56 protein-coding genes and 1 pseudogene (1 of these 57 only partly in view) are annotated in these 56,169 nt (G+C 68.0%); 20 read left to right on the top strand and 37 right to left on the bottom strand.

All coding sequences use genetic code 11. The features are described 5' to 3' along the window. The 3 genes in view from ABZ345_RS00285 to ABZ345_RS00275 are tightly spaced (at most 52 nt apart) and all read right to left on the bottom strand, a layout consistent with a single transcriptional unit that may run on beyond the window. Nucleotides 1–354: the 5' end (the start) of a right-handed parallel beta-helix repeat-containing protein gene (locus tag ABZ345_RS00285; protein WP_359841330.1), read on the bottom strand. The gene continues 1,158 nt to the left of window position 1, outside the view; 354 of the gene's 1,512 nt are visible here — the first part of the coding sequence; its start codon is at nt 352–354; its stop codon lies beyond the left edge, outside the window. Nucleotides 355–406: 52 nt separating this feature from the next. Continuing rightward, nucleotides 407–1,408: a hypothetical protein gene (locus tag ABZ345_RS00280; RefSeq protein WP_359841328.1), complete on the bottom strand. Its 1,002-nt coding sequence runs from the start codon at nt 1,406–1,408 to the stop codon at nt 407–409. Nucleotides 1,409–1,454: 46 nt separating this feature from the next. Further along, nucleotides 1,455–1,856, bottom strand: coding sequence for a helix-turn-helix domain-containing protein (locus ABZ345_RS00275; protein ID WP_359841326.1), 402 nt, complete (start codon nt 1,854–1,856; stop codon nt 1,455–1,457). Between the two features lie 85 nt (nt 1,857–1,941). Here ABZ345_RS00275 and ABZ345_RS00270 point away from each other — a divergent pair, with 85 nt between their 5' ends. Beyond that, entirely contained in the window at nt 1,942–2,706 is a 765-nt protein-coding gene (locus ABZ345_RS00270; RefSeq protein WP_359841324.1) for an SDR family oxidoreductase, read from the top strand. 2 nt (nt 2,707–2,708) lie between these two features. Here the strand turns inward: ABZ345_RS00270 and ABZ345_RS00265 are convergent, their stop codons facing one another. The 3 genes from ABZ345_RS00265 to ABZ345_RS00255 form a co-directional block, all read right to left on the bottom strand. Continuing rightward, nucleotides 2,709–4,283, bottom strand: coding sequence for a hypothetical protein (locus ABZ345_RS00265; protein ID WP_359841322.1), 1,575 nt, complete (start codon nt 4,281–4,283; stop codon nt 2,709–2,711). A 61-nt stretch (nt 4,284–4,344) separates the two neighbouring features. Beyond that, entirely contained in the window at nt 4,345–4,518 is a 174-nt protein-coding gene (locus ABZ345_RS00260) for a DUF397 domain-containing protein (protein ID WP_359841320.1), read from the bottom strand. After that, nucleotides 4,493–5,341 carry a helix-turn-helix transcriptional regulator gene (locus tag ABZ345_RS00255; protein WP_359841318.1) on the bottom strand — a complete coding sequence of 283 codons (849 nt, stop codon included), beginning with the start codon at nt 5,339–5,341 and terminating at the stop codon, nt 4,493–4,495. The genes ABZ345_RS00260 and ABZ345_RS00255 overlap by 26 nt, the downstream gene beginning before the upstream one ends. 132 nt (nt 5,342–5,473) lie before the next feature. Here ABZ345_RS00255 and ABZ345_RS00250 point away from each other — a divergent pair, with 132 nt between their 5' ends. Genes ABZ345_RS00250 through ABZ345_RS00230 form a run of 5 tightly spaced genes read left to right on the top strand, consistent with a single transcriptional unit; the run spans nt 5,474 to nt 9,669 of the window. After that, complete coding sequence (locus ABZ345_RS00250; protein WP_359841316.1) at nt 5,474–6,607, top strand: HlyD family efflux transporter periplasmic adaptor subunit; 1,134 nt, start codon at nt 5,474–5,476, stop codon at nt 6,605–6,607. Further along, complete coding sequence (locus ABZ345_RS00245; RefSeq protein ID WP_359841314.1) at nt 6,604–7,284, top strand: ABC transporter ATP-binding protein; 681 nt, start codon at nt 6,604–6,606, stop codon at nt 7,282–7,284. Before ABZ345_RS00250 ends, ABZ345_RS00245 begins: the two co-directional genes overlap by 4 nt. Beyond that, the gene (locus ABZ345_RS00240; protein ID WP_359841312.1) at nt 7,281–8,471 is read left to right on the top strand and encodes an ABC transporter permease; all 1,191 of its coding nucleotides are present in this window, start codon (nt 7,281–7,283) and stop codon (nt 8,469–8,471) included. Before ABZ345_RS00245 ends, ABZ345_RS00240 begins: the two co-directional genes overlap by 4 nt. Nucleotides 8,472–8,479: 8 nt before the next feature. Beyond that, the gene (locus ABZ345_RS00235; RefSeq protein ID WP_359841310.1) at nt 8,480–8,977 is read left to right on the top strand and encodes a hypothetical protein; all 498 of its coding nucleotides are present in this window, start codon (nt 8,480–8,482) and stop codon (nt 8,975–8,977) included. Between the two features lie 14 nt (nt 8,978–8,991). Then, nucleotides 8,992–9,669, top strand: coding sequence for a response regulator transcription factor (locus ABZ345_RS00230; protein WP_359841308.1), 678 nt, complete (start codon nt 8,992–8,994; stop codon nt 9,667–9,669). Nucleotides 9,670–9,689: 20 nt separating this feature from the next. Here ABZ345_RS00230 and ABZ345_RS00225 read toward each other — a convergent pair whose 3' ends face one another. Beyond that, nucleotides 9,690–10,886, bottom strand: a complete 1,197-nt coding sequence (locus ABZ345_RS00225; protein ID WP_359841306.1) for an RNA-guided endonuclease TnpB family protein — start codon at nt 10,884–10,886, stop codon at nt 9,690–9,692. Between the two features lie 95 nt (nt 10,887–10,981). Between ABZ345_RS00225 and ABZ345_RS00220 the strand changes: the two genes are divergently transcribed. Beyond that, nucleotides 10,982–12,229 carry a HAMP domain-containing sensor histidine kinase gene (locus ABZ345_RS00220; RefSeq protein ID WP_359841304.1) on the top strand — a complete coding sequence of 416 codons (1,248 nt, stop codon included), beginning with the start codon at nt 10,982–10,984 and terminating at the stop codon, nt 12,227–12,229. Here the strand turns inward: ABZ345_RS00220 and ABZ345_RS00215 are convergent. Further along, on the bottom strand, nt 12,218–13,390 hold the full coding sequence (locus ABZ345_RS00215; protein WP_359841302.1) for a YbiU family protein: 1,173 nt from the start codon (nt 13,388–13,390) through the stop codon (nt 12,218–12,220). The genes ABZ345_RS00220 and ABZ345_RS00215 overlap by 12 nt on opposite strands. An 87-nt stretch (nt 13,391–13,477) precedes the next feature. Between ABZ345_RS00215 and ABZ345_RS00210 the strand changes: the two genes are divergently transcribed. Beyond that, on the top strand, nt 13,478–14,554 hold the full coding sequence (locus ABZ345_RS00210; protein WP_359841300.1) for an ROK family transcriptional regulator: 1,077 nt from the start codon (nt 13,478–13,480) through the stop codon (nt 14,552–14,554). Here ABZ345_RS00210 and ABZ345_RS00205 read toward each other — a convergent pair. From ABZ345_RS00205 to ABZ345_RS00185, 5 genes are all read right to left on the bottom strand, one after another. After that, a complete protein-coding gene (locus ABZ345_RS00205; RefSeq protein WP_359841298.1) occupies nt 14,541–14,906 on the bottom strand; it encodes a hypothetical protein in 366 nt (121 codons plus the stop codon). The genes ABZ345_RS00210 and ABZ345_RS00205 overlap by 14 nt on opposite strands. 33 nt (nt 14,907–14,939) lie before the next feature. Next, on the bottom strand, nt 14,940–16,025 hold the full coding sequence (locus ABZ345_RS00200; RefSeq protein WP_359841296.1) for an NAD(P)/FAD-dependent oxidoreductase: 1,086 nt from the start codon (nt 16,023–16,025) through the stop codon (nt 14,940–14,942). 61 nt (nt 16,026–16,086) lie between these two features. Continuing rightward, on the bottom strand, nt 16,087–17,229 hold the full coding sequence (gene dgoD, locus ABZ345_RS00195) for a galactonate dehydratase (protein ID WP_359841294.1): 1,143 nt from the start codon (nt 17,227–17,229) through the stop codon (nt 16,087–16,089). Further along, on the bottom strand, nt 17,226–17,903 hold the full coding sequence (locus ABZ345_RS00190; RefSeq protein ID WP_359841292.1) for an SDR family oxidoreductase: 678 nt from the start codon (nt 17,901–17,903) through the stop codon (nt 17,226–17,228). The genes dgoD and ABZ345_RS00190 overlap by 4 nt, the downstream gene beginning before the upstream one ends. A 10-nt stretch (nt 17,904–17,913) precedes the next feature. Further along, a complete protein-coding gene (locus ABZ345_RS00185; RefSeq protein WP_359841290.1) occupies nt 17,914–19,926 on the bottom strand; it encodes a hypothetical protein in 2,013 nt (670 codons plus the stop codon). A 49-nt stretch (nt 19,927–19,975) separates the two neighbouring features. On the opposite strand from ABZ345_RS00185, the gene ABZ345_RS00180 reads away from it, so the two are divergent. Continuing rightward, a complete protein-coding gene (locus tag ABZ345_RS00180; protein WP_359841288.1) occupies nt 19,976–20,566 on the top strand; it encodes a bifunctional 4-hydroxy-2-oxoglutarate aldolase/2-dehydro-3-deoxy-phosphogluconate aldolase in 591 nt (196 codons plus the stop codon). Nucleotides 20,567–20,581: 15 nt separating this feature from the next. Here the strand turns inward: ABZ345_RS00180 and ABZ345_RS00175 are convergent, their stop codons facing one another. The 4 genes from ABZ345_RS00175 to ABZ345_RS00160 are packed head-to-tail and all read right to left on the bottom strand — an operon-like array spanning nt 20,582 to nt 25,446. After that, nucleotides 20,582–22,525 (bottom strand): alpha-galactosidase, encoded by a 1,944-nt coding sequence (locus ABZ345_RS00175; protein WP_359841286.1) that lies wholly within the window; start codon nt 22,523–22,525, stop codon nt 20,582–20,584. Beyond that, nucleotides 22,522–23,343: a carbohydrate ABC transporter permease gene (locus tag ABZ345_RS00170; RefSeq protein WP_359841284.1), complete on the bottom strand. Its 822-nt coding sequence runs from the start codon at nt 23,341–23,343 to the stop codon at nt 22,522–22,524. Before ABZ345_RS00170 ends, ABZ345_RS00175 begins: the two co-directional genes overlap by 4 nt. A 1-nt stretch (nt 23,344) precedes the next feature. After that, nucleotides 23,345–24,181, bottom strand: coding sequence for a sugar ABC transporter permease (locus tag ABZ345_RS00165; RefSeq protein ID WP_359841282.1), 837 nt, complete (start codon nt 24,179–24,181; stop codon nt 23,345–23,347). A gap of 2 nt (nt 24,182–24,183) precedes the next feature. Continuing rightward, nucleotides 24,184–25,446 carry an ABC transporter substrate-binding protein gene (locus tag ABZ345_RS00160; RefSeq protein WP_359841280.1) on the bottom strand — a complete coding sequence of 421 codons (1,263 nt, stop codon included), beginning with the start codon at nt 25,444–25,446 and terminating at the stop codon, nt 24,184–24,186. A gap of 77 nt (nt 25,447–25,523) precedes the next feature. Between ABZ345_RS00160 and ABZ345_RS00155 the strand changes: the two genes are divergently transcribed. After that, nucleotides 25,524–26,210 (top strand): FCD domain-containing protein, encoded by a 687-nt coding sequence (locus ABZ345_RS00155; RefSeq protein WP_359841278.1) that lies wholly within the window; start codon nt 25,524–25,526, stop codon nt 26,208–26,210. A gap of 89 nt (nt 26,211–26,299) precedes the next feature. After that, the gene (gene sph / locus ABZ345_RS00150; protein WP_359841276.1) at nt 26,300–27,220 is read left to right on the top strand and encodes a sphingomyelin phosphodiesterase; all 921 of its coding nucleotides are present in this window, start codon (nt 26,300–26,302) and stop codon (nt 27,218–27,220) included. Here the strand turns inward: sph and ABZ345_RS00145 are convergent. The 5 genes from ABZ345_RS00145 to ABZ345_RS00125 all read right to left on the bottom strand — a co-directional run bounded on the left by ABZ345_RS00145 (nt 27,180) and on the right by ABZ345_RS00125 (nt 32,554). Further along, nucleotides 27,180–29,663: a DUF6493 family protein gene (locus ABZ345_RS00145; protein ID WP_359841274.1), complete on the bottom strand. Its 2,484-nt coding sequence runs from the start codon at nt 29,661–29,663 to the stop codon at nt 27,180–27,182. The genes sph and ABZ345_RS00145 overlap by 41 nt on opposite strands. Further along, nucleotides 29,660–30,940, bottom strand: coding sequence for an SWIM zinc finger family protein (locus ABZ345_RS00140; RefSeq protein ID WP_359841272.1), 1,281 nt, complete (start codon nt 30,938–30,940; stop codon nt 29,660–29,662). Before ABZ345_RS00140 ends, ABZ345_RS00145 begins: the two co-directional genes overlap by 4 nt. Before the next feature lie 44 nt (nt 30,941–30,984). Then, nucleotides 30,985–31,149 (bottom strand): hypothetical protein, encoded by a 165-nt coding sequence (locus ABZ345_RS00135; protein ID WP_359842254.1) that lies wholly within the window; start codon nt 31,147–31,149, stop codon nt 30,985–30,987. A 606-nt stretch (nt 31,150–31,755) separates the two neighbouring features. Beyond that, complete coding sequence (locus ABZ345_RS00130) at nt 31,756–32,187, bottom strand: hypothetical protein (RefSeq protein ID WP_359841270.1); 432 nt, start codon at nt 32,185–32,187, stop codon at nt 31,756–31,758. Further along, the gene (locus ABZ345_RS00125) at nt 32,129–32,554 is read right to left on the bottom strand and encodes a hypothetical protein (RefSeq protein WP_359841269.1); all 426 of its coding nucleotides are present in this window, start codon (nt 32,552–32,554) and stop codon (nt 32,129–32,131) included. Before ABZ345_RS00125 ends, ABZ345_RS00130 begins: the two co-directional genes overlap by 59 nt. A 210-nt stretch (nt 32,555–32,764) precedes the next feature. Between ABZ345_RS00125 and ABZ345_RS00120 the strand changes: the two genes are divergently transcribed. Continuing rightward, nucleotides 32,765–34,363, top strand: a complete 1,599-nt coding sequence (locus tag ABZ345_RS00120) for a hypothetical protein (protein WP_359841267.1) — start codon at nt 32,765–32,767, stop codon at nt 34,361–34,363. A gap of 7 nt (nt 34,364–34,370) precedes the next feature. On the opposite strand, the gene lysA is transcribed toward ABZ345_RS00120, so the two are convergent. The 8 genes and pseudogenes from lysA to kdpF form a co-directional block, all read right to left on the bottom strand. Beyond that, nucleotides 34,371–35,684, bottom strand: coding sequence for a diaminopimelate decarboxylase (gene lysA, locus ABZ345_RS00115; RefSeq protein WP_359841265.1), 1,314 nt, complete (start codon nt 35,682–35,684; stop codon nt 34,371–34,373). A gap of 105 nt (nt 35,685–35,789) precedes the next feature. Further along, nucleotides 35,790–36,467, bottom strand: a complete 678-nt coding sequence (locus ABZ345_RS00110; RefSeq protein WP_359841263.1) for a response regulator — start codon at nt 36,465–36,467, stop codon at nt 35,790–35,792. Next, nucleotides 36,464–36,748 carry an ATP-binding protein gene (locus tag ABZ345_RS00105; protein ID WP_359841261.1) on the bottom strand — a complete coding sequence of 95 codons (285 nt, stop codon included), beginning with the start codon at nt 36,746–36,748 and terminating at the stop codon, nt 36,464–36,466. Before ABZ345_RS00105 ends, ABZ345_RS00110 begins: the two co-directional genes overlap by 4 nt. Nucleotides 36,749–36,777: 29 nt before the next feature. After that, a pseudogene (locus ABZ345_RS00100) lies at nt 36,778–36,985 on the bottom strand (sensor histidine kinase KdpD); the annotation flags it as partial. Beyond that, complete coding sequence (locus ABZ345_RS00095) at nt 36,963–37,490, bottom strand: potassium-transporting ATPase subunit C (RefSeq protein ID WP_359841259.1); 528 nt, start codon at nt 37,488–37,490, stop codon at nt 36,963–36,965. The gene ABZ345_RS00095 and the pseudogene ABZ345_RS00100, both read right to left, overlap by 23 nt. A gap of 4 nt (nt 37,491–37,494) precedes the next feature. Then, nucleotides 37,495–39,447, bottom strand: a complete 1,953-nt coding sequence (gene kdpB, locus ABZ345_RS00090; RefSeq protein ID WP_359841257.1) for a potassium-transporting ATPase subunit KdpB — start codon at nt 39,445–39,447, stop codon at nt 37,495–37,497. Continuing rightward, nucleotides 39,444–41,066 carry a potassium-transporting ATPase subunit KdpA gene (gene kdpA / locus ABZ345_RS00085; protein WP_359841255.1) on the bottom strand — a complete coding sequence of 541 codons (1,623 nt, stop codon included), beginning with the start codon at nt 41,064–41,066 and terminating at the stop codon, nt 39,444–39,446. Before kdpA ends, kdpB begins: the two co-directional genes overlap by 4 nt. Further along, nucleotides 41,066–41,167 carry a K(+)-transporting ATPase subunit F gene (gene kdpF / locus ABZ345_RS00080; protein WP_359841253.1) on the bottom strand — a complete coding sequence of 34 codons (102 nt, stop codon included), beginning with the start codon at nt 41,165–41,167 and terminating at the stop codon, nt 41,066–41,068. Before kdpF ends, kdpA begins: the two co-directional genes overlap by 1 nt. Before the next feature lie 273 nt (nt 41,168–41,440). Between kdpF and ABZ345_RS00075 the strand changes: the two genes are divergently transcribed. From ABZ345_RS00075 to ABZ345_RS00065, 3 genes are all read left to right on the top strand, one after another. Continuing rightward, complete coding sequence (locus ABZ345_RS00075) at nt 41,441–42,037, top strand: uridine kinase (RefSeq protein WP_359841251.1); 597 nt, start codon at nt 41,441–41,443, stop codon at nt 42,035–42,037. A gap of 96 nt (nt 42,038–42,133) precedes the next feature. Continuing rightward, complete coding sequence (locus ABZ345_RS00070; RefSeq protein WP_359841249.1) at nt 42,134–42,838, top strand: hypothetical protein; 705 nt, start codon at nt 42,134–42,136, stop codon at nt 42,836–42,838. A 13-nt stretch (nt 42,839–42,851) separates the two neighbouring features. Beyond that, nucleotides 42,852–44,348: a hypothetical protein gene (locus ABZ345_RS00065; protein ID WP_359841247.1), complete on the top strand. Its 1,497-nt coding sequence runs from the start codon at nt 42,852–42,854 to the stop codon at nt 44,346–44,348. 1 nt (nt 44,349) lies between these two features. On the opposite strand, the gene ABZ345_RS00060 is transcribed toward ABZ345_RS00065, so the two are convergent. The 3 genes from ABZ345_RS00060 to ABZ345_RS00050 form a co-directional block, all read right to left on the bottom strand. Further along, a complete protein-coding gene (locus tag ABZ345_RS00060) occupies nt 44,350–45,300 on the bottom strand; it encodes a zinc metalloprotease (protein ID WP_359841245.1) in 951 nt (316 codons plus the stop codon). Nucleotides 45,301–45,368: 68 nt separating this feature from the next. Next, nucleotides 45,369–46,472 (bottom strand): winged helix DNA-binding domain-containing protein, encoded by a 1,104-nt coding sequence (locus ABZ345_RS00055; RefSeq protein ID WP_359841243.1) that lies wholly within the window; start codon nt 46,470–46,472, stop codon nt 45,369–45,371. Between the two features lie 14 nt (nt 46,473–46,486). Then, the gene (locus tag ABZ345_RS00050) at nt 46,487–48,463 is read right to left on the bottom strand and encodes an MMPL family transporter (protein WP_359842219.1); all 1,977 of its coding nucleotides are present in this window, start codon (nt 48,461–48,463) and stop codon (nt 46,487–46,489) included. Between the two features lie 53 nt (nt 48,464–48,516). Between ABZ345_RS00050 and ABZ345_RS00045 the strand changes: the two genes are divergently transcribed. Beyond that, a complete protein-coding gene (locus ABZ345_RS00045; protein WP_359841241.1) occupies nt 48,517–48,990 on the top strand; it encodes a MarR family transcriptional regulator in 474 nt (157 codons plus the stop codon). On the opposite strand, the gene ABZ345_RS00040 is transcribed toward ABZ345_RS00045, so the two are convergent. Then, complete coding sequence (locus tag ABZ345_RS00040; RefSeq protein WP_359841239.1) at nt 48,961–49,536, bottom strand: maleylpyruvate isomerase family mycothiol-dependent enzyme; 576 nt, start codon at nt 49,534–49,536, stop codon at nt 48,961–48,963. The genes ABZ345_RS00045 and ABZ345_RS00040 overlap by 30 nt on opposite strands. Before the next feature lie 57 nt (nt 49,537–49,593). On the opposite strand from ABZ345_RS00040, the gene ABZ345_RS00035 reads away from it, so the two are divergent. Genes ABZ345_RS00035 through ABZ345_RS00025 form a run of 3 tightly spaced genes read left to right on the top strand, consistent with a single transcriptional unit; the run spans nt 49,594 to nt 51,920 of the window. Then, nucleotides 49,594–50,487: an RNA polymerase subunit sigma-70 gene (locus ABZ345_RS00035; RefSeq protein ID WP_359841237.1), complete on the top strand. Its 894-nt coding sequence runs from the start codon at nt 49,594–49,596 to the stop codon at nt 50,485–50,487. Nucleotides 50,488–50,496: 9 nt separating this feature from the next. After that, the gene (locus tag ABZ345_RS00030; RefSeq protein WP_359841235.1) at nt 50,497–51,063 is read left to right on the top strand and encodes a GNAT family N-acetyltransferase; all 567 of its coding nucleotides are present in this window, start codon (nt 50,497–50,499) and stop codon (nt 51,061–51,063) included. Further along, the gene (locus tag ABZ345_RS00025; protein WP_359841233.1) at nt 51,063–51,920 is read left to right on the top strand and encodes an alpha/beta hydrolase; all 858 of its coding nucleotides are present in this window, start codon (nt 51,063–51,065) and stop codon (nt 51,918–51,920) included. Before ABZ345_RS00030 ends, ABZ345_RS00025 begins: the two co-directional genes overlap by 1 nt. Here ABZ345_RS00025 and ABZ345_RS00020 read toward each other — a convergent pair. The 3 genes from ABZ345_RS00020 to ABZ345_RS00010 form a co-directional block, all read right to left on the bottom strand. Further along, on the bottom strand, nt 51,870–52,415 hold the full coding sequence (locus ABZ345_RS00020) for a hypothetical protein (protein ID WP_359841231.1): 546 nt from the start codon (nt 52,413–52,415) through the stop codon (nt 51,870–51,872). The genes ABZ345_RS00025 and ABZ345_RS00020 overlap by 51 nt on opposite strands. Nucleotides 52,416–52,612: 197 nt before the next feature. After that, nucleotides 52,613–53,260, bottom strand: coding sequence for a response regulator transcription factor (locus ABZ345_RS00015; RefSeq protein WP_359841229.1), 648 nt, complete (start codon nt 53,258–53,260; stop codon nt 52,613–52,615). Further along, nucleotides 53,257–54,525, bottom strand: a complete 1,269-nt coding sequence (locus ABZ345_RS00010) for a sensor histidine kinase (protein WP_359841227.1) — start codon at nt 54,523–54,525, stop codon at nt 53,257–53,259. The genes ABZ345_RS00015 and ABZ345_RS00010 overlap by 4 nt, the downstream gene beginning before the upstream one ends. Before the next feature lie 150 nt (nt 54,526–54,675). On the opposite strand from ABZ345_RS00010, the gene ABZ345_RS00005 reads away from it, so the two are divergent. Continuing rightward, nucleotides 54,676–55,911 (top strand): ABC transporter substrate-binding protein, encoded by a 1,236-nt coding sequence (locus tag ABZ345_RS00005; RefSeq protein ID WP_359841225.1) that lies wholly within the window; start codon nt 54,676–54,678, stop codon nt 55,909–55,911. The last annotated feature ends 258 nt before the right edge of the window (nt 55,912–56,169 follow it).

Genomic DNA, 56,169 nt, shown 5'->3' with positions numbered 1-56,169 from the left:
TCCCGCCAGTTCGAGCACCGTGCCCGGCCCGGTGCCGCTGAACGTCACGTGCGCTGCGTGCGTGGACAGCGCCGCGGCCCGGTTGTAGGACCCCGCGGGCGCGCGGGTCACCCGCCAGCGCCCGCTGCCCAGGCACACCGTGCCGCCACCCGCGGTGCTGGCAGCGTCGATGGCGGTCTGGATGGGCACCCGGTCGTCCGCGCCGTCGTCCGGCACGGCTCCGAAGGCCACGGGGTCGAAACACCCGCCGGCCCCCGAGCCGGCCTTGGACCCGGCCGCCTGCACGGCGACCGCCGTCCCGATCGACAGCGCGGCGATCGCCGCGGTCACCAGCAACACCCGTCGTTTGTCCATGCGGCCACCGTTGCAGGGCCCGTCGACAGTTCGTCGACAGTGAACGCGTGACTCAAGCCGGGGTGAGGGGAATGTGCACGCGTACGTCGTCGAGTCCGGCGAGAGGCCAGGCCACGATCAGGTCGAGCAGGTCGCCGTGCGGGCGGTTCAGCGTGAACTCCTGGAGGCTCGAGAAGGTCTGGTCTCCTCCGGAGAAGGAGCCGTCACCCGGCGGAATCCAGATCGCCTCGTGCCCTTGGACGACTGCCACGGACGGACCGCGGTGCGCTCGGATCTGCGCCGGGTCGTCCATCTCGGCTGACGTCCTCCGCCGGCCGTGGAACGCGTGGGGGTTGATCGCGTCCGCGGAATCGTGCTTGGCGAATCCGCGCAGTTCCATGGACAGCATCGAGTTCGCCTCGATCAGTCGAGTGAGCACGACGGCGGCGCGGTGATCGTGGCGGAGCAGTACCCGGGGTGGCGCGACGTTCGTGCCCGCTTCGAGGGCCGGTGAGGCGTGGTGGTCGCCGGCACGGTGGGTGAGCCCATCAGGCACGGGACGAACGTCCAGTGGTGCCTGCCAGATCGAGGTCGTGGCTCGCTCGACGGTGGTCCGGTCGGGCAGCGGCAGGGGGATGACGGTTTCCGGGAAGCCGATCTCCGGCCAGGCGAGCACGAGCGACATCTGGTCGAACGACGGCGGAAACCGGAACACAGAGCGGTAGGTGGGACCGGACGTGCCGAGGTAGTAATCGCCACTGCTCGACATGGAGGACGTGGCGAACTCCCAGCGCACGCGGCCGGCGGGATCGAGCAGGCCGACGCGCAGGTCGATGCCCTCGTCGTACTCCGGCAGCAATCGGCGCGGGGCGACCGCCGGTCGGCTCGGAAGCTGGCGGATGTCCTGCTGCCTTTCGGTGGCACTACGACGATCCAGCGGATGGCGGGCCAGTAGTTCGATCTCCAGAGCCGAGAGCCGGGACACCGCGCGCACGACACCCACGGTCAGTTCCGGTCGACGCACCAGCATGCCGCCCGGATGTGCCACGGCGCCCAAGGTCTCAGTCGTGTCCACCGCTTCACCATCCCACGCACGCCGTGCCCGCGGTCGGGCTTTGCGCTCAGGAGGCAGGCTGGTCGTCGTGCCCGGTTCGGGTGGCCAGGACGGTCTCGCCGTTGTCGGCGACCCAGCGCATGAGTTGGCGCAGTGGCTTGGCGAGGCTGTGGCCCGTGTCCGTGAGCGCGTAGCTGACCCGTGGCGGGATCGCCGGCTCGACCGTGCGGTCGACCAGTCCGTCGCGGGTGAGCAGGCGCAGCTTCTCCGACAGCACCTTCTCGCTGATGCCGCCGATGTGGTCACGCAGCTCGTAGAACCGCAACGGGCTCTCGGCCAGCTTGACCAGGATCAGCGGCGCCCAGCGGCTGGTGATGTCGTCGAAGATGACCCGGCCAGGGCAGTCGCTGTGGAACAGATCACTGTGCCGATCAGGCGCACGCCGCTTGGCCTCAACATTTTCCCGCACGTCAGGAGCTTACAAGAAAGTAAGTCCTTACTTTGTGTAAGCCCGGGTCCTAGCGTCGGCTCTCGTTGGCACACAAGGAGGACTGATGAGCACAGTGGCACTGGTCAGCGGAGCGAGCCGCGGTATCGGCGCGGCGATCGCGCGCAGCCTGGCACGCGGCGGACACCACGTGATCGTGAACTACCACCGCAACGCCGACGCGGCCAAGCAGGTGGTCGCCGACATCGAGGCGGCCGGTGGCACCGCCCAGGCCGAGCAGGCCGACGTGTGCGACGACGCGCAGGTGACGGCGCTGGTCGACCGGGTCCGCGCCGAGCACGGGCGCGTGGACGTGCTGGTCTGCAACGCGAACACGGTCCAGCCGCCGTTCGAACCGCTCGCGTCGCTGCCGTGGGACGCCTTCGTGGGCAAGGTGGCCGGTGAGCTGGCGGGTTCCTACCACCTGACGCAGCGAGTTCTGCCGATCATGCGCGAGCAGCGCGCCGGCCGGATCATCTACATCTCCAGCACGCTCGCCGACGAGGTCGGCATGCTCGCCGCGCACTCCACCGCGAAGGCGGCGCTGAACACCTTCAGCCGCCATGTCGCCGCGACCGCCGGACAGCACGGCGTCACCGTGAACACCCTCGCGCTGGGCCCGGTGAACACCGACGCCACAGCCAATTTCTTCGACGACGACCGCCGCGCGTTCTTCGCACAGCGGTCGGTCCACGGCCGGATCCTCGAGCCCGAGGACATCGGCGCCGCGGTCGCGCTGCTCGCCGCGGACGGCTTCGGCTCGGCGACCGGCCAGGTGATCCGGCTCGACGGCGGCTTCGACGTGCTCGACCAGCAGCTGAAGGCGTCCTGACCTCAGGAGACCAGCGAGAGGCTGCGGCGGGCCGGTTCGGCGACGGGAGTGGGCTCGGCGGAGGGGACGACGACCTCCTCGCCGCCGATCTCGCGGGTGATCCAGGCGCCCGACTCCACCATGACCTTCAGGGTGCGGGTGTCCATGGCGTTGATGCGGCCGTAGTACCACTCGTCGGTGGCCAGCGAACCCATGCGACCGGTGAGGCGCTTCTTGATCTCGATCACGCGCTCGAACAACGTCTGGACCAGCTGAGCGCGGTCGAACGGGCCCTGCAGGCCCTCGCGGATGCGGTCCTCGATGCCGCGCGGGATGCCTTCGGAGTCGGGCATGAGCATGGTGGTCCAGGCGCGCGACTTCTCGCGGTACTGGAGCTGCTGCATGATGCCCTCGTGCGCAGCGAAGTCTGCGGCGCGGAAAGCCGAGCCGCGCCAACGCTTCTGCAGGTTCACGGCCAACGACAGAGCTGACTTCAGGCCCGTGTTCAGGCCGCGACCGGGCCAGAAGTGCAGAGAGTTCGCGGCGTCGCCCAAGAGGAACCCGAAGGTCGAGGGCGCGAGCTGAGCCGTGAACTTCGACATCTGCTGCATGCCCAGGGTGAACGAGTTGATGCCGACGACGTCCGCCGCGCCCACGCCGAAGAAGCGCAGGCCGTCGAGGATCCGGGGCCACAGGTAGGAAAGCTTGTCGACGGACGGCTTGAAGACGGCCCGGTGGCGGTCGCACACAAAGCGGCCGTTGTGAGGACGCATCGCGCAGCCGAACTTGCCGATGCACGCGACCGGGCCGTTTTCGCCCAGGGCAACGATTTCGGAGGCTTCCTCGGCGGTCAGGCGCATGTTGATGAAGCCGCCGCCGAGCGAGTTGAAGAGGAACCTGTTCTGACCCACGGTCAACGGGACGGTGTGCTCGTCCGGGACCTTGGCGTTCACGCGGATGCCCAGCACGCGCTCGTCCAGCGGAGAACCGTCCACTGAGAACAGTTCGCGGCTCGGCGTGCCGAAGAAGGAGGACAAGGACTCACGGGTCGCGGAACGGGCGCCGTCCGCGATGGCGAGCACGTGCAGCCCGTCGAAGCGGTCGGGCTTCTCGTAAGCCTGCGGGAGGAGCTCGATGCCGTAGGTGTCCTGGGCCATGGCGAGCAGCGCGTCCTCGATCCAGCGGATCTTGATGTTGCGCGGGCGGCCCTTGGACTCCGGGGAGTCCGGCCCGAAAGGCCACATCTCGGAGAACTTGCCCGGCGCGAACAGGCGCTGCTGGACAGCGGTCGGGAGGGCTGACCAGACGTTGCTCTGCAGGGTCACGACCTGCTCTCGGCGGTTGTTGCCCTCCTCGGCGCCTCGCCACACCACGCGGTCGCCGCGGCGCATCCAGCGCCGGTCGTACACGCGGATCGAGACCTGGTCGCCCAGCAACGACTTCAGCGTGCAGGCGAAGGCGAGACCGACCGGGCCGCCGCCCGCCACGTCCACGCGCAACGGCTTCGTGCGGCGCAGCTGCGTGATCGACGCACCCTGCTTCGGCAGCAGCACCGTCGGGCCGATCCGGCCGATCAACACCGTCTTCTCGTCAGCCATGGCCCCGTCCCCCTGATGATCCCGTTCGACTGCGGGAACACGTGGTGAGACGGTCAACGGTTCAACGAAGTTCCAGGAAGTTTCTCCAAGCGGCGGAAGAGAAGGTCAGGACGCCTCCGGACGGGTTCTTCGAGTCGCGGACGAGTGCGTCGTGGGCCAGTGACACCTCGACGCAGTCCCCGTCCTCGGCGCCACCGCTGTAGCTGCTCTTACGCCATGTGCGTTCCTGCGTCATCGAGTTCCTCTCGCGGTTGGCCGGCGTACTCCGCCAGCACCCGCCGCGATTGTTCCGCATCCAAGGCGACCTGGGCCAGGCGGTCGAACAGCAGCCGAGTCCTCACGATGGCACCTGGATCTTGGATGAACACGTTCGCCAGATCGGTCTCGACGAACGCCACCGACAACGCCTTGTCGAACTCCCACAGCGTGCAACTCGACGCGATCACGGCGGTGTCAGCGGGGATGATTCGGACCATCCACGCACTGCGCAGCAGCCGGGTGTACTGCTCATCCATGACCCGGTCGTCGCCAACCCGCGTCCGCAATGCGTGCTCATGGATGTAGAACAAGCAAGTCGGCCGATTGTGTCGCCGCAGGACCGCCTGACGATCGGTCCGGCACTGCACCAGTGCTGGGATTCGTTCCTCGGTCACCAAGCCGGCGATTCGGTAGACACCTTCGGCGTACTCCGGTGTCTGCAACAGGCCCGGCACCGCCTGCGCGTCGTATCGGGTGACCGTCTTCGCGGTGGACTCGGCCATCACGAGCGTGCGCAGGTTGTCGGGCACCTGCACGATGTACTCCTCGAACGCGTTGCGGTAGCGCCGCTTGAAGTCCTCGAAGAAGTCGATGTCCTTGCCGCACATGGACAGGTACTGAACGAGGTCGATCTCGCTCGGGCGGAACTTGCCGCGCTCGACGGTCGAGACCTTGCTGGGGTCCCAGCCGAGTTTGAGGGCGAGCGCGTTGCCGTTCAGCCCGGTGCAGGTCTCACGCAAACGGCGGAGTTCGTCGCCCAGGTCCCTGCTGTAGGCAGTGGATGGAGTAGTCGTGGCCATGCCGTCGACGCTAGAACTTGCTCTTCGAGCAACCCAGATGCTCATTCGGGTGAAAACAAGGTTCCCGATCATCAGGAAACTGCCAGGAATCTCGCAGCCCGTCTACAGCTTGGCAGACGACGATCCGTGCCCATGACTCGACGTCGCAGATCCTTGTTGATCAACGGACTGCTGGTGGTGGTGCTCCTCGGTGCCGGCGTGGCCGGCTACCTGGTGTTCTTCGGTTCCTCCGGCAACGCTCAGCCCGCCGCCGCGCGCACCGCCGCAGCCGCGAACCGCGACGTCAGCGAGGTGGTCACGGCGTCGGGGACGGTGCAGAGCTCCTTCAGCGCCGCCGCGTCGTTCGGGGCGTCCGGCACGGTCACCGAGATCGACGTGAAGGTCGGCGACGCGGTCACCAAGGGCCAGACGCTCGCCAAGCTCGACTCGACGCAGGCTCAGCTGCAGGTCGACATCGCGCAGGGCAACCTCGACGCGGCCTACGCGAAGGGCACCGGCACCACGGCGCTGCTCACGGCGTACCGGCAGGCCGAGCTCGCGCTCAAGCAGGCGCAGGACACGCTCGCCTCGACCACGCTGACCGCGCCCGGCGACGGCACGATCACGTCGATCACCGGCTCGGTCGGTCAGAAGGTCGGCAGCAGCAACGCGTCAAGCAGCAGCAGCACCGGATCCACGACCAGTAGCACCACCACGACGCAGTCCGGGTTCGTCGTCGTGACGGATCTGAAGAACCTCGTTCTGCACGCGAACGTCTCGGAGTCCGACGTCAGCAAGCTCAAGGGCGACCAGGCCGCGACCGTCACGGTCAACGCGATGCAGGCGCAGCCGATCCAGGCCAAGGTCGCGCAGGTCGACCTCACCCCCACCACGTCGAACAACGTCGTCCAGTACGGCGTGACGCTCGCGCTGACCTCACCGCCGGACGGGCTGCGGCCGGGTCAGTCGGCAAGTGTCGAGATCACCGTCGCCGGGGCGACCAACGTCCTCGCGGTGCCGGCAGCGGCCGTGCAGACGGTCAACGGTGCCAGCTCGGTCCAGGTGATGGAGAACGGCGCGGAGACCCGCAAGACCGTCGAGATCGGCGTGCGCGGCGACCAGTACGTGGAGATCAAGACCGGTCTGACCGCGGGCGAGGAAGTCGTGCTGCCGCCGGTGACCACCTCGACCAACCAGAACCGCACCGGCCAGCAGCAGGGCGGCCAGTTCCCCGGTACCGGCGGCGGCAACCGCAACGGCGGCGGCTTCACCGGGACCGGTCGATGAGCCCGGTCATCGAGGTCGGAGACCTCCGCAAGACGTACGGCTCGGGTGACACGGCCGTGCACGCCTTGAGAGGCCTCGATCTCACGGTCGAGAAGGGCGAGTACATCGCGATCATGGGCGCGTCCGGGTCGGGCAAGTCGACGCTGCTCAACATCCTCGGGTGTCTCGACGTGCCGACGTCCGGCAAGTACCTGCTCGACGGCATCGACACCGGCGACTTCGACGAGGAGCAGCTGTCGTTGCTGCGCAACCGGAAGATCGGGTTCGTCTTCCAGTCCTTCAACTTGGTGCCGCGCACCACGGCACTCGCCAACGTCGAACTCCCGCTGGTGTACGCGGGAGTTCGGCGTGCCCAACGTCGGGAGAGGGCGCTGGCGGCGCTCGATCTCGTTGGTCTGAAAGACCGCACGCACCACCGTCCCAACGAACTGTCCGGAGGTCAGCAGCAGCGCGTCGCCATCGCGCGTGCGTTGGTCACGTCGCCCGCGATCGTGCTCGCCGACGAGCCGACCGGAAACCTCGACACCGACTCCAGCCGCGAGGTCCTGGGCATCCTGGACCGGCTCAGCGCCAGCGGCCGCACGGTCGTGTTGATCACGCACGAGGACGAGGTCGCGGCCCACGCCATGCGCACGGTTCGCGTGGTGGACGGCAAAGTCGCGGGGGTGCTGGTGTGAGACTCTTCGAAATCGCCGCCTTCGCCGTGCGCGGCCTGACCGCGAACAAGATGCGGTCGGGGCTCACGACATTGGGCATCCTGATCGGTGTCGCGTCGGTGATCCTGCTGATCGCGGTCGGCAACGGCGCGTCGAGTGCGGTGCAGCAGAGCATCGCCGGGCTCGGCACGAACATCCTGACGATCAGCCCGCAGCGCGCCCAGCCCGGCAGCACCGTCAAGCCGCTGACCACGGCGGACGCCGCCGCGCTGGTCGGCTCCGACTCCCCCGACGTCAAGTACGCGTCGCCGGTCGTCTCGGCCCAGGCGACCGCAGGCTACGGAACGACCAGTTACGCGATCAGCCAGTTCATCGGCTCCGACCCGCGCTACTTCGAGACCACGAACAGTGCTGTCGCGCAGGGGAACCTGTTCTCCGACAACGACGTCCAGCAGGCCCGCAAGGTCGTGGTGATCGGTGCCACGGTCGCCACGCAGCTCTTCCCCGGGATTGATCCGATCGGGAAGTCCATGCTGGTCAACAACATCCCGTTCACCGTCGTAGGAGTGCTGGCGGCCAAGGGTTCCAGCGGGTTGCAGGACGCCGACGACATGGCCGTCGCGCCGCTGACGACCACGCAGAACGCGTTGACCGGCTACGGCAGCCTCACCCAGATCGTGGTGCAGGCTCGAAGCGCCGACGCGTTGCCGAACGCCCAGGCTCAGGTGACGACGATCCTCAACGGCCGGCACAAGGTCACCCAGACCGCCGACTACCGGATCCTCAGCCAGGACCAGCTGCTGACCGCGCGCACCGCGACGACCGAGACGTTCACCGTGCTGCTCGCGTCGGTGGCCGCGATCTCGTTGCTGGTGGGCGGAATCGGCATCACGAACATCATGCTGGTCACCGTCACCGAGCGGATCCGCGAGATCGGCATCCGCAAGGCCGTCGGCGCGCCGCGGTCGTCGATCCTCGGCCAGTTCCTGATCGAGGCGACGCTGCTGAGCCTGTTCGGTGGGGCGCTGGGCGTGGCCGCGGGGCTCATCGGCAGCCAGTTCACCATCGCGGGCATCAAACCCGTGCTCGTGCCGTCGTCGGTGCTGCTCGCGTTCGCGGTGTCGGCGTTGATCGGCCTGTTCTTCGGCAGCTACCCCGCCTCGCGCGCGGCGAAGCTCCGTCCCATCGAAGCTCTCAGGCACGAATAGGAGTTCTTGTGACCAACCCACTCGACCAGCCGTTGGAGAACGACATCTCGACGGAGCTGGAGGAGCGCAAGTCCGGTGTCGGCAAGACCACGATGATCCTCGGTGTCGCGGTGCTCGCCATCATCGCGTTCGTCGGCGGGGTGTTCGTGCAGAAGTCCTTCGGCTCCACGCAGACCCCGGCCCGCCAGAACGCGGCCGGCCGCCAGTTCCCCGGACGCGGTGACGGCAGCACTCCCCCGTCGGGCCAGAACCGGCCCAACGGCGGCAACTTCGGGCGCGGCACCATCGGCACGATCGACCACGTCGACGGCACCACGGTGTACGTGAAGACCCAGAACGGCCAGATCGTCAAGGTGTCCACTTCGGACTCCACGAAGGTGCAGATCACCTCCGACGGCAAGCTGACTGATTTGAAGGCCGGTCAGCAGGTCGTGGTGCAGGGCCAGGCGGGTTCGGACGGCACAGTGACCGGGCAGACCATCACGCAGCGGCCCGCCACCGGGTGATGCAGGATCTACGCGTGGAACGTGGCCGGTTGCTCGTCGTCGAGGACGAACCCAGCATCCGCGAACTGCTGTGCGCAAGCCTGCGGTTCGCGGGGTTCACCGTGTCCAGCGCGGCGACCGGCGGCGAAGCTCTGACGGCTGCTCGCTCGGAGGCACCGGACCTGGTGCTGCTCGACGTGATGCTGCCCGACCGCGACGGGTTCGAGGTGGTGCGGCGGCTGCGTGCCGGCGGCGCGCAGGTGCCGGTGATCTACCTGACCGCGCGCGACGGCTCGGACGATCGGATCACCGGGCTGACGGTCGGAGGCGACGGGTACATCACCAAGCCGTTCAGCCTGGAGGAGGTCATCGCGCGGGTGACGGCGGTGCTGCGCCGCACCCGGCCCGGGCACGAGAGCGAGCAGCTGACCTGCGGTGATCTGTCGCTGGACGTGGAGAGCCACATCGTGCGGCGCGGGTCGCGGGTCGTCGAGCTGTCGCCGACGGAGTTCCGGTTGCTGCACTACCTGATGCGGAACTCCGGGCGGGTGTTGTCGAAGGCGCAGATCCTGGACCAGGTGTGGTCGAGCGACTTCGACGGGGATGTCGGGGTGGTCGAGTCGTACATCTCGTACCTGCGGCGGAAGGTTGATTTGGACGAGCCGCGGCTGATTCACACCGTCCGCGGACTCGGATACATGATCCGCCCTTGACCTTTCCTCATGAGGAGGTACTACGGCTCGCGCCGTCGAACTTTCTGCTTCATCACCGACTGCCCGCCCGGAGTGCTCCGTTGAGGTCTTACACCGGCTCCACAGACTGCCACCGCCAGCCCGGCGGCCAGGATGTTGCGTGCCGCGTTGACGTCCCGGTCGTGGGTCGCTCCGCAGCAGCTACAGGTCCAAGTACGTACTTGCAGAGGCATCTCTGCCGTGAGTTCGCAGCAGGTCGAGCACAGCTTGGAGGACGGAAACCAGCGATCGACCACGATCACCTCTCGCCCGTACCAAGCCGCTTTGTACTCCAGCATCTCTCGGAACTGTCGCCAGCCAGCGTCGCTGATGGCGCGGGCGAGGCGGCGATTGCCGACCATGTTGGACACCACGAGGTCCTCGATCACGAGCGTTTGGTTCTCACGCACGAGCCGAGTAGTGATCTTGTGCAGATGATCGTTGCGGCGGCCAGCGATCCGAGCATGGATGCGCGCGACCTTGATGCGGGCCTTTGCCCGGTTACTGCTCCCCTTCTGTTTCCGGTACAACGACCGTTGGGCTCTTGCCAGGGCGAGGCGATCGCGGCGTTCATACCGCGGATTGGCCACCTTCTCCCCCGTGGAGAAGGTGAACAAGTGATCGAGTCCCAGATCGATTCCCACAGCGGAGTCTGCGATCGGAAGCGGAACGATGTCGGCGTCCTCGCACAACAGAGACACGAACCAGCGTCCTGCTGCATCCTGCGACACCGTTACGGTGGACGGCACAATCCCTTCCGGCAACGGTCGGGACCAACGGATGCACAACGGCTCGGACATCTTCGCCAGCTTCAGTTCGCCAACGCGCCAGCGGAAGGCCGACCGGGTGTATTCGGCCGAAGCTCTCGATCTCTTCCTCGATTTGAAGCGTGGGAACCGGGCTCGTTTCGCCCAGAAGTTCGAGAATGCCGACTGGAGGTGCCGCAGAGTCTGCTGCAACGGCACCGCCGACACCTGGTTCAGATACGCGAGTTCGTCGGTCTGCTTCCGTGCAGTCAACAGCGCGGACGTGGCGTCATAACCAACACTCTCCCCACGCTGCGTCCACGCCTCGGAGCGAGCTTGCAACGCGAGGTTGTAGACCTTGCGGACACACCCGAACGTGCGCGACAGGTCCTCTGCCTGCGCCTTTGTCGGATAGAAGCGGTACTTGAACGCACGCTTCACCTGTGTGCCCACCATTCGGAATTTAGCGCATTGATCTGGAGCCAAACGTCGATGGGGCCCCGATTTAGCTTCGGGCGAAATACCACTCACAGCGCTGAGGACCGCCCATGACGTTGCGCGTGCGGCTGGTGGTCGTGCTCGTCGCCCTGGTCGCCGCGGGCCTGTTCGGCACGTGGCTCGTGGGTTCGAAGGTGATGGAGAACTACCTGCTGCACCAGCTCGACTCACGCCTGGACCGTGCTGCGGCGGTCGCCCGGCCGTTTCCCGGGCGGGAGAACATGATCCTGCGCTCTCCCGACGAGGTGTTGTCCGGGACGCCGTTCGAGGGGCTGCCGGCGTATGGGGAACTGACGGCCGGAGAGCACGTCACGGTGGGCACGCATCGGCTCGTGATGCGCCAGCTCGACGGCGCGGAGCTGGTCGTGGCGACGGACCAGACCGAGGTCGACAAGGCGGTCGACGACCTGCGGGTGGCGTTCCTGCTGATCAGCCTCGGGGCGTTGATCCTGGTCGGGATGGCCGGGTATGTGCTGGTCAGGTCGTCGACACGGGCGTTGGAGGAGGTCGAGCAGGTCGCCGGGGAGATCGCGGCCGGTGATCTTTCGCGACGGGTGCCGGTGCGGCGGCCTGGCAGCGAGGTCGGGCGGCTGGCTTCGGCGTTGAACACGATGCTCGGGCAGATCGAGCAGGCGTTCGCGGTGCGGGTCTCGTCGGAGAACCGGATGCGGCAGTTCGTCGCGGACGCGTCGCACGAGCTGCGGACGCCGTTGACGTCGATTCGGGGGTATGCCGAGCTTTACCGGCAGGGTGCGGCCACGGATGCCGCCGAGGTGTTGCGGCGCATCGAGGACCAGGCTCAGCGGATGGGCGTGCTGGTCGAGGATCTGCTGCAGCTGGCGCGGCTGGACTCCGCGCAGCCGCTGGTGTTGTCCGATGTGGACCTGGTGGTGCTGGTGACCGACGCGGTGCACGAGGCACGGGTGCGGGATCCGGAACGGACCGTGTCGCTGACGCTGACCGGTCCGGTGGTGGTGAAGGGCGATGAGGCTCGGATCCGCCAGGTGCTGACGAACCTGCTCGACAACGCTTTGACGCACACGCCGGCGGGGTCGCCGATCGAGGTGCGGCTGACTGATACCGCGATCGAAGTGGCTGATCACGGGCCGGGGATGCCTGCTGATCAGGCGTCGCGGGTGTTCGAACGGTTCTACCGCGCGGATTCCGCTCGTGGGCCTGGCGGAACGGGGTTGGGGCTCGCGATCGTGGCCGCTTTGGTGGCCGTACACGGCTGGCGGATCGAACTGGACACCGCGCCGGGTGAGGGCGCGGTGTTCCGGGTGCTGCTAGGGGCGTGACCAGTCGCGTTCGTAGTGCTCCGCGGGGAAGTCGCTCGGGCTGGAGCCGGTCGCGCGGGCGTGCTCGATCTCGGCGGCGTAGCGCTCGTTGCGGGCACACCAGGGCGCGGCCGGGATGTACATGACGTTGCCCCAGCCCTTCTGGTTGGTCACCGGAGCGACGCTGTGGATCATGTCGCAGTGCCACCAGACCGAGTCGCCGGCCTTGACGTCCGGGATGCCGCTCAGGGCTTCGACCAGGAGCGAGTGGTACTTGGGGTTGACCGGGAAGACCTGGTTCACGGTCACACCGCACATGTCGTCGTCCGGGACGTCGTCGAGCAGCGGGCGCAGCATCAGGTAGGCCATGGCGCCGGGGATCGGGGCGGTGTGCAGGACGCCCTGGTCGTGGTCCATGTCGGACAGCGCGGTCCAGCCCTGGAACGTGCGGAACACCGAGCACATCGTGGTGCCGGGGTACTGCGGGCCGGTGGTGCGGTGGGCGGCGTCCCACGGGTCGTACTGCTCGACCGTGCCGTTGAAGAGGTGCCGGAACGCCTGCTGGTACTCGGCCGTCATCCAGAGGTCGAGCGTGCCGGGGTCGAGGTGCGTGCCGAGGCCGCTGGAGTTCGCGCCGGGTGGGCGGCGGCGGATGCGGTCGGGGTACTGGACGTCGCGGTCCGGGTCGAACCAGCCGTCGCTGTGCCACAGGCTGTTGAGGAAGCGTTGCACCGTGGCCATGCGTTCGTGGCCGCGTGCCTCGGTTTGTGCCGCTGACCAGTAGATCGGGTAGATCTCGGGCTTCGAGCCGACGCTGCCGAAGAAGTCGTCGCCGGGGCCGCGGTACTTCTCGAAGAAGTTGTTGCTCTCGACGTAGTCCACAATGGACTTGTCCCAGGTGAGCGCCTGGTCGCGGTCGAAGTGGTTGCGGACGACGAGGCAGCCGCGGCGTTTCAGGAGGTCCGTCGGCGCGGTTCCGGCCTCGATGTCGGCGTAGTCGATCACCGGCCAGGCCTGGCCCGCCTTGACGTCGTCGACCTCCTGGCGGATCTGCTTCTCGACGACCGCGAACACCTCCTCGACGGTCCGGCCGGACGCTTCGATGTTCGCGCGGATCGCTTTCTTCACCTCGCGGATGGCTTTCGGCAGGTCAGACGGGGTTGTCTCCCACTGCGGCAGCACGGCAGCTCCTTCCAGTAAGACGTCCTTACTTGGAACCATAGGCGTGTCGCAGGCTTGTAGGCAAGGCCTCTAACTAGAATGCGCGCCGTGACCAAACCGTCCCAGGAGCTGCTGCGCTCGATCTCCGACGAGCACGTGCTGCGTGCGTTGATGACCTCGCGCAGGCTGACGCGGGCCGAGTTGGCGGTGGTCACGGGCCTGTCGAAGCCGACCGTGGGCGAGAGCGTCAAGCGCCTCGAAGAGCTCGGGCTGGTCGCCGACACGGGCGAGCGGACTCCGGGTGGACGTGGGCGCGGACGGGTCGGCTCGTTCTACAGCCTCGCGGACGTGGGCGTCGCTCTCGTCGTCACGATCGCGCACGACGGTGTGACGGCGTCGTGCGTTGACGCCTATGGGGACACGGTTTCGCGCATCCACTCCCCCATCGACTCACCCGACGAGGTGGCAGGCGCGTTGCCCGTCGCGGCCGTGGAAGCCGTTGCGGGACAACACGTGCGGCTTGCCGTGGTGAGTGCGGCCGATCCGGTCGACCGGCACACCGGGCGGCTCGTGCAGTTGCCGGACTCGCCGTTTCTCGTGGGGGCGCTGGATCCCGTCGAGGTCCTGCGGCCGTTCCTGAGCGGTCCGGTGATCGTGGACAACGACGTGAACTGGGCGGCGCAGGCCGAGCACGCGGCGTCCGGGGTGCCGGACTTCGCCTACCTGTACCTGGGCGAGGGCCTGGGTTGTGCGCTCGTCAGTGACGGCGAGGTGCGGCGCGGGCATTCCGGGCTGGCCGGCGAGATCTCGCACCTGATCACGATCGGGCCCACCGGTGCGGCCGTCCCGTTCATCGAGGTGTTCGGCGAGCTGGGGTTGCGACAGGCCGGGTCGACGGCGATCGACGTGCAGCGGTTGCTGGAGAGTCCCGATCTGGACATCGTGGCGCGGGCGATCGGCGGTGTCGTCACGGCACTGGTGACGCTGGCGGACCCGGAAGTCGTTGTGGTGGGCGGACCTTGGGGGCCGTTGGTGCTCGGCGCGATCGCCACGGCCTGCGACCGACTGCCGCGCCACGTCGCTGTGGCCGCGGCGTCGGTCGCGTCGCCGTCGTCGGTCGGGGCCGGGGCCCACGCCCTGGAGCAGCTGAGGAACGCGCTGGTCGAGGCTTCTAGACCACGGTGAAGCAGGGCAGGCCGTAGCTGCCACCGCTCTTGAAGCCCTCGACGCAGATGCGCGTCTGGCTCGGGAAGTGCCGCTGCGGGTAGACCCAGCCGCGGTAGGTGGTGAACGGGCCGACGTCCTCGGTGTGCGTCCACTGACTCCAGCCGGTGCTGCTCCAGACTCTGGCGTTCACCCGGCCGGCCTGGTTCTGCGTCCAGATCGACACCTCCAGCCTGCCGATGTAGGTGCCGTTGTCGTAGGACTGGATGCAGGTCTGGTTGTTGCACCACTTGCCCTCGGCGAGCGCGGGAGTGGTGGCGGCCGTCGTGGCGGCAGCGACGAGGAGGGCTACGCCCAGCATTCGTTTGATCACGCACGGTACGTTAACCCAGATGGAGCAGCAGCACTAAGCGAGCATGTCGAGCAGCCTTTGCGTGCCTTCGTCGCCGAACATGATCTCCAGAAGGTCCTCGGCGTCGGCGTTGGTCTGCACGGCGCGCTCGAACATCGCCTGCTCGTACTCGTTCAACGCGGCTTCGACGTCGGAGTGCGTGGCGAGGGCCTTGGCCAGTTCGGCGCCGTCCAGCATCGCGAGGTTGGCGCCTTCGCCGTTGGCCACCGTGAGGTGGGCCGCGTCGCCGATCAGCGTCACGCCCGGCACGCGGTCCCAGCGAAGCCCGGCCGGCAGCGAGTAGTGCGGGCGCAGCAGCGGCACGGTGTCGGACTCGGTGATCAGCGCGGTCAGTTCCGGCGCCCAGCCCTCGAACTGCGCGGCGACCTGGGAGGGGTCCGTGACGTCGATCGTGGAGAACCACTCCAGCGGCCGGTTGAACTCCACGTAGGCGTGCAGGGTGTCGCCGGTCTCGCGGTGCGCGAGGATGCCCTTGTCCTTGGTGGGCGCGAACATCGAGCCGCCACCGACGGCTTTCGCCGCCGCGGGGTGCTCGGTGTCGGCGTTGAACAGGTAGGTCTCGACGAACGACATGCCCGAATACGCAGGCGTGGCGTCGGTGAGCATCGGCCGGACGCGCGACCACGCACCGTCCGCGCCCACGAGCACGTCCGCACGCACAGTGCTGCCGTCGGCGAACGTCACCACGCGGTCCTCGACGCCGATCACCTTGTGGCCCCAGCGGACGGTGCCTTCCGGCAGCGAGTCGAGCAGCATCTGCCGCAGGTCACCGCGCTGCATCTCGGGCCGCGCGCCGGTGCCGTCGTCGGCCTTGTCGAGCAGGACCGTTCCGTTGATGTCGAGCACTCGGAGTGCCTGGCGGCCTTCCAGCACCAGCGCGCGGAACTCGTCGATCAGACCCGCGGCCTCCAGCGCGAGCATGCCGTTGTAGTCGTGGATGTCGAGCAGCCCGCCCTGCGTGCGCGCCTTCGGCGACTCCTCCGCCTCGTAGACGGTGGACGCGATGCCGTGGACGTGCAGGACGCGGGCGAGGGTGAGACCGCCGAGACCGGCGCCGATGATCGTGACTGAGTTGTGCATGGGGCAAGACTGAGGTGATCGGCTGTCAGGGACCGCACAGGCCGCTGGCACGGCCTGTCAGTCACCACTCAGCGAAGCCGCCGTCGTCGTGCCGCCAGATCGGTGACCGCCACGCGTGCCCGATCTCCGCGGCCCTGCGCACCGCCGCCTCGTCGATCTCCACACCGAGGCCTGGTCCGATGGGCCGGGCGATCCAGCCGTCCACCACGCGCACCGGTGCCATGTCCACCAGGTACGTGGGGTCCGTGCCGTGGTAGTGCATGCCCACGCTCTGTTCCTGGATCAGGAAGTTCGGTGTCGTGAACGCGACCTGCAGCGACGCCGCCAGCGAGATCGGCCCGAGTGGACAGTGCGGTGCAATGGACGCGCCGTAGATCTCGGCCAGCGAACCGATTCGGCGCAGTTCGGAGATACCACCGGCGTGGGACGGGTCGGGCTGCACGACCGCTACGCCCGCGTCGAGCACCGGCTTGAACTCCCAGCGCGAGAAGAGCCGCTCCCCCGTCGCGATCGGCACGGTCGACGCCTGCACGACGGACGCCAGCACCTCGGGCGGTAGTTCGGGCAGCACCGGTTCCTCGACAAACATCGGCTGCACCTCTTCGAGCATGCGCACCAGACGTCGTGCCATCGCGGGAGAAACGCGGCCGTGGAAGTCGATCGCCAGCTCGCCGGTGGGTCCGAGCGCTTCCCTGGCCTGCCGCGCACGGTCCAGCACGGCGTTCGCTTCCGCGGGCGAGGCGATCGGCCGCATCTCGGCCGTGGCGTTCATCTTCACCGCGGAGAAGCCCTCCGAGACCTGCTGGGACACCGCCTCGAAGACGCCGTCCGGCCGGTCGCCGCCCACCCACGAGTAGGCGCGGACGCGGTCGCGCACCGGGCCGCCGAGCAGCTCGTGGACCGGGAGACCGCGTGCTTTGCCGGCGATGTCCCACAACGCGTGGTCGTAGCCGGACAGCGCCGACGACAGCACCGGGCCGCCGCGGTAGAAACCGCCGCGCCGCAGGACCTGCCAGAGGTCCTCGACCCTCAGCGGGTCCTGGCCGATCACCAGCTCGGACAGCTCGTGCACGGCCGCGCGGACCGTCTCCGCCCTGCCCTCGACCACGGGCTCACCCCACCCGCTCACCCCCTCGTCCGTGCTCACCTTCAGGAACAACCAGCGGGGCTCGACCAGGAACGTCTCGACCGCTGTCACCTTCATCTGGAGTCCTTTGCCGCGGACCAGCCGCCGTCGACCAGAATCTCCGCGCCCGTCACGAACGACGCCCCCGGAGACAACAGAAATCCGATCACCGAGGCCACCTCGGCCGGGTCGCCGAGGCGTCCTGCCGGGGTGGCTCGGGCACTGCGTTCCCGATCCTCTTCGGACACCCGGTCCCAGGCCGCGGTCAGCACGGGACCGGGCAGCACCGCGTTGACCCGGACGTCCGGCGCGTACTCGACGGCGAGCTGACGGGTGAGTGCCACCAGCCCGCCCTTCGTGGCCGCGTACGCGCCGTGTCCGGGGATGCCGAAGTGCGCGTGCACCGACGACACCAGCACGACCGAGCCGCGTCGTTCCCGCAACGACGGCAGGCAGGCCTGCAGGCCGTGGAAGGCGCCGCCGAGGTTGACCGCGAGCTGACGTTCCCACTCGGCGGGCGTGGTCAGGTCGAGCGGCTTGACGGTCGCGGTGTAGGCGTTGCTCACCAACGCGTCCACGCCGTCGGTCAGCTCCACTGCCCTGCGCCACGTCTCCGGGTCGCTGACGTCGCCTTTCACCGCCACGTCACCGGCGATGTCGATGCCGATCACCCGGTAGCCGTTCCCGGTCAGGTGCTGTGCCGTGGCGGCACCGATTCCCGCTGCCGCACCCGACACCACCGCGCACTTCATGCAGGTTCTCCTAGAGCTTCTGCCGGTAGACCTTGTTGTCCGGTCCGCGCACCACTGTCCACGCGGAGCCGTCGGGTCCAGCAGTAGCACCGACGGCGCCGACGAGCGAGTTGCTCGGGAACTCGCCGCGCTTGAACCAGCCGCCCCACGCGCCGTCCGTGCGGTTGACCTGCCAGAGCGTGTAGTCACTTGCGCGCGCGAACAGGTAGATCCGGTCCTGGTACTCGACCATGGTCGGGCTGCCCGAGATCACGCCACCGAGTGACGTCCATTCGCCACCGTTGACAGGCCGCGCCCACACGCTGTCGTCCGCGGTGCGCACGGCGACGTAACCACCTGCCACGCTCGGGCGGCCGTAGATCGGGGCGTCACCGGGGGCGCCGAGCGAGGTCCACGTGCCGTTGTACTGCCAGACCTTGCCATCCGCACCGCGAGCGACGATCGTGCCGTCTGCGCTGACGGTCGGTGCGTCGGTGAGCTTGCCGCCCAGCGACTTCCAGTCGTTCCACCGTCCGTTGTGGAGCGTGCGCTGCCAGGCGCGGTTGTCGTTGCCGCGAACCGTGACCTCGACGTCGCTGCCGACCGTGCGGACGGCGGGCTGGCCCTGGATCGACTTGCCCAGGCTGGACCACCTGCCGCCGCGCAGCATCTTCAGCTCGCCGCCGGTGCTGCGTTCGAACACGAGCGCCTCGTCGCCGATGCGCGCGATCGCGGGTGACGCGGTGGCGTTGTCGCCGACAGCCTCACCGGGCACGAGGTCCGTGCCACGCAGCTTGACCATCGCTGTGCCGTGCGGAGGAACCGTGACCGTGTACTTGTCGGTGGTGGTGCCGCGGTCAGCACGTGCGCGCAGATCGCGGACGCTGACGTTGCCCTTCAGGCCGGCGTCGGCGAAGTTCACCGTCATCTCGGCGGGGACGTCCCGGCGGTTGAGCAGCACGACCGAGCGCTCGCCCTTGCGGGACAACACCTTGCTGTAGACGTCGGTGTCACCGGTCGACGCGACGCGCACGCCCTGGATGGCCAGGGGGTCCTGGTCGACCGCGAGGATCTCGGGGTTCTTGAGCGTACTGATCATCGACGGCGGCAGCGTGCGCGGGTCCGAGCCGATGATCAACGGTGAGGACATCTGGGCCCACATCACGAACTGCGAGGTGGACTCCTCCTCGTTGAGCTCGTAGGTGCCCTGCTGCGTCTTGCGCATCGGGATCAGGTAGTCGGGGTCGTTGTAGTGGCCCGGTCCCTGCGCCTCGGGGTGATAGGCGTTGCGGTCCATGTTGCGCAGCACGTCACGCCAGATGCCCTCGTACGGAGTGCCGAACGCGACGTCCGTGCTGGTGCGCCACGAGTCGGCGTAGAGCGGCCCGAACGTGTAGGAGATGCCCGCGACCTGGTCCGGCGTGTGCGGGACGCCCCACTCGTCGGTGACCGGGTTGCACAGGTTGAGGACCATCGGCCGACCGGCCTTCTGCACGGCCTTGCTGAAGTCCGCGAACGCCTGCGCGGGCTTGAGGTTCGCGAAGATCCCGCACAGGAAGTCGATCTTGATCGCGTCGAACTTCCAGTCGGCGAACCGTTTCGCGTCCTTCTCGTAGTAGCCGCCGCCACTGCCGGCGGCGCAGTGCTCGCCGTCGGACGGCCCGGCGTCGGTGTAGATGCCGGCCTTCAGGCCCTGGGCGTGCAGGTCCCTGACCAGCTTCGGGAAGCCGCCGGGGAACTTCGCGGGGTCCTCGACGAGGTTTCCCTCCGCGTTCCTCGGGGTGGGGGCGTTCCAGCCCCCGTCGATCCACACGATGTCGTAGCCCGCGTCGCGCAGACCACTGCTCACGAGATGGTCCGCGACACCGCGGATGTCCTTCTCGTTCGGCGCACCGAGGCCGAAGTACGTGTTCCACCCCATGTACGGGGTCTTGGCTGCACCACTGTCGTAGTAAGTGGGCGCTCCCTGGTCGTCACCTGCGTACGCGGGTGTAGCCACCAGGGACAGCAAAGCGATGGCCAGCGCGACTCTGCGAACGGACATGCCGGGGAGCCTACAATAATTCCTAATTTATGTGTAGTAGTCTGACGGCGTGAGCTACCGCTACGAAATCACCCGGGCAGTCGTGCGGCAGGGCATCATCGCGATCGTCCGCACGCAGGACGCCGACTCCGCTGTTCACGCCGCGATTCCGTTGCTGGACGCGGGACTGACGTCGCTGGAGCTCCCGTTGACGAACCCGCAGGCGCCCCAGGCGATCCAGCACCTGCGAGAGACCTATCCGGACGCGACCATCGGCGCGGGTTCCGTGCTGGACGAGGCGTCCGCGGTGGCCGCGATCCGTGCGGGAGCGCAGTTCCTGGTCGCGCCCAACCTCGAGCTGTCGGTGATCCGGGCCGGACATCGTTACGGGGCAGCGGTGTTGCCGGGCGCGGGGACGGTGTCGGAGATCGTGCAGGCGCTCGAGATGGGTGCGGACGCGGTGAAGGTGTTCCCCGCGCCGACGCCTCAGTGGGTCAAGGACGTGCTCGCCGTGCTGCCGTACGCGCCGCTGGTGCCGACGGGTGGGGTGGCACCGGCGGACGTGCCGAACTGGCTTGCCGCAGGGGCGGTGGCGTGTGGTGTGGGTTCGGCTCTCGCGCGCACGCCGATCGACGAGATCAAGGCTCTCATCAGGCCCTGAGTGGTGCCGCCTCGCTCAGCAGGGCCGCAGAACCACAACTTCCGCGTCGTTGTCGACCGACCAGTTCAGCGGCAGCCCCACATGGCTCAAGTGCACGGCCGAGTAAACCTCCCCGTCTTCATCCACATAGGACTGCGCGGCCAGCCCCTTCAGCTTCACCCGTGACGAGTGGCCAGGAACCATCGGGACGCCGGTCAGCGCGCCGGTGTTCCAGGCCAGCACGACCACGCGATCAGTGCCGGAGTACTGGATCGCGTCGTTCAGCAGGTGCACTTCGCCGCCGTGCACGATGTCGCGGATGTTCTTGTACCACTTGATGAGCACGGCAGCCTCTTCACGTTCCTCACGGGTCCAGTGGCGGAGGTCGGCGCCGATGCCCAGCACGCCCGCCATCGCCAGCACGAAGCGGAACTTCAGCGAGCGCGGACGGGCGTCGAACATGCCGGGCGCATCGGTCACCCACGACGACATCAGGTGCGGGGCGTGCATGTGCAGGAAGCCGTGCTGGATCTTCAGGCGGTCCAGCGGGGCCGTGTTGTCGCTGGGCCACACCACGTCCACCCGGCCCGTGGTGGCGAGATCGGTTCGGCCACCGCCGCCCGCACAGCCTTCGACGAGCACGTGCGGGTGTGTCTCCCGCACATGGTCGAGCACGCGCCAGTAGTTGCGGACGTGGGCGTGGTCCAGCTCGCCGGAACGTTCGGTGGCCGGGCGGTTCATGTCCCACTTGAGGTAGCTGATCCGGTAGTCGGTCAGCAGGCGGTCCAGAGTGGACACCACGAACTCGTAGACGTCGGGCAGGCCAAGGTTGAGCAGCATCTGGTTGCGGATCAACGTGGGCTCGCGGCCCTCGATGCGGTAGACCCAGTCCGGATGCTCGGCGTAGAGCTGCGACTTCGGGCTCACGCACTCCGGTTCGACCCACAGGCCGAACTCCAGGCCCATCCCCCGCACGTCCTCGACGAACGCGCCGAAGTCCGGCGACTCCGGGTACCAGTCGCCCAGGCCGCCGGTGTCGTCGTGGCGGCCGGTGAACCAGCCGTCGTCGACCACGAACAGCTCGACGCCGATCTCGGCGGCGACAGCGGACAGCTCACGTTGACGCGGCAGGTCGACGTCGAAACCCGTCGCCTCCCACGAGTTGTAGAGGACCGGCTTGCGCGCGGGCCTGGACCGCAGCCGGTCGTAGGCGTGCCAGACGCGGGCCAGACCGTCGGCGGAGTATGCCAGCGCCACCTCGGGTGTTGAGAAGGTCTCCCCCGGCTCGACCACGACCGGGCCGAGCATTCCGGCACGCAGACGCGTGAGCCCGGAAGGCTCGACCTCGGCCGTGATCTCCCAGGACCCGGACCACGCCAGCGACACGCCCCACGTGTCGTCCACGGACAACCAGGGCGCGTAATTGTGCCCGGGAACGCCGTAGGAGCTGCCGATTCGGAACCCGCCCGCGGGCAGATCCACGTGGTCCAGCTGGAACTCGCGAGCCCACTCACCGTGCAGAAAGGACAGTCGCGGGCTGCTGGTCGGCAGGCACACGCCCGCCGAGCCGATCCGGTCGAGACGCAGAGGCTCGTCCGAGGTGTTGGTGAGCTCGACCCATCGCGACAGCACGTCGACCGAGGTCTCCGGCCGATAGCAGAGCACGGCACGAAGGGCCGCCTGGGCGTCCACGAACGCGAGCCGCAGCACGCCATCGGTCTCGGTCGCGCCGTCGAACGTGAACCACGAGTCGCCCGGAATCTCCAGGTCGGCGCCGGTGAACGGACGCTGCCCGCGCGGCACGTACTCGACCGGTGCCGCGTCGGCCTCGGTGATGAAGTGGATCTCGCCGAGGTTCTTCAGCGGCGACGGCCCGCACTCGACTCCGTGCGGGCCCCACGCCACCAGTTCGGCCCAGCGACCGCCGGGTTCGACGGCCACCGTGTACGAGGTGGTCGCCATCGTCAGCGTCCAGGTCATTTGACGGCTCCCACCGCGAGTCCGGAGATGAAGTGCCGCTGGAACCGCAGGAACACCGCCACGGTGGGGACCGCCGCGATCACCGAGCCCGCCGCGATGACGTTCCAGTTCGAGACGTACTGGCCCTGCAACGCCAGCAGCGCGGGCGTCACCGGCATGACGGACGACGACCGCAGCACGGTGATCGCCCACAGCAGGTCGTTGAAGATCCAGGTGAACGCGAGTGCGGCGAGGGCGGCGAGAGCGGGCCTGGTCATCGGCAGCACGATCCGCCAGAAGATCTGCACCGGGCCAGCACCGTCGATGGTCGCCGCCTCCTGCACCTCGTTCGGCATGGCGCGCATGAAACCCTGCAGCACGAACGTGTAGAAGCCGAGACCGAACCCGACCTGCACCACGATCAACGCGAACAGCGTGTCGTAGATGCCGAGCAGCTCGGCCAGCTTCGACACCGGCACCAGCAGTATCTGCGGGGGCAGGAGGTTGCCCGCGAGCATCAGCAGGATGATCGTCCGACGGCCCGGGATCTCGAAGCGGCTCAACGCATACGCCGCCGCCGAGCTCAACGCCAGCGACAGGAACACCGTCGGAACCGTCACGAGCACGCTGTTCCACATGGCGCCCGCGCCGCCGTTGGTCCACGCGTCGGCGAACCCGGCGAGGGTGAACGACTGCGGGAACGAGGCGAGGCCATGAGCTGCGATGTCGTCGAAACTGCGGACCGCGGTGACCAGCACGGCCAAGATCGGCAGCAGCCACAGCACGGAGATCGTGCCAGCCACGGCGTGGAAGACGCGGCCAGAAGTGCGACTAGCCATCTCAGTTCTCCCGGAACGCGCGGACGAGGTAGGTCACGATCACGCCGAACGCCAGCGCGAAGATCACCACGGCCAGTGCGGAGGCGTAGCCGAGCTTCAAGGACTGGAACGCGGTCGAGTACATGTACGTGCTGAGCAGCTCGGACGAGTGGTAGGGCCCGCCGCGCGTCATCGACCACACCACGTCGAACGACCGCAGCGAGTCGATCACGATCACCGACAGCACGACCGAGTTGACCGACCGCAGCTGCGGCCAGGTGACGTGGACGAACTTCTGCCACGCCGTCGCACCGTCCAAAGTGGCCGCTTCGTACAGCCCGGGGTCGATGCCCTTGAGCCCGGCCAGGTACAGCACCATCACGTACCCGACCTGCCGCCACAGCGCCGGGACCAGCACCGCGTAGAGCGCCGTGTCCGGGTCCGCGAGCGGCGAGCTGTCGAAGAGACCGCCCGGCTGGTACAGCACCTGCCAGATCAACGACGTGGCGACCAGCGAGAACACCACCGGCACGAACAACGCGGCCCGGTAGACGCCGACGCCACGGCGTTCCTTCTGCAGCAACACCGCGAGCCCGAGACCGCCGACCGCCGACAGCCCGCCGAACAGCACCAGCCAGATCGCGGTGTTGGTGACGGCCGTGTGGAAGACCGGGTCGTCGATCATGCGGGAGAAGTTGCCCAGGCCGACGAACCGGGGCGCGGACACGCCGTCCCAGTTCGTCAGCGCGAGCCAGAAACCCTGCAGTGCGGGCCAGAAGACCCAGAACCCCTCCACCAGCAACGGCACGAGGACGAACAGGAGCAGGATCGGAGGGACCCTGGTGAGGCTTCTGGGCATGATCAGGCCGACCACACCTGCTCGGCGGCCTTCTGCCAGGTCGCGAGGATCGAGTCCAACTGGTCGGGCTGCTGGAGGAACTTGACCAGCGCGGCGTCGGCGGTGGGCTGCAACGCGTCGCTGGAGTCGCGGTTGAAGAACTGGGTGATCTCCGCGGCCTCCTTCAGGTGCGCGCGGCCCTTCTGAACCAGCGGTGTGCCGGAGTCCTTGGCGTTCGGGTGCGTCGGCAGGATCGTGCCCGAGGAGTTCTTGACGTAGACCTCCTGGCCCCCCACGGACGCCGCGTAGGTCAGGAACTCCTTGAGCTCCTTGACGTGCGGCGACTTCGAGCTCGCGAAGAAGCCGTCGGTCGGACCCTCCTCGGCGAGCGGCACCTTCGGGTCGATGATCGGGAACCGGAAGAAGTCGATGTCGTCGATCGCGTCCTTCGGTGCGGCGTCGGCGAAGAACGCGCCCGTGAGGAACATGGCGGTGCGGCCCTGCAGCATCGCGGTCGTGGCCTCCTGGAAGCCGATCGCGGTGCCGTTCGGGTCGGTGTAGGGCAGCACTTCACGCCACGGCGTGAAGATCGCCTTGACCTTCGGGTCGTCGAACCGCTGCTTGCCGGCGAGCAGCTCGCGGTGGAACGGCGCGCCGTTGATCCGGATGTTGAAGTAGTCGAACCAGGCCGACGCGGTCCACGGCGAGTCGGAGCCCGCGCCCATGCCGAGCGGGATCACGCCCTTGGTCTGCAGGACCTTGCACAGTTCGACGAACTCGGGCCAGGTCTTCGGCGGGGTGACGCCCCACTTCTGGAAGTTCGACTTGCGGTAGAAGAAGCTCCACCAGTAGTACGTCGTCGGCACGAACACCTTGCCGCTCAACGTCTTGAAAGCCTGCGGGTAGTCGCCCATGGTCTGCCAGACGTCGCTGACGTCGAGCAGCAGCCCCTTGTTCTCGTAGCCCTTGAGCAGTGAGCCGGGGTACCAGGTGAAGAGGTCGGGCGGGTTGGCCGAGGTGAGGTAGCTCGGCAGCTGGGTGCGGAAGGTCTCGGACGCCACGGTGTTGACCGAGGCCTGCGAACCTTTCCTGTCGTTGAACGCCTTCACCAGTGCGTCGATCGCCGCTTTCGCCGCGGGCGCCGAGAGGTTCGACTGGATCGTGGCCGTGCCCGCGGCCTGGGTGACCGGGCCGGAAGACGCTGAGGTCGCGCAGGATGCCGTGCCGCTGACCAGCAGCCCAGCGCCCGCGGCAGCGGTGACGCGGAGGAAGTGACGCCTGTCCATGGCGGACAGAGTGCGCTGCGACGGTCCCCCAGTCAAGAATAATTCATAATTTATGATGTGCCGTATGATCTGACCCCATGAGCGAGAAGCGGCTACGAGGCGTGCACGGCCAGACCGTCGAGGCGCTGGCGGGCCGGATCCTCGCCGGTGAGATCGGCGAGGGCGACACCCTCGACCTCCCGGCGTTGCGCGAAGAGCTCGACGTGTCGCTGACGGCACTGCGCGAGGCCCTGAAGGTGTTGTCCGCCAAGGGAATGATCGACGCCCGGCAGAAGCGCGGGACGTTCGTGCAGCCGCGCTCGTCGTGGAACCTGCTCGACACCGACGTGATGCGCTGGCAGACCGAGGCCGGTGCCGACCACGGCCTGTTCGACGAGCTGACCGAGATGCGGGTGATCGTCGAGCCCGCCGCCGCCCGCCTCGCCGCCGAACGTGCCTCCGACGCCGACATCGAGGCTCTCGGCCAGGCCGTGGACCGGATGGCCTCGGCGCGCGACCTGGCCGCGACCGTCCGGGCGGACCTCGACTTCCACAGGTTGCTGATGACGGCGACGCACAACGTGTTCCTGACGCAAGTCGAGCGGATCATCGCGATCGGACTGGCGGAGCGGGACAAGCTCGTGCACGGCAGCGTGGAGGACGACCCGGTGCCGTCGCACCGCGCGGTGCTGGACGCCATCGCCGCTCGCGATCCCGAGGCGGCGTACGAGGCCATGCGCGCACTGGTCGACAAGTCAGGCGCCGACCTCGACCGGCTGCGGTGAACACTTCAGGCTGAATTCATCAACGCTTGATCGATACGACACCCTTCCCCGGTTGTGAAGAATTCTCACGTCCTTCACCATCGGGCCTCATGCGCCTGATCACGCTCGTCGCCGCCGCCGTGCTCGCGATCCCGGCCGCACCCGCGGTCGCGGCCCCGGCCGCTCCGCGGATCGCCACCTACAACGTCTTCATGCTGTCCCGGAACCTCTACCCGAACTGGGGTCAGCTCACGCGGGCCGACCTGATCGACAGCACGGGCGTGCTGAACGGTCAGGACGTGGTGGTGCTCGAGGAGGCGTTCGACAACGCCGCCTCGGACCGGTTGCTGGCGAACCTCCGCGACACCTACCCGCACCAGACGCCGGTGCTGGGCCGCAGCCGGTCCGGGTGGGACGTGACCTCCGGTTCCTACAGCGACTCGACGCCGGAGGACGGCGGGGTCGCGGTGCTGAGCCGCTGGCCGATCACCACCCGAATCCAGCACGTTTACCACGACGCGTGCGGCGCGGACTGGTTCTCCAACAAGGGGTTCGCGTACGTGCGGATCGAGGCGCCGACCGGGCCGATCCACGTGATCGGCACCCACATGCAGGCGCAGGACTCGGCCTGCACGAGCGCGCCGGCGGGGTATCGGGCGTCGCAGCACGCCGAGATCAGGTCGTTCCTCGCGTCGCGTGCCATCCCCGCGTCCGAGCCGGTGTACGTGGCCGGCGACATGAACGTCGTCAAGGCGACGGACGAGTTCCCGCGGATGGTCGCCGATCTCGGGGCCTCGACGCCCGAGGTGGCCGGGCCGCTCTCGTGGGACTGCGCGGACAACAGCGTCTGCCGTGAGCAGTACGGGCCCGAGTACGCCTCAGAGCACCTGGACTACGTGCTGACGGTGCAGGGACCGGTGCTGCGCAACGAGACCCGGCGGGTGAAGAGTCCTGAGTGGTCGGTCAGCTCGTGGGGCCGCAAGCTCACCTTCAACGATCTGTCCGACCACTACCCGGTGTTCGCCAGCTGAGTGCGCTCACCAGCCGCTTCGCCTGCACGACAGTCTTGCTGGAACCCTTGCGGGCGGCGACCTCGGCGAGTCCGTCGACGTCGCCGCCCGGCTTGAGCCGTTGGGCCACTTCCACCGCCAGCTCGATCACGTCCGCCACGCGGTTGTGCGTCCACAGCATCGGCAACGCGGTGACCAGCGCGTCCCAGATCTGGTGGGCGGCACCGGACCGGGCCGTGTCGCGCAGGCCCGGCACGATCCGGTTCAACGCGACGTCGCCGCGGGAGAGCAGCTGTCCGACGAGGTCGCCCAGCGTCCTGCCGTCCAGCTGGTCGCGGGCCGCGAGCGTGAGCAGCGCGTCGACCGCGTAGGCGCGGTTGACGGTCAGTTCGGCTGCCAGACCGTAAGCCAGGGCGAGGTGCAGAGCCGGTCCCGTCCGGCCGTCTGCTTCCGCGAGCATCGGCAGCAACGGGCCGTCGCCGCCCTTCGACGCCGTCCGATAGCGCAGGTGCGGGATGAGGTGGGCGGCGACGATCTCCCGTTCGGCCGGCAGCACGGACGGCCACCACTCCAGCATCGGGCCCCAGTCGTCGTAGGCGCGCAGGGTCTGTTCCGGCGCCTCCAGCCCGGGTTTGACGGTCGCGTACAGGCCGGTGTCGGTGATGTTCGAGTATCCGGCGTAGGTGTAGGTGCGTTCCTCGATCGCGGTCTCGGGGTCGGTCCGGCTCGTGATCCACTCCTGCAGCAGCCGTCCCGGGTTGCCGTGCAGTGACGCGAACATCTCGGGGTCGACGTCGTGCGACAACCGGTGGAAGGCCTGTTTGAGGTCGCGCGGCCACGGTTCCCAGCCCTCCGCCTCGGCCTTGGCGAGCCGGTCGTGCAGCGTGGCGGGGTCGAGCAGGCCGGACAGCTCGGTCGGGGTGCAGACCAGGGCCGGTCGCGGCGACTTCACCAGGCCCTGAGCGATCTCGTGCAGCCGCAGGGCGAGCTGCTCGCCCACCGAACCGGTTCTGGCGCGCCGGAGCTGGTTGAGCCACCTCGTGTCGGGAGCGAACGGGCCGGTCTCCCCCGGTGGCACCGAAGCGGTCGCGATGATCGCCGTGAACTCCGTGCTGGGGTTGCGCTGGGCCTGGTCGGGGTAGAAGTCGTAGGCGCGGCGGTCCTGGATCCACGGCGCTTTGGCGTAGATCGGCCGGAACGCCGTGGCGATCGCTTCCCTGTCCTGCCAGGCGAACCGGACGATCGCCTCGACGATCCGTTCGGCGGTGACGGCCGGAGTGTGCCCGGCGTTGCGGCTGACCAGCGCCATCACCTCGCGGGTCAGCTCGTCGACCGTGGCGAACGGCTCGGGGAACGGCCTCGGCGCGAACTCCGCGAGCACCACGGTTTGTTCGGCGACGGCCTCGACGCCGAACTGAGCCGCGAGGTCGGCCGGCAGGTGCTCGGCGCGTGCCCGCAGTTCGGTCTTGTCGCTGACGTTCCCGAGGTGCTTGGCGATGAGTTTGACCGCCTGGCCGCGCAGGTCGTCGGATTCGTGCGCGAACAGTTCCGCGACGGTCAGCACCACCTCGTCCGGGTTCGTCCTGGCGTGCTTGGCGAGCCACGTGAGCTGGGCGCGGATCAGCTTCTTCTCGGTGCGGCCGAACACTCGGCTGCTCGCGTCGCACAGCAGGCCGAAGTCGAGCCTTCCCGCCTCGTCCAGACGTTTCAGCTGGGTCTGGGCGAGCGTGGCGACGGTCGAGCGCGAGTCCGGCAGCATCGCGAGGTAGTCCCGCGCGTGCTCCGCCGTTTCGTCCAGCGTGACCTGCAGTTCCTCGTGCAGCGCGAGGAAACCCTCCATCTCCTTGGCACCGCCGCCCTGCTGGAGCCGGGCGAGACAGCCGTCGAGAAGAACGGTCCTGTCCGCCCTCTCCCGCAGGAACGCCCGCCACTGCCGCACGTTCGCGAAGATCACGCCGGAGCCGGCGACCTCGAGCAGGCGCGGGATCAGCACGTCGAAGCCCGGCCGCCACCGCACGTGGCCGCCGAAGTCCATGAAGTGCAGCAGGAAGCCGTCGGTGTCGGGCGGGTTCTCGCCGCAGAACTCGAGGACGACCCGCAGCAGGTCTCGCCGGGTCATGTCGCGCGGCAGCTTGGCGGCGAGCCTGGACACCAGGTCCTTCGCGAACTCCCGGTGCCGCAGCACGTCGAGCAGCACGGTGATCGCGTCTTCCCGGCTGGACCAGGTCTGGTAGCGCACCAGCCACGGCGCCAGCGTGGAGGCGTTCGGCAGCAACCCGGCGCCCGCGATCGCGAACGTCTCGTGGTGAGTCCACCTCCCGTCGCCCGCCCGGTGCTTCTTCTCGTACGCCACGAGATCCTTCGCGAGCTCCTTGCGCTGCTCGGGCTCGATGCTCTTCAGCACCTCCCCGAGCGCGAGCGCCTGCTCCGACTCGATCAGCGCCCGAATCCGGTCGAACGTCACGCCTTCCCCCTGACCATGTCCGCCGCCAGCACGTGCTTGCACTTGCCGCGCCCGCCCCGGTACTCGGCCCACCACTGGCAGGTGCAGGCGTCGCCGTCGACCCTGTGGTCGCCGACGAGCGCGGTGCCGCCGTCCCAGCTCACGGCGTTCTGCTCGACGAGCGCCTTCGCGTTGCGCAGCCTGGGGTTCATCGCCTGCACGTCCGTGCCCTCGTAGGGCAGCTCGCGGTGGAAGTACGCGGCCTCGGCCAGGTCGTAGCCCACGCGTCCGGCCGTGCCGAGCTGTGCCAGCGCGTCCCTGACCCTGCTCGGGGTGAGCCCGGACCGGTCCGCGAGGTCCGCGATGTCCACTCGTGGCTCGAAGTCCAGCAGTGCGCCGACGAGTTCGGCGTCGATGTCCGCGTCGCCCGCAGCGAGGCCGTCGAGGACCGCGCCCTCGCCGGACAGTCCGCGGTTGACCTCGGGCGACAGGACGAGCGTGAGCCGTTGCGCGCCCAGATCCACTTCCCAGCCGCTCGCGACGGGCTGGTTCGCGGCGGGTGGGCCGTACAGGCGGACCGCCTTGGCGAAGCGCAGCAACGGGATCAGGGTCTCGAGACGGTTCGGGCCTGCCAGGCACACAGCGTTGGCCGACGCCGTTCCGCTGAGCCTCAACGACTTCCCCGACGGCACCGCCCACACCGCCGCGCGGCCCTTGGGCAACGTCTTGAGGAAGCGCTGGGCGTCCGCGGGCGACAGCTCGGCCTTCAGGTCGAAGCGCGAGGTCAGCACCTGGGTCTCCGCGAAACCCCGCAGCCAGCGGGGCGGCAGCGGCACCTTCTTCTCGACGACCGCGCCGTCGAGCGTGCCGACCTCGACCTGGTCGGGTCCGACGGTCAGGTGCAGCGGGTCGCCGGGCGTGACGCGGGCGAGGGCGCGCCGCAGCGGCTCGTTGACGTCGACGTTGGTGGTACCGCGGTCGTGCACCTCGCCGTCGAGCGCCTGCGACAGCACGTCGAGCCGCGCGTAGACACCGCAGCAGCCGGAGAACGACTCGAACCGCAGCCGGTCGCCGTTGCACGTGACGACCGGGTCGCGCAGCCGTTCGCTGGTGGGCTGGAAGTAGCGGGTGCCCGCGACCTTCGCGATGGCCAGCAACGCCGTGGCGGACTGCTGCGAGTCGCCCAGGAAGCCGGTGAAGAAGCGCGGGTTCGGAACCCGGCCGCCCGATGTCTGCAGGCCCAGGGCACGACGCGGCTCGTCCAGCCGGGAGTCGGCGACGTAGGCGTACGAGTGCATCGCGCCACTCTAGGGAACACACGTTCGACATGGGAGGGAATCAATCAACCCGGCTCGTCGTGCTGGTACGGCATCGGTGCCAGCCACCCGTCACGCCACTGATCGCACAGCGCTCCTGTCACCACCCGTTCCTCTGCCAGGTCTGCGGGAAGAGTGAAGTGCAGAGCCTTGAGCAAGTCGAACCGGCGCAGGTCGAATGCGACATGCATGCACGCACTCCGACAACGCCAAAGCGGCCTGCACAGCACCCCAGTTCGGATGTCCGGGAGACAGCGTCGACAGCGCTCCGTTCAACGCGTCTTCGGCATCGGCCAGCACGGACAGGTCACCGGTCTGCTCGAACAGGCTCGAGAGCGCGTCACCGAGATTCATCGGCGCCGCTGTGCTGCCATCAGCTCGACGCAGCAGGCTGACCGTCTCAGCGAGCAAGGCGCGATCACCGGTCCGCCGATGCTGACAGACCAACGCTCCCGCGAGGTTGTTCAAGCGCACCGGCAGCTTCAGATCTTCAGCCGACGAGACCAATACGGCTTCCCTGCAAACCGTGACCGCCTCTTCGAGGCTGGCTACGTCCCAGTCCACTTCGTACCTGGCCCTCAGCGCATTGCCGAGGTGGTTCAGATAACCAGCTCGCGCGGGATCATCCGGCGAAACCGACCTGACCGAGAAACGCAGCAATGCGATGGCTTCGTCGAGCGGATCAAGATCGTCGGCACCGTTCGTGCTGCGACTGGAGCGTGATGGCCAGTCCGTCCGCGTAGCTCGGGTCGTCCTCACCTGCCACGGTCCGTGCGCGGCGAGCCAGCTCGACAGCCTCAGTCAGGTCGTCGACGCCACCTTCGGCTTTGTATCTCATGGGCAGCAGGTTGCTCAGATTCCCCCATCGCCAAGGCGCTACCGGCACCACCGATCGGTAGAGCGAGCGTTCTGCGGAACAAGTTCTCGGCAGCAGTGGTGTCAGACATGTCAGTGGAGTTGTCCATCAGTTCCACCGCACGGTCATGGCACCGGAAGTATTCCGCGACGATCGGATCGTCCTCCGTCGGCAGGCTGCGGCCCGACCAGCGACCCGTTTCCAGGATCAGGTCGATGAGCGTCGACAGAACGCCCGGCCGTCTCTCGTCGCGGTCGTCGAGTTCGTCAACCGCGTCTCTGAGCAGACGAATTGCCGCGTCGAGCTTCTCGAGATCACGAACAGCCTTGGCTTGTTCGTACAAAGTGGACGCTTCGTGGATCACCACGCGCAAACGCGCCGTGCGTCTCCTCGACGTGTCGTCCTGTGAAAGCCGTAGTAGCGGCCACGTCGTCGGGCACGTATTCCGGGGAGAACTCCGCCACCGCCTCGAACAGCTGCACTGCCAGCCGCAAATCCGCGGCGTCGTCCCCTTCCAGCAGCACCTGATACCGGAACCAGTGGTAGAGCGCGAGCACCACGCCGACGTCCGGTTCGATCACCTCGGCGTTGGCAACTCCCGCGGGTCGCATAGCGCCCGCCCGCAACGCGTCCGCCTCGTCGACGGCGGCCGGCTCCAGAACTGCGGCCAAGTCGCCCGACGCACAACGACTAACACGCTCGGCGAGCGATTCGACCAGTTCATCCTTGTAGAAAGCCACTTCGGCTCCTCTACCGCAACCCACCGGCGGTCGATTCTTGTCTGGAGCCTCGCGCCAAGACAGAGCCGGAAGTCCTGCACGCACACCATTCAGCGCTCCGAGGCTCGCCATCAGCAACTCCGTACATTCGAATGGAGTAATGTCGCGGGCTCCGGATAACGCCCGCCGACTGCCGGCGATACACAGTCACGTCGCACAGGTGAGGCAACCATGATCGACAGAAAAATGAGCGAGCTGGAGAACGCCTTGGTCAGCAAGGCGATGCGCGGTGACAAACTGATCTGTCCACGGATGAGTCCTGATTCACTGAGACGGACTACCAGCCACGCCCACGTGATTCACGCCGATCTGATACTGGATCTCCTGCTCGGCAGGCTCGGGCACCACTTGCATCCCCGTGGCATTGGAATACGTTATGCGCACATCGTCAGCGACGCTCCGATCGACATGCGATCAATGACGTTCCCGGTCGGCATCCATCTGAAGTACTGCGTGTTCGACAGCCCTGTCATCGCTCATGACGTCGAGGTTCCGTGGCTGTGCTTCGACGACTGCGAGATGCCCTACTTCCATGCGGACCGGATCCGAGTGGAAGGATCCTTGTTCTTGCGCGGCCTTCGGACCACCGGGGCGCACAGGTTCGGCTCGGTGCGGCTGCTCGGCGCCAAGATCAACGGGAACCTCGAAGCAGACGGCACAACTCTGCACAACACCGCAGGAGCAGCGATCCACGCCGAGGGAATCCACATAGGACGATCACTGTTCTTCCGAAACAGCGATGCCGTGGTCAACTGCGACACCGGCGCAGTGCAGCTGGTCAACGCTACGATCGGCGGCGATGTCCGGTGCGACAACACCCATATCCGCAACAACGGAGGCCCGGTCCTGAACGCCGAGACGGCCCACGTGAGCGGCTCTGTGTTGCTCTGCCGAAACTTCGTGGCAGAAGGAAGCTCGAGCAAGATAGCCACGATCAACCTCGTTGCGGCGAACATCCAGTCGCGACTGGACTTCGGCTCCGGCCACAAACTCGTCGGACTTTCCCATCACGCACCTTCGCCAGAAGATCCAGGCAAACCAGCGAAGGTTCTCAACAGCGGCCAGGGACTTGCGATTGACCTCCGATGCGCCTCAGCAACGCGTCTCTGCCTACCGCCGGATGCGATCTGCGACGGCAGAGCAAAGAATTGCGATGACGGAAGGCGGTTTCAGCTCGCCGGCCTCCGCTACTCCACGTTGTCCTCCGAGTGTTCGGCCTACGAACCTTGGCTGCACTTGCTGGACCAGCACACGCACCTGTACGAGGCGGAGCCATATCATCAACTCGCCACAGTGATGCAGGCGGCCGGACACGAGCGAGACGCACGGCGGGTTCTCATCAGACAGCAGGCCAGGCGTTATCAGGCGTACAAACCCAAGTGGTGGCCTGCACGCGCTTGGCACTGGGTCAAACATGTGGTCATCGGGTACGGCTACAAACCGTGGGGCGCCCTGATCGGACTCGGACTCGTGTTCGTGCTCGCGTTGGCGTTGAGCTGGTTCAGCCATCGGCATAGCCTCATCGAACACTTCCCGCTGAGCACCCCTTACTTGTTCCAGCCCTGCTCCGGCGGAGAAGCGATGAAGCTCGCCGCGGACCTCTCGATACCTTTGATCAACACAGGTGGTCGGCTGCGCTGCGATTTCAAGGCGGACACATCTCACTGGTGGTATCTCGCCGGCCTCGGCCTGCAAATCTTCGGCTGGGCTTTCACCACGCTCTTCGTCGCCGGGTTCTCAGGAGTCGTGCGCAAGGTCCAAAAACCCTGACCCCGAACTACACATAGCGGCGCAACAGGTCCTCCTCGGTCTCGCGGCGCGCGATCGGCCGTGCCACGCCGTCCTTGACCGCCACGACGGGTGGCCGGCAGACCTGGTTGTAGTTCGAGGCCAGCGCGTGGTGGTACGCGCCCGTCGCCGGTACCGCGAGCACGTCGCCCGCGTGGACGTCGGCCGGTAGTGGCACGTTCTCGGCCAGCACGTCGCCGGCCTCGCAGTGCCGTCCCACGACGGTCACCGGCCGCAGCTCGCCGCCACGGCCGACCAGCCGGACCGCGTACTTGGCGCCGTACAAGGCAGGACGGGGGTTGTCGCTCATCCCACCGTCGACAGCCACGAAGGTGCGGTTCACGCCGTGCTTCACCGCGCAGACCCGGTACAACGTCACCCCCGCGTTGGCGACGATCGACCGGCCCGGCTCGATCAGCAGCTTCGGCACGGGCACGCGGTGCAGCGCGCATTCGTAGTTGAGGGTGGCGCGAACTCGGTGCGCGAAGCCGAAAAGATCGAACTCCCGCTCCCCCGGCAGGTACGGGGCGCAGAAGCCGCCGCCCAGATCGAGCTGGCCGACGCGGACACCGCAGGAGGCGATCAGGCCGACCATGCGCCGCACGGTTTCCTCGTAGGACACGACGTGCCGGACCTGCGAGCCGATGTGGCAGTGCAGGCCGACGAGCTTCAGCGAGGGCTGCTCGACGACCCGCAGAATCGCCTCGAGAGCGGCGCCGGAAGCCAGGGAGAAGCCGAACCTCTGGTCCTCGACGCCGGTCGCGATGGCGGCGTGCGTGCAGGCGTCCACGCCGGGCGTCACGCGGATCATGACCTCCTGACCGTGCCGCGCGAGGGCGCCGAGCTGGGCGATCTCGTCGAACGAGTCGACGACGATCCGCGAGACCCCGTACGCCAGCGCGGCCTTGAGGTCCTCGCCGGTCTTCACGTTGCCGTGCAGGAGGATTCGCGACGCCGGGAAGCCCGCGGCTCGGGCGAGGGCGAGCTCGCCGGCCGAGGACACGTCCAGGGAGAGGCCGAGCGAGGCCATCCACCGGTAGATCTCGGGGCAGGGCAACGACTTGCCCGCGAACACCACCTCGGCTTCCGGCAGCGCGGAGACGAAAGCCCTGGCGCGGGAGCGGACCGTAGCCTCGTCGAGCACGTGGCACGGCGTGCCGAACTGGGCGGCGAGGCGCGTCACCGGGACTCCACCGATCACCAGGTCCGCGCCGGAGGAGCGGGTTCCGTCCGGCCACAGACCCTCTTCCAGCACCGGCTCGGTGGCACATCCGATGCTGGGCAACAACTCCGCGAGCGTCATGGACCCAGTGCACGCCCGGCGGCACCGCATTCCCAGGCCTCGGACGGAACCCTGACACCGGCGAGCCCCGCTTTGACGGAATCCTGACGAGCGCGGTGGCCCAGTTCACAGCTCCAGCCGGTAGCCCATTCCCGGTTCGGTGATCAGGTGACGGGGGTGGGCCGGGTCGGCTTCCAGCTTGCGACGCAGCTGGGCGAAGTAGACGCGCAGGTACTGGGACTCGTTGACGTGCATGGGACCCCACACCTCCTGCAGCAGCTGCTTCTGCGAGACGAGACGCCCGGGATTGCGGGCCAGGATCTCCACCAGACCCCACTCGGTCGGCGTCAGGTGGACTTCGCGGCCGTCTCGCCGCACCTTCTTCACCGCCAAGTCGACGACGAACGACGACGTTTCGACGACCGGGTCTCCCCCATCTCGTGCCAGCCCGCGCCGCACGGCTGCCCGCAGGCGTGCGAGCAGCTCGTCCATGCCGAACGGCTTGGTCACGTAGTCGTCGGCGCCCGCGTCCAGAGCCTCCACCTTGGCCGCCGAGTCGGTGCGGGCGGACAGGACGATGATCGGGATCGTCGACCAGCCGCGCAGGCCCGCGATCACGTCCACGCCGTCGATGTCCGGCAGGCCGAGGTCGAGCACCACGACGTCCGGCTTGCCTTCCACCGCGACACCGAGGGCGGATTTGCCGTCGTAGGCCGTCATCACGTCGTAGCCCCGCGCGCTGAGGTTGATCCTCAACGCACGGACGATCTGCGGTTCGTCATCGACCACCAGCACTGAGGTCATGGTTTCTCCACGTAGGCGGGCAACGAGATCGCCGCCGGTAGTGAAGTGACGGTGAGCCCGCCGCCGGGGGTGGCGTCGCGCTCGCCGAGGCGGTGGAAGGGGGCGAACACCTTGCCGCCCGCCTGCTTCTGCGGGCCGGTGCCGTGGTGGACGACCCGCGGCTCGACGACCGAACCGTGCCGGCTCGCGCGGATCGCCACCGGCGACGGGTGGCCGTGCCGCAGGGCGTCGTGCACCACGTTCGCGATCACACGTCCCAGCGGCCCCAGATCCACGAGCACGGAAGGTCCTCGCCTCCGGGCCGCACCACCTTGCGCGGCTCCACGTCGAGGTCCTCGAGGAGCTGAGCCGTCTTGTCCCGGCCTTGGGTCTGGACGAGCCACGACCACCTCGGTGCCGTGCTTCCGGCGCCGGTGGGCCTCGCCGAGCACAGCGAAGGTCCTGCCGACGCCGGGAGCGGCGCCGAGGTAGATCCTCAGCTCACCCCGGCGACCGTCAACCGGCGGCGTCGATGGCACGGTTCAACGCCGTCACGTTGACGGTGGTGGTGAAGGTGCCGTGAGTGCTGGCGGCGACCAACTCCCGCACCTTGTCCACCGGCAGCCCGGACGCGCGCGCCACGCGGGGCACCTGCAGCGCCGCGTACTCCGGGCTGATGTCGGGGTCGAGGCCGGACGCCGATGCCGTGACGGCGTCCTGCGGCACCTGGTCCCCGGCAACGCCTTCGCGCTGGGCGATCTGGGCACGGCGCTCGGCGACGATCCTGGTGTAGTCCTCGTTCAGCTCGCCCTTGTTCGACCCACCGGACGCGGGCAGTGTCGCGGCGGACGGGCGCGGCACGAAGTACTTGTCGCCTTCCCGTGTCACCGCGACGAGTGTGGTGTCGGTGGCCTCGGCGTTGGCGTGCAGGCCGGGGATTCGGGACACGCCCCACACCGCGGCCGGGTAGGCCACTCCGAGGATCACGGTCAGCGCCAGCAGGATGCGAAGTCCTGCCCACGACTGCTTCAGGAAGTTGTCCATTGGTTCAGCCGATCCCGGGGACGAGTCGTACGAGCAGGTCGATCAGCCAGATCCCGGCGAACGGCGTCACGATGCCGCCGAGGCCGTAGATCAGCAGGTTGCGCCGCAGCAACGCCGACGCGCTGGACGGCCGGTAGCGCACACCCTTGAGCGCCAGCGGGATCAGCGCCACGATCACCAGCGCGTTGAAGATCACCGCCGACAGGATCGCGGACTGCGGCGTGGCCAGGTGCATGACGTTGAGCTTGTCCAGCGCCGGGTAGATCGCGGCGAACATCGCCGGCAGGATCGCGAAGTACTTCGCCAGGTCGTTCGCCACGGAGAACGTCGTCAGCGCACCACGGGTGATCAGCAGCTGCTTGCCGATCTCCACGATCTCGATGAGCTTGGTCGGGTCCGAGTCGAGGTCGACCATGTTGCCGGCCTCCTTCGCGGCCGACGTGCCGGTGTTCATCGCGACGCCGACATCGGCCTGTGCCAGAGCGGGCGCGTCGTTCGTGCCGTCACCGGTCATCGCGACCAGCCGGCCGCCCTCCTGCTCCTTGCGGATCAGGGCCATCTTGTCCTCGGGCTTGGCCTCCGCGAGGAAGTCGTCCACGCCCGCCTCGGCCGCGATCGCCTTGGCCGTCAACGGGTTGTCGCCGGTGACCATGACCGTGCGGATGCCCATCGCGCGCAGCTCGGCGAAGCGTTCCCTCATGCCGGGCTTCACGACGTCGCTCAGCCGGATGATGCCGAGGACCTTGCCGTTCTCCGCCACGACGAGCGGGGTACCGCCCTGCGCGCTGATCTCGTCGACGATCTCGCGCGCCGTGTCCGTCAGCTCGAACGCGGACGCCGCGCCCTTGCGGATGACCCGGTCGTCGAGGTCGATGCCGGACATCCTGGTCTGCGCGGTGAACGGCACGAACTCGCCGGTCTTCTCGTGCGCGCTCGCGGGTTCTCCGCCCGCGAGCTCCAGGACGCTGCGGCCTTCCGGCGTCTCGTCGGCGAGGCTCGCGAGTCGTGCGGCCGCGACCAACTGCGCTTCGGAGGTCGAGCCGACCGCGATGAACTCGGTCGCGCGGCGGTTGCCCCAGGTGATGGTGCCGGTCTTGTCCAGCAACAGCGTGTCGATGTCACCGGCGGCCTCGACGGCCTTGCCGGAGGTGGCGAGCACGTTGCGCTGCACCAGCCGGTCCATGCCCGCGATGCCGATGGCGCTCAGCAACGCGCCGATCGTGGTGGGGATCAGGCAGACCAGCAGCGCGGTCAGCACGATCACCGGTTGCTCGCCGCCGGAGTAGATCGCGAACGGCTGCAGCGCCACGACCGCGAGCAGGAAGATGATCGTCAGGGTGGACAGCAGGATCGTCAGCGCGATCTCGTTCGGCGTCTTCTGCCGTTCCGCGCCCTCGACCAACGCGATCATGCGGTCCACAAAGGACTCGCCTGGCCTGGTCGTGATCCTGACCACGATCCGGTCGGACAGCACCGTCGTGCCGCCCGTGACGGCACACCGGTCGCCGCCGGACTCCCGGATGACGGGCGCGGACTCGCCGGTGATCGCCGACTCGTCGACGGTCGCGATGCCGTCGACGACGTCGCCGTCGCCGGGGATCACCTCGCCTGCCTCGACGACCACCAGGTCGCCGATCTTCAGCTCGGTGCCCGCGACGACGTCCCCGTTGACGAGCCTGGCGACGGCGTCCTTCTTGGTCCTGCGCAACGAGTCCGCCTGCGCCTTGCCGCGTCCTTCCGCGACGGCCTCGGCGAGGTTCGCGAACAGCACGGTGAACCACAGCCACACCGCCACCGCGATGGTGAACACGCTCGGGTCGCCCACCGCGAACACAGTGACCAGCACCGAACCCACCCACACGACGAACATGACGGGGCTGCGCAACTGGTGGCGCGGATGCAGTTTCCGCAAGGCCTCCGGGACGGCCGAGGCGATACCGGGCTTGGCGTGCGTCACTGCAGTGCCTCCGCGATGGGACCGAGGGCGAGAGCGGGAACGAAGGTCAGCGCGGCGACCAGGACGATCGAGCCGGTGAGCAGGGTCGCGAACAGCGGTCCCGTGGTGGGCAGCGTGCCCGCCGTGACCGGCACCTTCTTCTGTGCCGCAAGGGATCCGGCCAGCGCCAGCACCGCGACGATCGGGATGAACCGGCCGAACAGCATGCACAGGCCGAGCGACGCCTGGAACCAGTCGCTCGTCACCGTGATGCCGGCGAACGCGCTGCCGTTGTTGTTCGAAGCCGACGCGTAGGCGTAAAGGATCTCCGACAGGCCGTGCGCGCCGGGGTTGTTGAGTACTCCTTGCGTGCTCGGCAGAACCGCCGCGATTCCGGCGCCGATCAGCAGCACCGTCGGCATCGCGAGGATCGACACCGCGGCGGCCGTGACCTCCTTGCGCCCCAGCTTCTTGCCCAGGTACTCCGGTGTGCGGCCGACCATCAGACCGGCCAGGAACATCGCGATGATCGCCATCACCAGGATGCTGTAGATGCCCGTGCCGACACCGCCCGGCGTCATCTCGCCGAACAGGATGTTCAGCAACGTGCCGCCGCCTCCGAGCCCGGTGTAGCTGTCGTGCAACGAGTTGACCGCGCCGGTCGACGTGCCGGTGGTGGCGTCGGCGAAGATCGCGCTGCCGGGGACGCCGAACCGGAGTTCCTTGCCCTCCAACGGCCTGAGCCCGCTCGCCTCCGCGCCCCAGATCACCGCGAGCATGGCGGTCCAGATGACACCCATGACGCTGAGCAGCACGTACCCCTGTTTGTTCTGACCGACGAGGCGGCCGAACGTGCGGGTGAGCGCGACCGGGATCACGAGAATCAGGAAGATCTCGAAGAGGTTGGTCCACTCACTGGGGTTCTCTAACGGGTGCGCCGAGTTCGCGTTGAGGACGCCGCCGCCGTTCGTGCCGAGCTCCTTGATGGCCTCCTGGCTGGCGACAGGCGCGTTCGCGATCGCCTGGCCGTCAACGTCCACACCGGACTTGAGGCTCATCGTGACGCCAAGCGCGATGAGGACCAGTGCTGCCACGAACGCAATCGGCAGCAGGATCCGGAGGGTGCCGCGGGTGAGGTCGACCCACAAGTTGCCGAGCCGGTCGGTCCGATGCCGGACGAACCCGCGGATCAGGGCCACCGCGACCGCGAGACCGACGGCCGCCGACACGAAGTTCTGCACGGTCAGGCCGATCATCTGCACCGTGTGGCCCATGACGGCTTCCGGCACGTACGACTGCCAGTTCGTGTTGGTCACGAAGCTGATCGCCGTGTTGAACGCCATGCCCGGCGGGACGTTGCCGCGGCCGAAGTCGAACGGTAAGAGGGCTTGCGCGCGTTGGAGGACGTACAGGAACACGATGCTGACGAACGAGAAGCCCAGCACGCCATACGCGTAGGTGCTCCACTTCTGCTCAGCGTCCGGGTCGATCCGCGCGAACCGGTACACGGCCAGTTCGGCTTTCGTGTGGCTCTTGTTCTCGAACACGCGGGCCATGTGGTCGCCGAGGGGCCGGTGCACGACCGCCAGGGCCGCGACGAGGATGCCGGCCTGCAGCAGGCCGGCCACGAGAGGTGACATCAGAACTTCTCCGGCCTGATGAGTGCGATGAACAGGTAGACGATCAAGGCGAGCCCGATCACGCCCGCGATGGCGTTCGCGACGAGACCCGTGCCGCTCACAACTTCTCCAGTCCACGCACCGTCAGGCCCAGCACGACGAAACTCCCGATCAGCAGCAACGCGTAGGCCAGGTCGGCCATGACGCCGCTCCCTTCAACGACAGGTTTTCTTGATGACGCCCGGCAGCGTGCAACACGAAATGCCTGATCAGGCGGTGCCTGACAGCGTCCTTACGGCGTTGGGGCCGGCCCTTACGCGTTCTTGACGCCTGGGAGACCTGGGTCTCATCCGGATGGGGCCTGTCGCGTGACCTTCCGTGAGATCGTCGGTTGCGTGACGCGAGCTGGGGTGCTTTCCGCGGTCGCCGACGTGCTGCCTGCTTCAGGCCTGGTCGGGGTGGACGGAGTCGACGGTGCGGGCAAGACGACGTTCTGCGACGAGCTGGCGTCGGTGCTTCGCGCGCGAGGCCGTGACGTCGTGAGGGCGTCCGTGGACGACTTCCACCACCCGCGACGGATCCGCTGGCAACGCGGCCGGACCTCGCCAGAGGGCTTCTTCCTGGACAGCTTCGACCACGAGCGGTTCGTGGAGTACCTGCTCAGGCCGTTCGCCGCTGGGAAGCCGTTTCGGCGCGCGAGCCACGACCTGGCCTCCGACGAGTACGTGTCCCCGCCCGCCGAGGTGGCGCCGCCGTCCGCGATCCTGCTCGTGGACGGGATCTTCCTGCACCGCGACGAGCTCGTGGACCACTGGGACTTCTCGGTGTTCCTCGCGGTCGAGTTCGCGGTGTCGGTGGCGCGCATGGCTGTTCGCGACGGCAGTCCGTCCGATCCGGATGATCCGCGCAACCGCCGTTATGTCGAGGGGCAGAAGCTCTACCTCGCCCAGTGCACGCCGGCGGACCGGGCCAGCCTCGTGGTCGGCTGGTAGATCGACCCCCAAATCGTTACCCGGAGTGATAACGCCTGGTCGCCTCGATACGACTTAGCAGCCACAGCGTCCGAACGGCGTAACGAGGAGACCGCTATGGCGACCACGTTCTGGGCTTGGCTCGTATCCGCACTCGTCATCGTCCTGCTCGCGGTGGTGATCCCCGGCAGGCTTGGCGCGCAGAGCGTGCTGCGGGACGCGCGTGGCCGGTACAGCCTCTCGCGGCTTCAAGTGATGTTGTGGACGGTGGTGCTGCTGTCGCTGATCAGCGGCATGGCGTTCGGGCGGTTCGCGGCCGGGCAGGTCGACGTGGCCGGGTTCCAGATCCCGAGCCAGGTGCTGTGGTTGCTCGGCATCTCGGTCGGGTCCGGGGTCGTGGCGGCGGCGGTCAAGGTCGTGAAGAGCACGAACCATCCGGAGTCGGTGGCGGCCTACCCCATGGGCCAGGAACGCGGGCGGTTGTGGGAGATGCTGACGGCCGAGGAGGGCGCGTCGGCGGGCAAGTCCATCGACCTCGCGAAGTTCCAGAACTTCGTCATCACGGTCATGCTGGTGCTGCTCTACATCGCGCAGGCGGTCTCGGCGCTCAAGGCCGTGGACAACCCCGCGGGCATCGCCGGGCTACCCGCGTTCTCCGACGCCTTCCTGGTGCTGCTCGGGGTGAGCCACGCCGGGTATCTGCTGGGCAAGATGCCGTCGCCGGTCGGCATTCCGGAGGGCGGGACCATGGCGGAGCGGCTCGCTTCCGCCGCATCGGAGGCGGAAGTGTCGAAGACCGTCCCCGAGGTGCGCACCGCGTGATATCTACTCGCCCGTGATCGAGCGAGTGCGCCGCGAAGAGACGTGGCACCGGGAAGCAGTGGACGTCTACCCGGATCCGTACAAGATCGTGCGGATCCAGTTCCCGGTCGTCGAGGAACTGCGGGACACGCCGCGGGAGACGTGGCCGCAGCGCAACGCCTTGCCGACGGCGCTGGGGTTCCTGGCCGAGACGTTCAAGGACGCCGGCTGGCACGACCTGGCCGTGCGCGTGCTCCAGGAGATCCTGGAGATCGTCCGGGCCGACCACGACCGGGTGAGCGTGCGGCGGGCGTTGACCGACCTGCACGAGAACCTCGTCAAGCTGGAGCGGTACGAGGAGGCGTTGCCGGTCGCCGAGGAGGAACTCGCGCTCGCTCTCGAACTGGCGAGGCCCGGCAGCTACGACCTGGAGATCGCCAACAGGACCTGGTCCTCGATGATCAGCCTGCTGGGCAAGCTGGGCAGGCACTCCGACGCCGCCCGCGCAGCCAGCGAGGCGGTCGAGTACGCGCGCGGGCAGAAGAAGGTCAAGGACGGCCCGCCAGAAGGCTATCCCCTGGCCCACGCGCTGTTCCAGTACGCGCGCCGGCTGAAGGAGATCGGCGAGTACGAGCAGGCGATCGACGCGGCCGCCGAGGCCGCGGCGTTCTGGCAGCGGCGGAACACGCTCGCCACCGCCTACGGGGTGCTCGACGAGCTCAGCCTCATGCAGCAGCGCATCGGGCGGATCGAGGACGCCCGCGCGTCCCACGCCGCGGCGGTGGCGGACTTCCGCAGGCAGGCGAAGTCAGGTGACTGGACGGTCCTCAGCAACCTCGCCGGCGCGTTGAACAACCACAGCAACCGGCTGCACAACCTCGGGTTCGACGAGGAGGCCGTGCCGGTGGCCCAGGAGTCGGTCGACCGCTACCGCTCCCTGATCGCGGCGACCGAACGGGAGGACACCGCCAAGAAGGTGGAGCTCCGGCTCACCACCGCGCTCTGCAGCCTCTCCAGCCGCCTGCACGACGTCGGACGGCTTGACGAATGTTTCGCCGTCAGCGACGAGGCCATCGCGCTCGCCACCAAGCACGACGACCACGAGCAGCTCGCACTGGCGTGGACCAACCGGGCCAGCGCTCTGATCTCGCACCGCGCCTACGCCGAGGCAGCCGAGGCGGCGGCGAAGGGGTTGGAGCTGTACGTCGACGCCGAGGACAAAGCGATGGCGCGCAACACCTTTGCGCTGGCGTCTGCCCACTTGGGACAGTTCGACGTGGCATTGGAGGCGTCACTGCGGTCGGTCGCCGAGTATCGCGAGTGGTACGCCGGCGACCCGTACGAGTACACCTACCTGCTGGCCGACGCGCTCACCGACCACGCGTTGATCCGCGTGCTGCGGGCCGAACGCGCTGAGGCCGAGGCCGCGATCGCCGAATCCCTTCTCCTGAAGGAGGAACTCGTCGCTCGCAACCCCGGCCGTTACCAGCGGGAGCTGGACCGCGCTCGAAGAGTCGCGGCTCAGATGTAGATCACTTGCCGCTGCGGTACGCCGTCCAGGCACTCTGCATGCGAGTGTTCTGGCCAGGCGTGAACTGGTTGTAACAAGAGTCGAAAGAGTAGTCCATATAATTGTGAATCGGATCGACACCCGAGGCCGTGCACGAGTCGCGGCCGGTCGGGCAGCCTGAGCTCGCGCTCTTCTGCGCCGGGGTGTCCGCGACCTGGTCGCCCGTCGTGGAGCAACCGCCCTGGAAGGTGTGCCAGAGGCCCATCCAGTGGCCGGTCTCGTGCGTGACGGTCTTGCCCAAGTTGTAGTTCGGCGTCGCACCACCAGGAACGCTGGCGTAGTTGAAGACCACGCCGTCCATCTTCGGGTCGCTCGAGTAGTCGCTCGGGAACGTCGCGAAGCCCAGGTAGCTGGTGTTGGTGGACCACAGGTTGAGCGTGCTCGCCCCGCCGACACGGGTCGAGGTCTTCATCTCACGCTCGATCGCCGCGTCGTCCACATTGGCGAACCACGCGTTGTTCTCGTGGCGCAAGGTCGACTGCAGCATGAACTTGAACCCGGTCTTCGCCGCCTGGCTCGACTCCGAGCCGGCGAAGCCCTTGTTGAGAGCCGTGATCTGCTGGGTGATCGTGGCGTCGGTCAGGTTGCCCACACCACCATCGCCGGTGACGACGTGGAACACCACGTTGATCGTGCCGCCCGCCGCCAGCGCGGACAGGTCGGTGCGCTTGTTCGCCTGCTCCTTGACCTTCTGGAGCAGGTCGGCGTTGACCTGAGCGACCTTGGCGTCGGAGACCTCGTTGCGCTCCCGGCCGTGGCTGCCGGGCAGCGCACGAGCCGCGGCGTGCTCGTCCACACACGACGTCGAACCGGCGACGGCCGTGGCGGGCGAACCGCCGAGCAGGGTGATCGCGCCCGCCGCGAGCATTCCGGCCGCGAGGGCCGACTGGGCGCGCTTTCTCGTTTGGAACATTCAGCTTTCCTCCATGCAGGGTGGAGGAATAGTGACTCACGGACGGTCCTTTGTGGATCTTGACGTATTCACAGAATTCGATGTTGTTCGACAGGCAGACCGGTCCACCAGCGGTTGAAACGGCGGTAGACCTGCGGTTCCCGGTCGCCGAGGAACTTGTGCAGCGCCTTGGCTTCCTCCGCGAGGTCCGCCCATTGGTCCTCACTCAGGGCGTGGAAGGCGGACGCCTCGATGCCGCCGTTCTCGTTGGGGCGCCAGACTCCTGCCACATGACCGTCAACGAGAAGTGTCGGCAATGTGTCGCCGTTGTTGCGGATCACGAGCTTGCGGTACTCGTGCGGGATGATCCGGCTGCGGTCCGCGTAGGCGAGCAACGTGCTGTCCCACATGGCCATCAGCCGTGGTGGCGCCGGGGTGTCTTCATCCGGGATTGTCCGATTTGGAACGTCGTAGTAGTCGCCGTCGCGGACCAGGTCCAGCAGTTCCAGCGCTTGCCGGATCGAGGTGCGCGGCAGCATCGTGAACTGGTTCATGTCCGGAATGGTCGCGGGCCCGAAGCCGGTGAGGTAGCGGCGCAGCATCTCGGCGAGCGCGGCCATCCGTTCGCGCGGCTCGATCGCGACCGTCTGGAAGGACAGCTTCGGTCCGTACGACCACGGGCCCCCGGTCGGCATCCGCACGAGCGGCGCGTAGGACGCCAGCGCCCACCAGATTCCCGGCTCACCCACGTCGCCGACGTGCGAGTGCAGCAGAGCCTCCAGCTCCGGCTTGGTCCTCGGTTCGGCCGCGAACTCCAGCATGTGCCGCAGCACCTCGTCGGCGCGCTCGATCGTGAGGCCCATCGCCTTGAACCGCTTGTCGTGCAGCCGGGACGCCCTCAACGCGGGCAGCATCGCGTGGTGGAAGACCTCGTGGTCGCGGACCGTCACGGCGTGCAGCGTGATCCGCATGAGCGTGGCCTTGCGGATCACGCCGCTCGCGAACGCCTCGTCCAGGTCCGCCGGGTCGAAGCCGCTCATCCGGTTCCACAGCGCGATGTAGGGCGAGCAGGGCTCCTGCGCCTGGATCGCGACGACCTTGTCCACCGCCGTCAGCAGGTCCACCGGTTCGCGCTCGAGCAGCATCTGCCGTTCGAGCGTGGCGCGGTTCAGCTGGCGTGCGGTGTAGGTCATGCGGAGATCCTGGCTCACCTCAGCTTCGACGGCCACCAGATTCGCCCGCCGATGTCCACCGACAGCGCCGGCACGAGCAACGACCGCACCAGCAACGTGTCCAGCAGGACTCCGAACGCGACGATGAACGCGATCTGCGTGAGGAACAGGATCGGCAGCACGGCGAGCGCGGCGAACGTCGCGGCCAGCACCACACCGGCCGACGTGATCACGCCGCCGGTCAGGCTGAGGCCGCGCAACGTGCCCTCGACCGTGCCGAGTCTGCGGGTCTCCTCGCGGACACGGGTCATCAGGAAGATGTTGTAGTCGATGCCCAGTGCCACCAGGAACACGAACCCGAACAGCGGCACCACCGGGTCCGCGCCGGGGAAGTCGAAGACGTGGTTGAACACCAGCGCCGACACACCCATCGTCGCCGCGAACGACAGCACGACGGTCGCGATCAGCAGGACCGGTGCGAGCAACGACCTGAGCAGCAGCGCCAGCACCAGGAAGATCACCACCAGCACGATCGGGATGATCAGCAGCCGGTCGTGCTCGGACGTCTTCCTCGTGTCCAGCAACGTGGCCGTCTGACCGCCGACCTTCGCGTCGTCGATGCCGTGCACCGCCGCACGAATGCGCTCGACCGTCGCCACGGCAGCGTCCGAGTCCGGGGCGTCTTTGAGCGTGGCCTCGATGCGCACCAGGCCTTCCGCCGTGCCGCTCGGCCGGACGTCCGCGACGCCGTCCACTTTGGACTTCTGCAGCAGTTCGGCGGTCCTGGTCTCGGCGGCGACGATGACCGTCGGTGAGCCGGTGCCGCCGGGGAAGTGCCTCGACAGCACCTCCTGTCCCGCAACGGACTCGACCTCGGTGAGGAACACGTCGGACTGCGAGGTGCCGGACGCCTTGAGCTGTGGCAGGAACGCGGCACCGGCGAGCAGCACGAGCGCCGTGACGATCCAGATCGCGCGCGGCTTGCGACGCACTGTGTCCGCCACCCGTCCCCACAGCCCGCTCGTCTCCGGGTGCGGCGAGCCGAACTTCGGCGCGAACGGCCAGAACGCGGCCCGACCGGTCAGCGCCAGCGCCGCGGGCAGGAACGTCATCGTGGTGAGCAGCGCGGCGCCGATGCCGATGGCCGCAACGGGTCCGAGGCCCTTGTTCGAGTCGAGGTCGCTGAACAGCAGGCACAGCACGCCGAGGATCACCGTGCCGGCCGACGCCGCGATGGGCTCGACCGTGCCGCGCCAGGCCGTGCGGATGGAGGCGTACTTGTCCTGCGTGTCTCTCAGTTCTTCACGGAACCTCGCCACCAGCAGCAACGCGTAGTCGGTCGCCGCGCCGAACACGAGGATCGAGAGAATGCCCTGGCTTTGGCCGTTGAGCGCGAGGATGTCGTTCTTGGCCAACAGGTACACGACGAAGCTGGCCAGGCCGAGCGCGAACACCGCTGACACGAGCACGACCACGGGCAGCAGCGGACTCCGGTAGACGACCAGCAGGATCAACGCGACCACCGCGCCCGCGACGACCAGCAGCAACCCGTCGATGCCGCCGAACGCCTCGACGAGGTCGGCGACCTGCGCGGCCGGACCGGTCACGAGCACCGTCAAGCCTGGTGGCGCACCACGCGTGCCGTCGCGCAGCTGCAGGACCGAGTCGCGGACCTCCTTGGCCGGGTCGAGCAGCACGACGATCTGGGCGGCCTCGTTGTCGTTCGGCGCAGGGATGACCGGTGATGCCTGGAAGCCCTTGCCGCGGTTCGCGAGGTACGTCCTGTCCTGCTCGGTCAGCCCGCCCTTGCGTTCGACCAGGACGATCGCCGGGATCGCGTTGCTGCGCTGGAACTTCTTCTGCAGCTCGGCGACCTGCGTGGACTCGGCGGAGTTCGGCAGGAACGCGCTGCTGTCGTTCTCCGAGACCTCCGACAGCTTGCCCGCGTACGGACCCGTGAACCCGCCCAGGGCGAGCCAGACGACGAGCAGCACCCCGGCCAGGACTCGCATCATCAATCCTTCGATCGTCGAATCATTCGATGGCCGAACTGTAAGCTGGCGTCGTGAGCGATGCAAGTGACTACGAACTGAGCATGCTGGTGCGGGCGCTGGTGATGGAGTCGAACCGATTCCTGGACATCTTCAGCGCGTCCCACTCGTTGCACCCGACCGACATGACAGCGCTGAACCTGATCATGACGGCCCGCTTCCCCATGACACCGGGCGCGCTGGCCAAGGCCCTGAACATGAGCGCGTCGGCGACCACTTCGGTGCTGGACCGGCTCGAGCGCGCCGGTCACGTCGTGCGCGACCGCAGCCCGGAGGACCGCCGCCGCGTCGAGCTTCGCGTGCTCTCCGCGGCGACGGCCGTGGCCTCGGCGTTCTTCCAGCCGCTGGCCGTCGAGTTCTCCTCGGCGTGGTCGTCGCTCAGTGCCGCGGACCGCGAGGTGGTGGCGCGGTTCCTCGCGGCGACGACCTCGGCGACCACGCGGGTGCTCGACGCGGTTTCAGATCCGGCGTCCGCACACGAGGAGTAGGAGCTCCTGGGCCGGTCTGCGGACGGGCTCGCCCTCGCCGAACGTCCAGTCCAGGTCGGTGGCTTCGAGGCGCTTGTTCGCGAGGTCGGCGCCGAAGTACTTGACGCTGCGCTGGGTCATGCCGTCGAGGACCAGCCGCAGTCTGTCGTGCGGCACGGTGCGGTCGAGTCCGAGCGCGACGGTGATGTCGAGGCCGTGGATGACGTCGTGCGAGAGGGCTCCGGTCGGGCCGCCGCCGGGCGGGGTCCAGGGGTGGTCGGCGTTGGCCTTCAGCACGCTGACCAGCTCGTTCGTGGACAGTGCCGCGGCGTCTTTCCTGGCCATCCGGTCGGCGGCGTGGTTGAACCGGCCCGCGGACTTGGCGATCTCCTTGAGCACGCGTGCCGGTGAGCTGTGGAACGGGAGCGTCGTGTGGGCGATGACCTCCTTGACGCGCCAGCCTTCGCACAGGCTCGGTGCGTCCCACTGCTCTGCGGTGAGGGTGGCGAGGAGTTCTGCCTGGTCACGGCGTTCGGCCGCGATCGCGGCCCTGATGTCTGCGGTCATGGTTGTTCCTACGAGCCGGCCGACGGAAACTCATCGGTCCGCGTAGGGTCCATTTCTGTGATCGAGACGCTGGAGCCGTTCCGGATCGAGCTGACCGGCTACTGCTACCGCGTGCTCGGCTCCGGTTTCGAGGCCGAGGACGCCGTGCAGGAGACGCTCGTGCGTGCGTGGAAGGCTTACGACAGTTACGACTCGTCGCGCGGTTCGCTGCGCACCTGGCTGTACCGGATCGCCACGAACATCTGCATCGACATGCAGCGGTCGGCTCAGCGGCGTGCTTTGGCCGTCGACCTGGGCCCTTCCGGTGGGGAGATCGGTGCTCCGCTGCACGAGCGGGTGTTCGTGCAACCTGTGCCGGATGCTCTGGTGCTGCCCGAGGACCAGGCGATTCGCAAGGAGACCGTGCGGCTGGCGTTCGTAGCTGCTCTGCAGCACCTGCCTCCTCGTCAGCGCGTGGTGCTGATCCTGCGGGATGTGCTGGCGTGGCAGGCTTCCGAGGTCGCTTCGTTGTTGTCGATCACGGTGGCTTCGGCGAACAGCGCGTTGCAGCGGGCTCGGTCCACGTTGCAGGCCGTTGATCCCGGGGAGCCGCTGAACCCGGCCGATCCCGTGCAGAAGGCGCTGCTCAGCCGGTACTGCGAGGCGTTCGAGCGTCACGACGTGCGGACGCTGGTGGCGTTGCTGCACGAGGACGCCACGTTGTCGATGCCGCCGTTCAGCTGGTGGTTGCGCGGGCGCGGGCCGATCTCCCTGGCGTGGAACGACCCGAAGGCGGCGTGCAAGGGTGCCTGGCTGGAGCCGGTCCAGGCCAACGGGTCGCCCGCCTACTGGCAGATGCGGCCCGGGATGGGCCGGCCGTTCGGGCTGGTGTTCATCGACGTCCGGGACGGGCTGGTCACCGGGACGACGACCTTCCTGAACGTTCCCGAACTGCTGCCGCTCTTCGCTTAGGCTGGTGCCGTGATCCGGATCGTGTCGTCGGACGAGGTGCCGTGGGAGGACGTCGAAGCGATCTTCGACGGGTCCGAGCCGAGCAAGTGCCACTGCCAGCGCTACAAGGTGAAGGGCTGGATCTGGCGCGACTCGACGCTGGACGAACGGGTCGCCGCGCACGCCTCGCAGTCCGCTAGGGGCAGCGGGCTGGTGGCCTATGTGGACGATCAGCCCGCCGGGTGGGTGGCGGTCGAGCCGCGGTGTGACTACGCGAAGCTGCTCGGCATGCCCATTCCGTGGAAGGGCCGTGACGAGGACAAGGACGACGACGGCGTGTGGGCCGTGACGTGTTTCGTGGTGCGCAAGGGGTTCCGGCGGCAGGGGCTCACCTATGAACTGGCGGCGGCGACGGTCTCGCATGCTCGGGAGAACGGTGCTCGGGCGGTCGAGGCGTATCCGATGATCGCGGCGCCAGGCCAGAACGTCACCTGGGGCGAGATGCACGTCGGCGCGCGGCAGGTGTTCGAGGATGCCGGGTTCGTGCAGGTCACGCACCCGACCAAACGACGATTCGTGATGCGGGTGGACTTCTGATGGACTTCTCCTTCTTTGAAGAGATCGTCATCCCGACCTCGCGGGGCGCCGTTCCGGCGCTGGTCGCGGGTGAGGGGCCGATCGTCGTGTGCTGGCACGGCTTTCCGGACCACCCGGCGTCGTTCTCGCCGCTCGCCTCACGGCTCGTGGCGGCGGGCCGGAGGGTGGTGGCGCCGTTTCTGCGCGGACATCACCCGTCGACGTTCGACTCGCTGCCGTTCAGTGACGGGCTGACATTGGCGGCCGATGCGGCTGCTCTGAATTCGGCGCTGTCTCCTGAACCGCTGGACGTGATCGGCCACGACATCGGTGCTGGAGTGGCCGGGCGGCTCGCGGCGGTGTGGCCGGAGCGGGTGCGCCGGGTGATCACGATGTCCGTGCCGCCGCCTTCTGCGTTGCGGACGATCTTCGACGATCCCGCGCAGCAGAAACGGTTCTTCTACCTGTTCATGTTCCAGGTGCCGGGTGTCGCGGAGAGTCTGCTGAACGACACGCTGATCGAGTACCTGTGGCGCACCTGGTCGCCCGGTCTCGAGGTGCCGTCCTATGTGCGCGCGATGTACGCGGATCCTTCTTTGCGGGCCAACGCTTTGAAGCTGTACCGGGCGAATTTCGACCGTTCGTTGCACGACCCCGAACTGGCCTCGCTGGCCCAGGTCGCCCAACAGCCCGCTTCCGTTCCGCTGCTGGTGCTCGCGGGCTCGGAGGACGGCTGCATCACGCCATCGAACTACGACGACGTCGCCACGAGTCTCGCCCCTGGTTCGCGGGTCGAGATCGTGGCGGACGCCGGCCACTTCCTGCAGCTAGACCGCCCCGACGAGGTCGCGGCGCTCGCGCTTGACTGGCTGAGCTGACTTGCGGATGCGGCCCCACGGCTTGAACACCGACAGGATGTAGGCGAACAGCAGCAACGTCGGCGCGACGACAACCGGCGGCATGAGCCCGGCCGGAACCGCTGCGGTCGGGTCGCCCGCCAGCATCAGCGCGCCGACGCGTGCCGCCTCGGCCACGCTCGGCCGCAGGGCGAACGCGATGAGCAGCGACATGCCGACGTTCACGACCAGCTTGACGGCCACCCACCAGTAGCGGACGAGCCCGTACTTGCTGCCGAGGCCCAGGACCACGCCCGAGATCATGCAGACGACACTGGCCCCGAACATCGGCCAGATCGCGAAGAGGTCGATCGCCCGGATGGCGACGCCGGCGACGTTCACGTCCTCTGTGGACCGTGCGACGACCACGCAGATCCCGAGGGCGAGGTCGATGCCGAGCCACGCCGCCGCCGACAGGACGTGCACGAGCAGCACGGCCTTGCGGGCGCGGCCGCTGAGCTTGCGGGTGGTAGTCATCGCGGTGGGCTCCTTCTCTCGTGGTGTCGCTTCTTACCTTCGCGGGCACGAGGGGGCGCTTCATCCGCTCACGCTCTGATCTCGCGTACGTCAGATTGCGTACGCGGCTGGGGTGGGGTGCGTTGGACAGCACGGCTTCGCCGACCCGACGCGGTGGGTGAGCTGGCACATCTGCGCGGCGACCTGGGAAATTCGGGTCAGCCGCCCGGCGTGACGATTCCCTGTTCGTAGGCGAACACCACCGCGTGCGTGCGGTCGCGCAGCCCGAGTTTGGCGAGGACGCGCGACACGTGTGTCTTCACCGTCGTCTCCCCCAGGAACAACGAGGCCGCGATCTCCGCGTTCGAGGCGCCCTTGGCCAGCTCCACCAGCACCTCGAACTCGCGGTCGGTCAGCGACGGCGGCCGGGTTCGTTCCTGCTTCGCCGAGCTGAACCGCGCGATCACCCGCCGGGTCACCTCGGGCGACAGCAGTGCGTCGCCTCTGGCCACCACCCGCACGGACTCGACCAGGTCTTCCGGCGAGGCGTTCTTCAGCAGGAAGCCGCTCGCGCCCGCCTGCAGTGCCTCGAACAGGTAGTCCTCGCGGTCGAACGTCGTGAGGATGACCACCTGAGTGCCGTCACCTGCGGAAAGGATCTGCCGGGTGGCTTCGAGGCCGTCCATGCGCGGCATCTGGACGTCCATCAGCACGACGTCTGGCCGCAACGACGACACCAGCTCTACCGCCTGAAGGCCGTCGCCCGCCTCGCCGACCACCTCGATGCCCGGCTCGGTGCCGAGGATGACGCGGAAACCGGCGCGGACCAGGTCCTGGTCGTCGGCCAGCACGACTCGCAGGCTCACGCTGGTTCCTCCGAAGCCGAAGCCGTGGGCAGGGATGCGCGCACCAGATAGCCCGCTTCACGCCGTGGGCCTGCCTCCAGCGAACCGCCGTGCACCGCCAGACGTTCGCGCATCCCGACGAGACCGAAACCCACGCCCGTCGGAGCGGATCGGCCTCGGCCGTCGTCGGCGATCTCCAGTTCCAGAGCGCTGTCCAGGAACCGCATCCGGACGTCGACGTGGTGTGCGGAGGCGTGCTTCACGACGTTCGTCAAAGCCTCCTGCACCACGCGGTACGCAGACAGCGCGATGGCCGACGACACCTCTCGCGGCGAGCCGTAGACGCCGTGCGAGACCTCGATGCCGGCGGCGCGGGCGCTGTCGAACAGTTCCGGCAGGTCGTCCAAACCAGGTGCGGCGCGGAGATCCTGCTCGCCGTCGGCCCGCAGCACGCCGAGCAGGCCGCGCAACTCGCTGATCGCGGTCCGGGCCGTCTGCTCCACGGTCTGCAGCGCGTCGAGGGCCATCGCGGGGTCGGAGTTCAGGACGCGGCGCGCGGCACCGGCCTGGATGCCCATCACCGACACGTGGTGCGCCACGACGTCGTGCAGGTCGCGCGCGATCCGCATGCGTTCAGCCGCAATGGCTCCGCGCGTGTTCTGCTCCTGCGAGCGGCGCAGCTCCTCGGCCTGGAACTCCAGCTGCGCCTGGCGCCGGGCGGCCGTCCACGCCATCTCGCCCACCACGTAGGCGAAGACGAAGAAGAAGACGTTGAACTCCAGTCCATAGAGGACGTTGGCGAGCATCGGGTCCAGCGGTCCCGCGGCGTTCTTGAACGGCACCGCCGGGCCGATCAGGGCCCGCAGGAGGCTGAAGCCCAGCCACAGGAACATCGCGACGATCACGCCGATGCGCGACCAGCGCGCCACCACGCGGTTCTGCTCCCACGCGCCGACGGTGAAGATCGCGAGGAAGAGGATGGCGGACGGCACGAGGTTGTCGCCGACCTGCCGCCACTGCGCGGCGATGAACAACACCGACACCACGAGCATGACCGCCAGTGGGTAGCGCCTACGTAGCAGGAGCGGCAACGCCAGGACGAGCACCCACGCGAGCTGTTCGCGCAGGTCGGGAGCCCGGCCGAAGGCGAAGGCGCCCATGCTGTTGACCAGCACGGTGGTCTCGACCGCGCAGAGCAGCACGATCACGGTGATGGCGATGTCGCGCCGCCGTTGGGCGTGCGTCGGGCCGGGCCGGCGCCATTCGTTCCAGTCGGGCTCTTCCACCCGATCACGGTACCCGGCGCCAATTTCCATCGGGTGCCGAAGCTATTCACCCCCAGGGGTGTTTCGGGCCACAAAGTTGGACTGTTCGGGACCTGTTACTCAATACTGCGCGCTACCCACGAGTAACACACCCCTGCGACAAGGCTTGGAATGTCAATTCGTCAACTATTCTTGCCCGTCACCCTGCTACTCGGCGCGCTCACCGCGTGCGGGTCCGATGACCAGTTGCCAAACGCTGTTCGCACTGGTCCGGGCGTCTCTGCTGAATCGATCTCGCTCGGCGTGTTGACAGACATGACCGGCCCGTTCAAAGGGTCGTCGGTTTTCCGGATTCGCGGCTATGAACTCTATCTGGATGCTGTCAACAAACACGGCGGCGTGTGCGGGCGACGCATCGACCTGAAACAGAAGGACCACGCCTACGACGTGCAGAAAGCGCTCGACGGATATTTCGAGCTCGAGCCCAAGGTGCTGGGTTTCATCGACGTCGCGGGCCAGCCGATGACCGCCGCGATCGAGCCCGACCTCATGCAGACGCGGGCGCTGACCGTCCCCGGTTCGTGGGCGGCCTCCCTGCTCGGCAACCCGCACATGATGATCGTCGGCACCACCTACGACCTCGACATCATCAACGGCCTCGACTACTACAAGCGCAAGGGCGCACTCGCGGCCGGCGACACCATCGGCCACGTGCATCTGCGCGGCAGCTTCGGCGACAACGCCCTGGAGGGCAGCCGGTTCGCCGCGGAGAACTGGGACATGAAGGTCTCCGAACAGGCCGTCACCGAGACCACGGCGAACCTGGCCGAGCAGATCATCGCGCTGAAGGCGGCCGGCGCGAAGGTCCTCGTGCTGTCGCTGACCCCGCCGCAGACGGCGGCCGCGGTCGGCATCGCCGCGCAGCTCGGGTGGAACGTGCCCGTGCTGTCCAGCGCCGTCAGCTACGACCCGGCGATCATGGAGTCACCGGTCGCACCTGTGTTCGCCAAGCAAGTCCTGCTCACCTCGCCCGTCGCCCCGTGGGGCGCCGACGTCGAGGGCGTCCGCGAGCTGCGCGACAGCTACCACCAGCGTTTCCCCGGCGAGGAAGGCACCCTGAACACCGTGCACGGCTACACCGTCGCGATGGCCTACGTCGCCGTGCTGGAGAAGGCCTGCGCCAAGAAGGACCTCACGCGCGACGGGGTGCTGCGCGCGTTCCACGACACCAACAGCATCCCGGCCAGGGGGCTCACGGGCGAGCTGCGGTTCTCGCTGGTGGGACGGCCGTCCGCGACCCAGTCGTACATGTCGCGGCCGGACTCCAAGGTGCCCGGCACGCTGAAGGTGGAGGAGAACCTCTTCGAGTCGGAACTGGTGAAGCTCAAGGGAACGCGCGCCCGATGATCTAGTGGCGTGGCCCAGAACGTTGCCAGGCGAATTCGCGGTCAGACGGGTGCATCGTGGTGCCGCCCCCGCATCCTCATACTGGACGTATGGGGGTGCGGGGGCGGTGCCGCGAGGCGCCCTGCTGAGCGTGAATTACCCGGCCCACGTTCTGGGTCACGCCACTAGTGGTCACGCCCGTTAGTTCGTCGGGGGTTGCAGCCACGCGGTGTAGTCGTTGAGGTAGAGCCCGCAGGCGCAGTCGAGTGCTTCCTGCGG

Origin of the sequence: Lentzea sp. NPDC005914 (genome assembly GCF_040629405.1) — a bacterium.
Lineage (GTDB): Bacteria > Actinomycetota > Actinomycetes > Mycobacteriales > Pseudonocardiaceae > Lentzea.
This window is presented reverse-complemented; position numbering and strand designations above follow the sequence as displayed.

Bases quoted from the DNA above. Each gene is read 5' to 3' on its own strand.
- ABZ345_RS00005 (WP_359841225.1), top strand. From the start codon at position 54,676: ATGTCAATTCGTCAACTATTCTTGCCCGTCACCCTGCTACTCGGCGCG.
- ABZ345_RS00040 (WP_359841239.1), bottom strand. From the start codon at position 49,536: ATGACCGCAGACATCAGGGCCGCGATCGCGGCCGAACGCCGTGACCAG.
- ABZ345_RS00170 (WP_359841284.1), bottom strand. From the start codon at position 23,343: ATGGCTAGTCGCACTTCTGGCCGCGTCTTCCACGCCGTGGCTGGCACG.
- ABZ345_RS00175 (WP_359841286.1), bottom strand. From the start codon at position 22,525: ATGACCTGGACGCTGACGATGGCGACCACCTCGTACACGGTGGCCGTC.
- ABZ345_RS00155 (WP_359841278.1), top strand. From the start codon at position 25,524: ATGAGCGAGAAGCGGCTACGAGGCGTGCACGGCCAGACCGTCGAGGCG.
- ABZ345_RS00070 (WP_359841249.1), top strand. From the start codon at position 42,134: ATGGCGACCACGTTCTGGGCTTGGCTCGTATCCGCACTCGTCATCGTC.
- ABZ345_RS00265 (WP_359841322.1), bottom strand. From the start codon at position 4,283: ATGGCTGACGAGAAGACGGTGTTGATCGGCCGGATCGGCCCGACGGTG.
- ABZ345_RS00135 (WP_359842254.1), bottom strand. From the start codon at position 31,149: ATGCATGTCGCATTCGACCTGCGCCGGTTCGACTTGCTCAAGGCTCTG.
- ABZ345_RS00260 (WP_359841320.1), bottom strand. From the start codon at position 4,518: ATGACGCAGGAACGCACATGGCGTAAGAGCAGCTACAGCGGTGGCGCC.
- ABZ345_RS00120 (WP_359841267.1), top strand. From the start codon at position 32,765: ATGATCGACAGAAAAATGAGCGAGCTGGAGAACGCCTTGGTCAGCAAG.
- ABZ345_RS00140 (WP_359841272.1), bottom strand. From the start codon at position 30,940: ATGCACTCGTACGCCTACGTCGCCGACTCCCGGCTGGACGAGCCGCGT.
- ABZ345_RS00255 (WP_359841318.1), bottom strand. From the start codon at position 5,341: ATGGCCACGACTACTCCATCCACTGCCTACAGCAGGGACCTGGGCGAC.
- lysA (WP_359841265.1), bottom strand. From the start codon at position 35,684: ATGACGCTCGCGGAGTTGTTGCCCAGCATCGGATGTGCCACCGAGCCG.
- ABZ345_RS00200 (WP_359841296.1), bottom strand. From the start codon at position 16,025: ATGCACAACTCAGTCACGATCATCGGCGCCGGTCTCGGCGGTCTCACC.
- ABZ345_RS00250 (WP_359841316.1), top strand. From the start codon at position 5,474: ATGACTCGACGTCGCAGATCCTTGTTGATCAACGGACTGCTGGTGGTG.
- ABZ345_RS00060 (WP_359841245.1), bottom strand. From the start codon at position 45,300: ATGTTCCAAACGAGAAAGCGCGCCCAGTCGGCCCTCGCGGCCGGAATG.
- ABZ345_RS00185 (WP_359841290.1), bottom strand. From the start codon at position 19,926: ATGTCCGTTCGCAGAGTCGCGCTGGCCATCGCTTTGCTGTCCCTGGTG.
- sph (WP_359841276.1), top strand. From the start codon at position 26,300: ATGCGCCTGATCACGCTCGTCGCCGCCGCCGTGCTCGCGATCCCGGCC.
- ABZ345_RS00190 (WP_359841292.1), bottom strand. From the start codon at position 17,903: ATGAAGTGCGCGGTGGTGTCGGGTGCGGCAGCGGGAATCGGTGCCGCC.
- dgoD (WP_359841294.1), bottom strand. From the start codon at position 17,229: ATGAAGGTGACAGCGGTCGAGACGTTCCTGGTCGAGCCCCGCTGGTTG.
- ABZ345_RS00020 (WP_359841231.1), bottom strand. From the start codon at position 52,415: ATGACTACCACCCGCAAGCTCAGCGGCCGCGCCCGCAAGGCCGTGCTG.
- kdpA (WP_359841255.1), bottom strand. From the start codon at position 41,066: ATGTCACCTCTCGTGGCCGGCCTGCTGCAGGCCGGCATCCTCGTCGCG.
- ABZ345_RS00050 (WP_359842219.1), bottom strand. From the start codon at position 48,463: ATGCGAGTCCTGGCCGGGGTGCTGCTCGTCGTCTGGCTCGCCCTGGGC.
- ABZ345_RS00055 (WP_359841243.1), bottom strand. From the start codon at position 46,472: ATGACCTACACCGCACGCCAGCTGAACCGCGCCACGCTCGAACGGCAG.
- ABZ345_RS00025 (WP_359841233.1), top strand. From the start codon at position 51,063: ATGGACTTCTCCTTCTTTGAAGAGATCGTCATCCCGACCTCGCGGGGC.
- ABZ345_RS00220 (WP_359841304.1), top strand. From the start codon at position 10,982: ATGACGTTGCGCGTGCGGCTGGTGGTCGTGCTCGTCGCCCTGGTCGCC.
- ABZ345_RS00165 (WP_359841282.1), bottom strand. From the start codon at position 24,181: ATGCCCAGAAGCCTCACCAGGGTCCCTCCGATCCTGCTCCTGTTCGTC.
- ABZ345_RS00110 (WP_359841263.1), bottom strand. From the start codon at position 36,467: ATGACCTCAGTGCTGGTGGTCGATGACGAACCGCAGATCGTCCGTGCG.
- ABZ345_RS00160 (WP_359841280.1), bottom strand. From the start codon at position 25,446: ATGGACAGGCGTCACTTCCTCCGCGTCACCGCTGCCGCGGGCGCTGGG.
- ABZ345_RS00270 (WP_359841324.1), top strand. From the start codon at position 1,942: ATGAGCACAGTGGCACTGGTCAGCGGAGCGAGCCGCGGTATCGGCGCG.
- ABZ345_RS00095 (WP_359841259.1), bottom strand. From the start codon at position 37,490: ATGGACAACTTCCTGAAGCAGTCGTGGGCAGGACTTCGCATCCTGCTG.
- ABZ345_RS00245 (WP_359841314.1), top strand. From the start codon at position 6,604: ATGAGCCCGGTCATCGAGGTCGGAGACCTCCGCAAGACGTACGGCTCG.